Origin of the sequence: Streptomyces sp. GESEQ-35, from assembly GCF_017948485.1 — a bacterium.
Taxonomy (GTDB): Bacteria; Actinomycetota; Actinomycetes; order Streptomycetales; family Streptomycetaceae; genus Streptomyces.
Map to the genome: position 1 here is coordinate 1 of NZ_JAFFSX010000008.1, position 56,955 is coordinate 56,955.

The window sequence follows — 56,955 nt, forward strand, 5'->3', positions numbered from 1 at the left end:
AGAGCTGCGCAACGCGGGCAAGGCGTACGGCAACATCCATGCCCTGCACGGGGTCAACTTGCGGGTCCATCCCGGCAACGTCACCTGCGTGCTGGGCGACAACGGCGCCGGCAAGTCGACCCTCATCAAAATCATTTCCGGGCTGCACCAGCACACCGAGGGCGAGTTCCTCGTCGACGGCGAACCGGTGCACTTCTCCACCCCGCGCCAGGCTCTCGACCGCGGCATCGCCACCGTCTACCAGGACCTCGCCGTGGTCCCCCTGATGCCGGTGTGGCGCAACTTCTTCCTCGGCTCCGAGATGACCAAGGGCCCCTGGCCCATCCGCCGTCTCGACATCGAGAAGATGAAGAAGACCGCCGACGAGGAACTGCGCAACATGGGCATCCTCCTGGACAACCTGGAACAGCCCATCGGCACCCTCTCCGGCGGCCAGCGCCAGTGCGTCGCGATCGCCCGCGCCGTCTACTTCGGCGCCCGCGTGCTCATCCTGGACGAGCCGACCGCCGCCCTCGGCGTCAAGCAGTCCGGCGTGGTCCTCAAGTACGTCGCCGCCGCCCGCGAGCGCGGCCTCGGCGTCATCTTCATCACCCACAACCCCCACCACGCCTACATGGTCGGCGACCACTTCAGCGTCCTGCGCCTCGGAACCATGGAGCTGAACGCCTCCCGCGACGACATCAGCCTCGAAGAGCTCACCAACCACATGGCCGGCGGCACCGAACTCGCCGCCCTCAAGCACGAGTTGTCCCAGGTACGCGGCGTCGACGTGGCGGAGCTCCCCGAAGAGGACGCCCTTCAGGTCGGCGCTCCCCAGGCCAACTGACCCTCACCAGCACCGGAGACATCACGAACATGCCACCTCAGCGAGACCTGGGTGTTGCCGTCGTCGGCACCGGCAAGATGGGCGCGGACCATGTGCGCAGACTCGACGACGTCGTCAGCGGGGCACGCGTGACAGCCGTCGTCGACATCGACGCGGACCGCGCCAAGACGCTCGCGGACGCCATCGAGGGCTGTACGGCGTACACCGAACCCGCGGCGGCCATGGCAGCGACGGATGTGGACGCCGTACTCATCGCCTCCCCGGGGCCCGCCCACGAGGCGGCCCTGCTCGAAGCCCTCGGCCGTGACCTGCCGGTGCTGTGCGAGAAGCCGCTCACCCCCGACGCGGCCTCCGCCCTTCGCGTCCTGGAGGCGGAGCAGCGGCTCGGGCACCGGCGTGTCCAAGTGGGCTTCATGCGGCGCTACGACACCGAATACATGAAGATGAAGCAGCTCCTCGACGGCGGGGAGCTGGGCAGGACACTGATGCTGCACCACCGGCACCGGAACCTGTCCATGCCGCCGTGGTTCACCAACGAGATGCTCATCAACGACTCGGTGGTGCACGAGATGGACGTGACCCGCTGGCTCCTCGATCAGGAGATCACCGCGGTCACCGTGCACAAGCCTGCCCCGACGTCACATGCTCCGGCCGGTATGAACGACCCTCAATTCGTCCTCTTCGAAACCGAGTCGGGTGCCCTGGTCGACGTCGAGATCTTCGGTCACTGCGGCTACGGCTACCAGGTGCACGCCGAAGCGGTCTGCGAACGCGGCACCGTACGGATCGACGACGAGCACGGCCCGCGGCTGACCGCCGAAGGCCGTTGGGGTGGCCGAGTCACACCGGACTACCTCGAGCGTTTCGACGACGCCTACGACCGCGAGGTTCAGGCCTGGGTGGACGCCACGCGGCGCGGCGAGACGGCCGGCCCCAGTGTCTGGGACGGCTATGCGGCCGCTGCCGTGTGCGAGGCGGGCGTGCTGTCCCAGCGGGAGGGGCGGCGCGTCGAGGTCGAGCTGATCGGGCGGCCCGCCTTCTACCAGTAGGCGGCACACAGCAGTTGAGGGCGGTACCCGTACGGGTACCGCCCTCTTCCGTTGCTTCTCAGCCGACGTCCGGAAGCACCGTACGCGGCCGGACCGGGAACCCGGCCGCCTGGTAGCACTCGTCGATGAGACGCATGGTGGTCAGCGCGTCGTCCGCGTCGAGAACCAGCGGCGCATCATCCCGCAGATGGGCCGCGAAGGCCTCCAGCTGGAAGGTGTACGACGACCGGCGGCCGAGTTCCTCGGTGCGCTCGCCGGCTGCCGTGCGCACCACCACGCGGTCGTCCAGGTGCGGCTGCACGAAGTTCATCACCGTGGCCTCGCCCCGCGTGCCCACGACACGGCAGCTCATCTGCCACTTGTCGTACGCCATGTGGCAGTTGGCCGTACCGGTGGCCCCGCCGGGAAACTCCAGATCGGCGTACAGCCACTCGTCGACGCCCGCGGCCCCGGCCTTCTCCCCGCCGCGCGCGGCGACCAGCCGGGGCGCGCCGCCCGCCCAGGGCGCGAGCATGCGCTGGGCGTGCAGGCTGTAGCACCCGAGGTCCATCAGTGCGCCGCCCGCCAGCGGGAGCGACCACCGTACGTCGCTGTCCGGCGGCGCGGGCATGGCGACCATGGTCTCGACATGCCGGAGGTCGCCCAACTCCCCGCTGTCCAGCAGCTCGTGCAGGCGCAGGATGACCGGGTGGAACAGGTAGTGGAAGCCCTCCATGAACACCGTGCCCGCCTTGGCGACGGCCGCGTGGACCTCGGCCGCTTCCGTCGCGTTGCTCGCGGACGGCTTCTCGGTGAGGACGTGCTTGCCGGCCTGGAGGGCGGCCAGGTTCCACGGCCCGTGCAGGCTGTTCGCAAGGGGGTTGTAGACGACGTCGATCTCCGGGTCGGCGACAAGGTCGGCGTAGGAGTCCGCCACCCGCTCCACGCCGTGCGTGGCGGCGAAGGCCTCGGCCCGGTCGCGGTCGCGGGCGGCGACCGCGACGAGGCGGTGGCCGGTCGCACGGGCCGGTCCGACGATCGACAGTTCGGCGATCCGGGCCGCGCCCAGGACGCCGATCCGCAGGGGCTCGTCCGTCATGACTTGCGCACCTCGTCGAGTCGTACGGGCCGGTGCTCATGCAGCGACAGGGTGCACGCCTCGGCGATCCAGCTCGCCTCGATGGCGTCCGCGACCGTGCAGGGGGAGGTGCGGGTGCCGGCGACGACCTCGGTGAACGCGGTGAGTTCGGCGCGGTAGGCGGCGGCGAACCGGTCCATGAAGAAGTCGTGCGGGGTGCCCGCCGGGAACGTGACACCCGGCTCCACGGAGCGCAGCGGCAGCTTGTCCTCCAGGCCGACCGCGATGCTGTCCTTCATGCCGTGCAGCTCCAGGCGCACGTCGTAACCGCGGGCGTTGTGCCGGGAGTTGGAGATGACGGCGATGGCGCCGTCGTCGAGGGTGAGCAGGGTGGACGCCGTGTCGACGTCACCCGCCTCACGGATGAACTCCGCACCCCGGTTGCCACCGGTCGAGTAGACCTCGACCACCTCGCGGCCGGTCACCCAGCGCACGATGTCGAAGTCGTGCACGCTGCAGTCGCGGAAGATGCCGCCGGAGACGGCCACGTAGGCGGGCGGCGGCGGGGCCGGGTCGAGGGTGGTGGACCGTACGGTGTGCAGGTCGCCGAGCTCACCGCTCACCACCGCCTTGCGCGCGGCCACACAGCCCGCGTCGAAGCGCCGGTTGTAGCCGATGTGCACCTCGACGCCGCTGCCCTCCACCGCACGCAGCACCTCCAGGCTCTCCTCGACCCCGCGTGCCACGGGCTTCTCGCAGAAGACCGGGATGCCCGCCTTCACGGCGGCGAGGATGAGCTGGGGGTGCGCGTCGGTCGCGGCGGCGATCACGACGCCGTCGACTCCGGCGGCCAGCAGGGCCTCGGGGGAGTCGGCGGCGGTGGCCCCGAAGCGTTCGGTGGCCGTGGCGACGGCCGCGGCCACCGGGTCGGTGACCACCAGGGAGTCCACCGCGTCGAGCCCGGCGAGGGTCTCTGTGTGGAAGGCGCCGATGCGGCCCAGTCCCATGATGCCTATACGCATGAGAATCGTGCTCCTTCTGCTGAAATGCGGCTCAGTCCTGCTGTTGAAGTGCGGCTCAGTCCTGGCCGCCGAAGACGTTCTGGTCCCAGTCGATGACCGAGCCGGTCACCACGCCGCTGCGGTCGGAGAGCAGGAAGACGACGAAGTCGGCGATCTCGTCGACCTGCCCGAGCTTGCCCATGGGCTGTGATTGGGCGGCCTTCTCCCGCCAGTCGTCGCCCGCCCCGTGGAAGGCGCGCTGTGTGGCGTCCTCGCCCTCGGTGTCCGTCCAGCCGATGTTGAGGGTGTTGATCCGGATCCGGTCCCAGCGGTGCGCGTGCGCGGCGTTGCGGGTCAGGCCCGCCAGACCGGCCTTGGCCGCGGAGTACGGGGCCAGGTTGGGCGGCCCGCCGTGGGCGCAGTTGGAGCCGATGCTTACGATGGTGCCCGGCGCCTTGCGGGCCGTCATGTCGGCCACCGCCGCCTGCATCGCGAAGAACGGCGCGCGCAGATTGATCGCCATGTGCTGGTCGAACAGTTCCGGCGTGGTGTCCAGCAGCGAGCCACGTGACGTCAGCCCCGCTGCGTTGACGAGGCAGTCGATGCGCCCGTGAGCGTCGACGGCCTGTACGACGCTGTCCCGCGCCTGCGCCGGATCGGAGAGGTCCGCCCGCACGAAGCGCGCGCCCGTGTCCGCGGCGAGCTTCTCGCCGACCTCGGCCCGACGGCCGGTGAAGACGACGGTCGCGCCTTCCCGTACGGCCGCCCGCACGATGCCCGCGCCGACGCCCTGGCTGCCGCCGTTGACGAGGACGACTTTGTCCTCAAGGAGTCCCATGAATGCTGTGTCCTTTTCAGCTCTGGCGGCGTTTGGCGGCCGCCTGTAGTTCCTGGCGCAGCCGCGCGGGGGCCCAGCCCTCGGCGACGGCCTGCCAGACGGTGTCCGCCTGGGAAGGCGGGGCGAGACCGTCGACCGGCGGGTCGAGGTCGAGATCGGTGGGGAAGGGGTAGCCCTCGGCGCCGGCCGCGATCACGCGGCGCAGCCAGTCCTCCGGGGCGCCCTCGGACTTGCGGCGCAGCAGCACCGGGAACAGTGCGTTCGCCATCGCCTCGCGGTCCACGCTCTCCATCGCGCGGCCGAAGGCGGAGGAGACCTGCAACAGGTTCGCCATGCGCCTGATGTCGGCCGACCGGTTGTGCCCGGCGGCGTGGAAGAGCGCCGGGTTGAAGAAGACCGCGTCGCCCTTCTCCAGCGGGAGCTGGACGTGGTGGGCGTCGAAGTACTCGACGAACCGCGGCAGTCGCCAGGCGAGGTAGCCGGGCTCGAACTTCTGCGAGTGCGGCAGGTACAGGGTGGGGCCGGACTCGACGGGCATGTCGCAGTGGGCCACCGCGCCCTGAAGGGTGAGCACCGGTGAGAGGCGGTGGACGTGCGCCGGGTAGGCGGCGGCACGCTCCTGGGTGAGGAAGCCGAGGTGGTAGTCGCGGTGGACGTTCTGCGCCGCGCCGCCCGGGTTGACCACGTTGACCTGGGAGGTCACCTGGTAGGCGGGGCCGAGCCAGGCCTCGGAGATCAGCTCCAGGATGTCGTTGGCGTAGTAGTCGGCGAACACCTCCGGCGCCCGTACGGCCACCTTGTCCAGGGCGTTCCAGACGCGGTCGTTCGCGCCCGGCCTGGCGAAGTGGTCGCCGCGGGCCGCGCCGCTCGCGCGCTCCTCCTCGATCAGTGCGCGGAAGGCCTCGGACGCCGCGTCCACGACGGCCGCGTCCGCGAAGGCGCCCTTGAGGACCACGATGCCGGGCCCGTCCAGCAGGGCCCGGACCAACTCGTCCTGCACGCTCCGGCGGCCCTCGGTGGAGGCCGCCAGAGAGCGGAGCCGATCGCTGTCGTAGAGCGGGACGTTCTGCTCGACCCGCTCGGCCGAGGGATGGTCGGCGAGGTCGGTGCGCTGCTCCACGAGCGAGCGGAACGCGTCGAGATCGCAGTCCGCCTCGGTCAGCCAGGTGTGCGCTCCCGCGGCTCTGGGAGACATCCGGGTCCTTTCGCAGTCCGTGCATTTCTGCCAGTCTTGAGAACCCGAACCCATCATTCAATGCTTACCAATGCATCAAAAATCCATCACTGCTTTTGGGATCAGTCATGCGACACCGCTACCCGATCAGGGAAATCGCCCGCCAGGCCGGACTGAGTACGGCCACGGTCGACCGCGTCCTCAATCAGCGGGGCAATGTGACGGAGAGCACCATCAGGGAGGTGCACGAAGCCATCAGCGACCTGGACCGCCAGCAGAGCCAGGTCCGGCTCGGCGGCCGCACCTTCATGATCGACATCGTGATGCAGACCCCGGAGCGATTCTCCACCGCCGTACGCGAGGCACTCGAAGCCGAGCTGCCCTCCCTGCATCCCGCTCACGTGCGCTCACGTTTCCACTTCCGCGAGACCTGCCCTCCCGCCGAACTGATCGGAACCCTGGACAAGATCGCCAAGCGTGGTACGCAGGGCGTGATCCTCAAGGCCCCCGACGAGCCGGAGATCGCAGCCGCGGTCGGCCGGCTGGTCGCGGCCGGCATTCCCGTCGTCACCCTGGTGACCGACCTGCCCCACAGTGCGCGCCTGGCGTACGTCGGCATCGACAACCGCGCGGCCGGCGGCACCGCCGCCTACCTTCTCGGACAGTGGCTGGGCAAGCGGCCCGGCAACGTGCTCACCACCATCAGCCGGGGCTCCTTCCGAGGCGAGGAGGAGCGCGAGATGGGCTTCCGCAGCGCGATGCGCCTCGCCGACCCCAGGCGCTCCCTGGTGGAGGTCACCGACAGCGACGGCCTCGACGCCACCCAGCACGATCTCGTCCTGGCGGCGCTCAAGAGGGACGAGGACATCATCGCCGTCTACTCCGCGGGCGGCGGCAACCTCGCCACCCTCGACGCCTTCGAGACGCTCGGGCGGGAGTGCGCGGTGTTCATCGCCCACGACCTCGACCACGACAACACGCACCTGCTGCGCGAGCGCCGCCTGTCCGCGGTCCTCCACCACGACCTGCGTCAGGACATGCGCCGCGCCTGCCAGATCATCATGCGCGCCCACAAGGCACTCCCCGACGACGGACCGTCGCTGCCCTCGGCGATCCAGGTGGTCACGCCGTTCAACATGCCACCGGGCGCTCCGTCCGTGCCGGTCGTCGACTGAGACCGCGGAGGCGGTGAGCACGAGACCGAGCTGATGGACGCTCAGCTCCATGGGTAGGGGGCGTAGCGAAGTGAGCGGGTTGTCCTCCGTCAGGTACGGGTCAGGTCCAGGAGGACCTTGGAGGCGATGGTCCGGTCGTGGGCGAGGTCGAAGGCCGCGTCGGCCTCGGCGAGCGGGAAGGTGTGCGTAACGATCGCGTCGACGGGCAGGCCTTGGGCCAGCAGGTCGAGCGCCTCGTCGAACTCGGAGTCGAAGCGGAAGGCGCCCCGAAGTTCCAGTTCGCGGGTGACGGCGATGTTGCCCAGCAGGGGCACGTCTCCGGATGGCAGCAGGCCGAGGAGCACGACGGCTCCTCCGCGACGCACCCGTTCCACGCAGCTTCGTAGACCCGCAGGCGCTCCCGACGCCTCGACGGCGATGTCGAACGGATCCGGCCACGCGTCGTCATCGGGGGCGTCGGCCCGCAGGGTGGCGGTAGCCCCGGATGCGGCCGCGATGCGCAGGGGGGTGTCGAGGAGATCGGTCACCACGACCTCGGCGGCTCCCTTGCGGCGCAGAACGGCGGTGACCAGGCACCCGATCGGCCCTGCTCCGGTGACCAGCACCCGCTTGCCCGTGACGTCACCGGCCCGGTGCACGGCGTGCAGGGCCACCGACAGGGGTTCGGCCAGTACGGCACGGCGCAGCCCGAGTTCTGGCGGCAACGGGCGGATCTGTGCCGCGGGCACGGTGACGAGTTGGGCGAAGCCGCCTTGGACGTGGGGTGTGCGGGCGGCGCTGCCGAGGTAGCGGGTGTCGGCGCAGATGTTGCGGCGGCCGGCCTCGCAGTCGGGGCAGCGGTCGCACGGTGTGGCGGGATGGACGGCCACCGGGGTCCCGACGGCCGGTCCCGCGCCATCGGGTCCCAGGGTGGCGACATGGCCGACGATCTCGTGGCCGAGCACCATCGGCTCCCGGACGGTGAAGTCGCCGACCCGGCCGTGGCGGTAGTAGTGCAGGTCCGATCCGCAGATTCCGCCCAGGGCGACCGCGACGGTCACCTGGCCGGGTCCGGGCGGGGCGGGGGAGCGGTGCTCGACCCGGAGGTCTCCTGCCGCGTGGACGACGCAGGCTTGCATGGTGAGGGTTCCTTCCGTTGCGGCGTCCGTCACAGGACGGAGAGCATGCCGCCGTCGACGTAGAGCACCTGCCCGTTGACGAAGTCGGATGCTGGGGAGACCAGGAAGATCAGGGCGCCCACGAGGTCGTCGACATCGCCCCAGCGACCCGCCGGTGTACGTCTGCGCACCCAGGCGCTGAAATCCTCGTCAGCCACCAGGGCAGAGGTGAGTTCGGTGTCGAAGTATCCGGGTCCGATGCCGTTCACCTGGATGCCCAGGGGCCCGAGGTCGGCACACATGCCCTTGGTGAGCATCTTCAGGCCGCCCTTGGTGGCGGAGTAGGCGGCGATGCCCGGCCGGACCGCTTCGCTCTGTAGTGAGCAGATGTTGACGATCTTTCCGCGGTGCCGTGTTGCCATGCGCCGTGCGACCTCGCGGCCCACGAGGAAGGCACTGGTGAGGTTGGTGTCGAGGAGGCGGTGCCAGTCGTCGTCCGTGAACTCCAGCAGTGGGCTGCGGTGTTGGACTCCCGTGTTGTTCACCAGGATGCCGATCGGTCCGGTCTCCTCCTCGACCCGGGCGATGCCGGCGGCGACGGCCGCCGAGTCCGTCACATCGAAGGCGGCCGCCCGTACCCGGTCCCCGAAGGAGGCTGCAAGCTCCGAAGCGGTTGCTTGCAGGGTCGTGGTGTTCCGTCCGTTGAGGACGACCGTGCAGCCGGCCTCCAGCAGGCCCCTGGCGAGCGCCTTGCCGATGCCGCGGCTGGAGCCGGTGACCAGGGCTGTCTCCCCGGTGATGTCGAACAGCGGGTGGCTCATGTGCCCGCCTCCAAGGCAGGCACGCGTGCCTCCGCGGTACGGGTCGGCACGCCGGGCGTCGCCGGGCTGCCGGGAAGAGGGGTGCGCGCCGGGCGTCCGCCGAGGATGTCCAGGACGTTGTCGACCGCCAGATCGACCATGGCGGCCCGGGTGGCCTCGGTGGCCGACCCGATGTGGGGCAGCGTGACCACGTGGTCCTCCGCCACCAGGGGGGACAACTCCGTTCCCATCGGTTCGCGTTCGAAGACGTCGAGCCCGGCGGAGTGCAGCCTTCCGCCCCGGACGGCGTGCAGCAGGGCCTCCTCGTCGACGACACCGCCGCGGGAGGTGCTGACGAGTGTGGCCGTGGGCTTCATCGCCGCCAGTTCGCGGGCCGAGATCAAGTGCCGTGTCTCCTCCGTGAGCGGCACGTGCAGCGACACGATGTCGGACTCGGTCAGCAGCGTGGGCAGATCCACCGAGGTCGACAGCCCGTCGTCGGCGGCGTAGGGGTCGTGGTGCAGCACATGCATGCCGAACCCATGGGCCCGGCGGGCCACCGCGCGGCCGATCTGACCGTAGCCGATCAGGCCGAGAGTGGCTCCGTGGATGTCCAGGCCGAGGTAGTCGCCCATCCGGAACAGCTCCCAGGAGCCCTCCGCGAGGCTCGCCTGGGCGGCGCCGAGCCGACGGCGGGCGGCGAGGATCAGGGCGAAGGTGAGGTCGGCGGTGGTCTCCGCGAGCACGCCAGGGGTGTGGGTGACGACGATGCCCCGCTCCGCGGCGGCAGCCCGGTCGACGTTGTCGAAACCCATGCTCGCCAGCGATATGACCCGCAGCGAGGGGCCTGCCGCGTCCATCAGCGCGCCGTCCACCGGGTCGTTGCCCAGTGCCAGAACGCCACTCACCCCGGCGGCGAGCGAGGCGAGGTCGGAAGGTCCTGGCTTCTCGGTCCCGGGCCAGGCGACCACATCCGCTGTCTCCGACAGGCGGCCCAGGCCGCGGCCGGGCAGGTTTTCACGGGTGGTGAGGACACGCGTTTTCATCTATGTCTCCAGTGACGAGTCATGCATTGTCGACCGGGCGGCTGCTTTCGAAAGAAGCTAGCCGGGGCGGTCACCGGAAACAAATAGCGGATTCATGTGACGCTATTGCCGATCCTTATCCCCACCGAGGGGGCCCTTGAAATCATTTCCGGGGGAGCCGTCAAAGGAGTTGATCAGTTCGAGGAACAGGTCGTGCACGGCCAGGGCGGGTTCCGAAAGGGGCTGATTGTCCGACGTCACCACGGAGAGCTTCACCTGGATGACGGGATCCACGATGCGTCGGACCGACAGGGAGCGGACGTCGAGGATGGCGCGCGCCGCCGACCAGGGCAGGACCGTGGCGCCGAGGTCCGCGTCGACGGCATTGACGAGCGTCAGCGCGGATTCGACCTCGCCGACCACGTTCAGTCGGAGCGACGCCTGCTGGAAGGCGGCGTCCACGACCTGCCGGATCGTGTGGATGCGGCTGGGGAGCAGCAGGGGCACACTCGCCAGTTCCGCCAGCCCCACCTCGCCCTGCCCCGGCGGCGCCGTCGCGCCGGGCGCGCCGATCAGGAACAGGTCCTCCGTGCGCACCGGCTCGAACTGCACTCCCCGCAGCGGGCCGGCCCCGTAGATGAACGCCATGTCCATCCGGCCGGTCATGATGGCCTCGCTGATCACGCCGCCGAAGTTCTCGTTGATGTGCAGCAGGATGTCCGGGTAGCGCTCGCGCACGTTCTTGAGGAGCGGCAGCGCGAGCGCCGCGCCCAGGCTGTACGGCGCGAGTCCCACCGACACGCTGCCCGCGGGGGCCCGGCCGGAGACGTCGACGGCGGAGTGTGCGAGGTCCACCTGCCGGAGGATCAGCTGGGCGTGCCGGTACAGTGCCCGGCCCGCCTCGGTCGGGGCGACCCCGCGTTTGCTGCGGATCAGCAGTTGCTGTCCGAACTGCGCTTCCAACGCGGACAGTTGCTGGCTGAGTGCCGGCTGCGCGATGTGCAGGATGTCAGCCGCGCGCGTGATGCTCCCCGCGTCGATGATCTTGATGAACGAGTAGAGACGCCTGGTGTCCATGCGGGGCCTTCCACGGTGAGCGGAGCCTCATCGTAGGGAGGGGTCACCCCGAAGCACACCCCGGCGAGCCCCAGGGTGTGAGGCGAGTCATAGCCGTTCGCGATAACGCCAGACCGAACGGATATTGGCGATCACGTGAGCATGGCCCTAAGTTAAGCGGAACATCCAGCCCGGACCTGCTCGATGAATTCGCTGTCTGTGTCCGAGGTGTTCGGATCCCTTTTCGGGTGTCACGAAGACGTGACGGCATTTCCTTTACCGCTCACCCTTCTTCGCTTTCCTTTCCCGCATTCTCTCCCGGAGGACGTCATGACCCCCATGGTTGATCTCGTCGCCGATCTCGGCGAGGGGTTCGGCGCCTACACGATGGGCGACGACGAGGCCCTTCTGGAGATGCTCACGTCCGCCAATGTGGCCTGCGGATTCCATGCCGGTGATCCGCGCATCATGGACGCCACGGTTCGGCACTGCGTGGAGAAGCAGGTGGCCGTGGGTGCGCACCCGAGCTTTCCCGACCTCGTCGGCTTTGGCCGCCGCGCGATGGACCTCACCCCGGAGGAGGTCCGCACGGACGTCCTCTATCAGGTCGGCGCCCTCCAGGCGTTCGCCGTCGCGCACGGGACGCGGGTGCATCACGTGGCCCCGCACGGACGCCTGGGCAACCTGGTCGCCGTACGCGCCGACTACGCCCGCGCGGTCGTGGACGCCGTCGCCTCCCTGGACGAGTCGCTGATCGTCCTCGCGCAGGACGGCGAGCTCGCCGACGCCGCCCGCGCCCGCGGACTGCGTGTGGGGATCGTCGGCATCGCCGACCGCGCGTACCGCTACGACGGGACCCTCGTCCCCCGCTCCGAGCCCGGAGCAGTGATCCACGACCCGGACGAGGTCGCCCGGCGGACACTGCGGATGGTCTCCGAGGGGCTCATCCGCAGCGTCGACGGCAAGGACATCCCGGTCACCTGCGACACCGTGCTCCTGCACGGAGACAGCCCCGGAGCGATCGCGCTGGCCGGCCGTATCCGCGAGCAACTCCTGGCCGCCGGCGTCGAGATCACCCCTCTCGACAAAGTGCTGAGCGGCAAGGGCGCCTGACATGAGCAGCCCTGACGCCGATGGCGCGGACATGAACGGCAACGTCACCATCCTGGACTGCGGCGACTCCGCCCTGGTCGCCAAGGCCGTGGGCCTGGACGCCGAAGCCGGCTGGCGGCTGGTCCACGCCCTGGCCGATGCCCTGGACGCCGTCGGGCTCACCGGAGTCCACGACGTGGTGCCCACCTACGACGCCCTGCTCGTCGAGTTCGACTGCACCGGCACCGACCACGACACCGTCCGGCGCGTCCTGTCGCACGAGGCTGCCCGCCTCGGGCCACACCCCGCACGGACGAAGCCTGCCCGACGATTCGTCGTCCCTGTCGTGTACGGCGGTGAGTACGGTCCCGATCTGCCCGAGGTCGCCGCGCACCTCGGCATGGCCGAGAGCGACGTCGTCGCGCTCCACTCCGGGTCCGATCTCACCGTGCGCTGCCTCGGTGCGCCCGCGGGGGCCCCGATGATGGACGGGCCGCCCTTCCCGGGGCCGGTGCCGCGACTTGCGTCGCCCCGCGTCCGCGTCGACCCCGGCTCGGTCGCCGTCGCCGGCCGGCAGGCGGTCATCTGCCCGATGCCCTCGCCCGGCGGCTGGCCGCTCCTCGGGCGTACCCCCGTGCGCGTCCTCGACCTGCACCGCGACCCGATCACCGCCTACCGCCCCGGCGACACCTTCCGCTTCGCCCCCATCACGCCCGACGAGTGGGACGACTACGCCGACACATCTCTGGCGGCGTGTCATGGCTGACACCCTCACCATCCGCACCGCGGGCATCGTCACCGTGCAGGACCTCGGCCGGGTCGGCCGCTCCCGCCACGGCCTGCCCGTCAACGGAGCCGCCGACCAGCACTCGGCACGCATCGCCAACGTCCTGTGCGGCAACGACGAACGCGCCCCGCTGCTGGAGATCACCGCCCTCGATTTCGCGTGCGTCCCCTCCAGCGACATCCTCCTCGCCGTGACCGGCGCGCCCGCCGACGTGACCGTCGACGGAGGGAGCCGCCCGCAGTGGGAACCGGTCCCGGTCCGCGCCGGCGAGGCCGTCCGGGTCACCGGCATCCGCCGGGGACTGCGCGTCTACCTGGCCGTACTCGGCTCGTTCGAAGCCGACTACCTTCAGGGAAGCTGCGCCCCCGACACGATCCTGGGCTTCGGCCCTGTCCTCCGCAGCGGCGACGAACTCGTCCTGCGCACGGCCTGTCCGCCCCTCGACCACCCCTTCTCACGGATCCCGCTGTTCCGCCTGCACGCACCCGTCCCCCGGTTCCCCACCACCTGGACCATCGACGTCACCGACGGCCCCGACCGGGCCGAGTTCGGAGACACGGGACGGCGCCTGTTCGACGCCCCCTTCACGGTCAGCCCGCGAAGCAACCACATCGGCCTGCGGCTACAGGGCGAGGTACCCCGCAGAGTGACCAGGGGCGAGATCCTCTCCCGCGGTGTCCCCATCGGCGCCGTCGAAGTACCCGCGGGGGACGAACTCCTCGTACTGCACCGCGGCCGCGGTGTCACGGCCGGCTACCCCGTGCTCGCCGTCGTCACCGCCACCGGCCTGTCCGCACTGGGGCAGGTGCGCCCCGGACAGACCATCCGCTTCCGCCACCGCACCCTCGACCAGGCGGTCACTGCCCACCGCACCCAACGCAACGCCATCGACGCCCTGAGAACCCGGGTCCGCACGGCCTTCGACGCCCTGCGCATCCGCGCTCAGGTCGGCGGCTGACTCCCCGCACCGCACCCGCTCAGCAACCCCTACGCCCGCCCGCACGGAGCCGTAACGTCCCTCAACCCACGCCTGCTGCCCAGACAGGAGACGCCATGAGCACCGTGGCCGCTCAGCCAGTCCCCAACACCGTCGACCCCAGAACAGCCCGCAAGGTCACCCTCGCGGGATGCGTCGGGATCTTCGCCGAGCTCTACGACAACGGCATCTTCGGCTTCATGGCCGGATCGCTCGCCGCCGTCTTCTTCCCCGGCTCCGACAACGCCATCCAGCTCGTCTTCCTCGGTTACGCCGTCTCCTTCTTCTTCCGCCCCCTCGGCGCCGTCATCTGCGGCCACCTCGGCGACCGCATCGGACGCCAGCGGATGCTGGTTTTCGTCATCCTGCTCATCAGCGTCGCCACCGCGGGCATCGGCATCCTGCCCACCTACGCGAGCATCGGTGTCGCGGCACCCGCCCTGCTGATCCTGATGCGCGTCGCCCAGGGCTTCTCCGTCGGCGGTGAGGCGTCGGGCGCCATGAGCTTCCTCGCCGAGCACGCCCCGGAGGGCAAGCGCGGCCTCTACACCAGCTACGCGCAGATCGCGTCGTTCCTCGCGCTGCTCACCGGCACTCTGGTCGCCGCCGCCATGACCAGCGGACTCGGCGACGACCGCATGCAGTCCTGGGGCTGGCGCATCCCGTTCCTGCTCGCCGTCCCGCTCGGCATCACCGGCATCTACATCCGCAAGCGCATCAGTGACACGCCCAACTTCACGCGCCTGAAGGAAGAGGACGGTCTCTCCAAGAACCCCCTCAAGGAGGCCTTCACCTCCGCCGAGCACCGCCGCGCCATGCTGCTGGCCCTGTTCATCCCCCTGATGAACGGCTCCGGGTACTACGTCCTGTTCAGCTACATGCCCACCTTCATGAGCAGCGAGCTGGACTTCGGCAAGGTCCAAGGCCTCCTCGTCACCGCCTCCAGCCTGGTCGCGATCTGTATCGCCATCCCGTACATGGGCCGTCTCTCCGACCGGATCGGGCGCAAGAAGGTCATCGCCGGCGCCGCGATCGCCATGGCCGTCGTCGGCATCCCCTGTTACCTGCTGATCGGCACCGGCAACGTCGCCCTCGCCGTGATCGGCGCCTGCGTCATGGCGGTCGTGTTCGCCGGGCACACGGGCGTCATCCACATCCTGCTCGTCGAACTCTTCCCCACCCGCGTCCGCTACTCCGCCTACGGCCTGGGCTACAACGTCTCCTCCGCACTCTTCGGTGGCACGGCCCCCCTCCTGATGACCTACCTCATCGACCGCACGGGCAACGTCAACATGCCGGCCTTCTACGCCGTCCTCACCGCCCTCGGCACACTCATCGCCGTCTCCCGGGTGAAGGACCGGGCCCACCTGCCGCTGCGCGACGCCTGACAGATCCCTTGGCACCCGCACACCCGCACACCCCCACATCAAGGAGCACACCAGCATGCCCATCTCCGACTACAGGACGGCCCTCGTCACCGGAGCGTCGACCGGCATCGGAGCCGTCGTCGTCGAGCGACTCGCCAAGCGCGGCCTGGAAGTTCACGCCGTGGCCCGCAACGCCGAACGGCTGGGCGCCCTCGCCGAGGCCACCGGCTGCACCCCCCACGCGCTCGACATCACCGACACCGAGGCGCTCACCGCGGCCTTGGACGGCCTGGAAATCGACGTCCTCGTCAACAACGCCGGCGTCTCGCGCACCGGGAACATCCTCACCGCCGACGAGTTCGCCGTCGACGAGCAGATCGCCGTCAACATCCAGGCCGTCCTGCACCTGGTACGCCTGCTCATGCCCGGCATGGTCGAGCGCGACCTCGGCCATATCGTCAACATCAGCTCCATCGCCGGTGTCTACAACTTCGGCGGAAACACGATCTACCACGCCACCAAGGCGGCGGTGCACACCCTCTCCCGCCAGCTGCGGGTCGACGGCTACGGCCGCCGGGTCCGCGTCAGCGAGATCTGCCCGGGCCGCGTGGAGACGGAGATCTTCGGGCGCCTGCTCGGCGACATGGAGGAGGCCCAGCGGCAGTTCTACGACGGTTACGAGTCGCTCAAGCCCGAGGACATCGCCGACGCCATCGAGTTCGCCGTGGACGCGCCCCGGCACGTCAACATCGGCCACATCGAGATCCTGCCCACCTTCCAGGTCCCCGGCGGCCTCAACTTCGAACGCCGCGAGGGCTGAGCACATGAACACCGCTGAGCACATGAGCACCGCAGAGCGGGTACGCCGTATCAACCCCTCGCCCAGCACGGCGGCGGCGCAGCGTGTCCGAGAGCTCAAGAGCCAAGGCCTCACCATCCTCGACCTGACCGTCGGAGAGCCCGACTTCGACACCCCCGACCACGTCAAGGCCGCCGCGATCCGGGCCATCGAGGCAGGCGAGACCAAGTACACCCCGGTGAACGGCACCCCGCAGCTGCGCGCGGCGATCGCCGAGAAGCTCCGCGGACGCCACGGGCTGGAGCGCACCGACGCGCAGATCACGGTCGGCGGCGGAGCCAAGCAGGTCATCTTCCTCGCGCTGATGGCCACCTTGGACGAAGGGGACGAGGTCATCGTCCCCGCCCCGTACTGGGTGTCCTATCCCGACATGGTCCGCGCCAACGACGGCACCCCCGTCATCGTCGACTGCCCCGAGCCGGACGGCTTCAAGCTGACCCCGCAGCGGCTGAGTTCGGCGCTCACCGACCGCACGCGTTGGGTCGTCCTGAACACCCCCGGCAACCCGACCGGAGCCGCCTACACCACCGGCGAACTGCGTGCGCTCGCCCAGGTGTTGCTGGACCACCCCCACGTGCGCGTCCTCACCGACGAGATCTACGACGAGATCTGGTACCGCGAGGAGGACACCACCTCCCTGGCGGCAGTCGAACCCCGCCTGGCCGACCGGGTGTTCCTCACCAACGGCGTGTCGAAGACGTACGCGATGACAGGCTGGCGCATCGGCTACGGGGTGGGCCCGGCGGACCTGGTGACCGCGATCAACACCCTTCAGTCCCAGACCTCCTCCTGTCCCTCCTCCGTCAGCCAGGCCGCAGCCGCCGCCGCGCTCACGGGACCGCAGGACTTCGTCCAGGACACCGTGCGCGTGTACCGCGCACGGCGCGACGCCACGGTGAAGCTCATCAACGACGTTCCCCGGCTCAACTGCACCGCGCCCGACGGAGGCTTCTACCTCCTGGTGAACTGCCGTGACGCCATCGGGCAGTTCACGCCGACAGGAGACCGGATCCAGGACGACGAGGACTTCGCCCGCTATCTGCTCGACAGCCGGCAGGTGGCGGTGATCCATGGAGCCGCGTACGGCGCGCCCGGCTACTTCCGGATCTCGTTCGCCACGTCGACGGACGTCCTCACCGAGGCGTGCGAGCGCATCGCGACGGCCTGCGCCGACCTCTCCGCCACTCCCTCCGCCTGAAAGGTCATCATGATCCGCGTCAGCACGAAGTTCGCGCGGCCGGACGCCGCCCTGGTCGAGCAACTGCGCGCATTCTCCTCGGCCACCATCCACGAGGCACAGGGCCGGCTCGGGGCGCTGGACTCGGCCATCAAGCCGGTCGACCACCGCATGTCCCTGTGCGGCCCCGCCTTCACGGTCCAGTGCGCCCCACGCGACAACCTGATGCTTCAGACCGCCATCGCCTACGCCCAGCCCGGGGACGTCGTCGTCGTGTCCGCCGGCGCCTACGAGGAGGCGGGCTCCTTCGGTGACGTCCTCGCCAACGCCTGTCAGGCCAAGGGACTCGGCGGCCTGATCACCGACACGGGCGTCCGGGACACCGAGGACCTGCGCGCCCTGGGATTCCCCGTCTTCTCCCGCAGCGTGTCCATCAAGGGCACGGTCAAGGAGACCGTCGGGCCGATGTGCGAGCCGGTCACCATCGGCGGTGTGCTCGTCCGCCCCGGCGACGTGATGCGGGCGGACGCCGACGGTGCGGTCGTCGTCCGCCGCGAGGACGCCGCGACGGTGGTCACCGCATCCCAGGAACGGATCGACGCCGAAGCCGGGTACATCTCCGCGTACCGGGCCGGCAAGACCGTCGTCGACATCTGCAATCTCGCGCCGCTTCTCGCGTCGAAAGGGCTGGTGATCGACGACTAGGACACCGCAGGGGCAGTCAGCTCCCGAAAGTATTTCGTAACCGGGGCATTTCCCGTCCTTGTCCCGGCCGTGAATTCCATGTCAGTGTCCCGGCCAGCAGGCAGGCCGTCGGCAGCGTGGCATCCGAAAAGCTTTCGTACCGCCCTCCGATCCGCCTGGCCACCGATGGCATGTGGAAACAAGAGGGGCACACCATGCGGGGAATCCCGGTCAACGGAAATCTCGGAAGCCCGAGAATGCGACGCGTCGTCGCGTCCGCGGTCGCTCTCACGGCGGCCATGGGCCTTGCCGCGTGCGGGACTTCGGGACCGTCCGGATCGTCCACGGACTCGTCCGCGAAGGGCCTGACGATGTGGGCGCTCAACGACCAGACGATTCTCAAGGAGTCCGTCGACGCCTACAACAAGGACCACCCCGACGAGAAGATCACCCTGCGGCTGTTCGCGAACGACGACTACAAGCAGAAGCTGCGCGTCGCCTTCGGCGCGAACCAGGCCCCGGACATCTTCTTCAGCTGGGGCGGCGGGGCCCTGAACGACTACGTCAAGGCCGGCAAGGTCGACGCGCTGACGGCGGCCGAGGCGAACACGGACCGGTTCACCCCGAGCGTGATGCAGAGCGCCACCTTCGACGGCAAGGTCTACGGAGTGCCCGCCAACGGCCTCGCCCCGGTGGTCCTCTACTACAACAAGAAGGTGCTGGCCGACGCGGGCGTCGAGCCGCCGAAGACGTACGACGACCTGCTGGCGGCCGTGAAGCAGCTGAAGGCCAAGGACGTCGTGCCGCTCTCCCTCGCCGCGAACTCCAAGTGGCCGACGCTGATGTACCTGGAGTACCTGCTCGACCGGCAGGGCGGCGCCGAGGTGTTCTCGAAGATCGCCTCCGGTGACACCTCGGCGTGGAAGGACGCGTCGGTCACCAAGGCCAACCAGTACCTCCAGGACCTGTCGAAGGCCGGCGCCTTCGGGGACAACGCCTCCTCCGTCAACTACGACCAGGGCGCCTCCACGGCCCTGCTCTACACGGGCAAGGCGGCCATGGAGGTCATGGGCACCTGGGAGTACGCCAACATCGCCAAGGCCGCGCCCGACTTCCTGAAGAGCGACCTCGGCTACACCGCCTTCCCGTCGCTGTCCGGCGGTGCCGGCGACCCGAACAGCATCGTCGGCAACCCCTCGAACTTCCTGTCGCTGAACTCGTCGACCAAGCACAGGTCCGCGGCCCTCACGTACCTCAAGGACTACGTCCTGAACGACTCCCAGATAGATGCCTACCTCGCCGCCGGCAGCGTTCCGCCGGTCGAGGGCCTGGAGTCGAAGCTGGCGGCGGTGCAGTCGTCGTCCGACAAGGCGTGGCTGACCTTCGTCTACGACCTGGTGGAGAAGTCGCCGAGCTTCCAGCTCTCCTGGGACCAGGCACTGCCGTCCGACCAGGCGGACCCGCTGCTGACCAACACCGACAAGTCGTTCCTGCGTCAGATCTCGCCCGCCGACTTCGGTGTGAACATGAGCAAGGCGGGGTCGTGACCGTCACCGTCCCCACGAGCACTCGCACCCGCCGGGGAGGAGGCAGCGGCCTCCTCATGGCCGCCCCCGCACTGCTTCTCTTCGGCCTGTTCGGCCTGGTCCCCCTCGTCGGGGTGGTGGCGCTCAGCCTCGCCCGCTGGGACGGCCTCGGTTCCGTCGGCTGGGCCGGCCTCGCCAACTGGGGCAGCGTCCTGACCGACGGCGCCACCTGGCAGGCGCTGTGGCTCACCGTCAAGGTGATGGCGGTCAGCTGGCTGGTCCAGACGCCGATCGCCCTGGCCCTCGGTGTCTTCCAGGCACCGAGAGGGAGGATGCGGGCGCTGTTCGCCGTCCTCTTCTTCCTCCCGCTGCTGCTGTCCGCCGTGGCGATCGGCCTGACCTGGCAGGCGCTCCTCGATCCGTCCTTCGGCATCGGTGCCACGCCCGGCCTGCACTGGCTGGCGCAGCCGCTGCTCGGCTCGCCGGACCTGGCCCTCTACACGGTGATCTTCGTGATCGCCTGGCAGTTCGTGCCGTTCCACGCCCTGCTCTACCAAGCCGGGATACGGCAGATCCCGACCGCTCTGTACGAGGCCGCCGCCCTCGACGGCGCCGGGCCCCTGGCCCGCTTCCGGCACATCACCCTGCCGCAGCTGAAGTACACGATGGTCACCTCCAGCACGCTCATGCTCGTCGGTTCACTGACGTACTTCGACCTGATCTTCGTCCTGTCCGGCGGCACCGGCGGCCCCGGCACCGCCACCCGCGTCCTTCCCCTCTCCATGTACATCACCGGATTCCAGGCCCACGACATGGGCCGGGCCAGCGCCGTCGCCACCCTCCTGGTGGTCTTCGGCCTCGGCCTGTCGCTGCTGACCACCCGCCTGTCCGGCTTCACCCGGATGGACAGCCGGCAGGAGGGCATGTGAGCACCACCGTGACCAAGGTCCGCGCCGTCACCGGACAGTCGGACGTCCCCGCCCCCGGAGCGGTAGCACCCAGGCCCGTCCGGCCGAAGTCCGTGGCAAGGATCCTCCGCCGCGTCCTCACCGGCAGTGCCACGCTGCTCTGGGCGGCGATCGTCGTTGTACCCGTCTACTGGCTGGTCGTCACCAGCCTGCGCAGCCGTGCCGACTTCACCACCGACAGCCCACTGGCCCTGCCCGGCCACCCGACGCTCGACAGCTACCGGACCGTCCTGGACGGCGACTTCACGACCTATCTGCTCAACAGCGTCGTCGTCACCGCGGGGACGGTCGTCCTCACCGTCACCGTCGCCCTCATGGCCGCCTTCGCGATCGTCCGGGGCGCCGGCGGCCGCCTGTCCCGCGTGTCCTTCCGGCTGTACCTGCTGGGCCTGGCGATCCCTCTCCAAGCGGTGATCATCCCGGTCTACCTGCTGATCATCAGGTTGCAGCTGTACGACAGCCTGCTCGCGATCGTTCTGCCCTCGGCGGCGTTCGCGCTGCCGATCACCGTGATGATCCTGGTGAGTTTCCTGCGCGACGTGCCGCGCTCCCTGTTCGAGGCGATGATCGTCGACGGTGCCGGCGACTGGCGCATGCTCTTCTCGCTCGCGGCGCCCCTGGCCCGCCCGGCGTTGATGACGGTCGCCGTCTACGACGGCCTCCAGGTCTGGAACGGCTTCCTCTTCCCGCTCATCCTCACCCAGAGCGGCGACAAGGCCGTGCTGCCGCTGGCGCTGACCCTCTACCGGGGCCAGTTCGGCATCGACGTACCGGCCACGATGGCCGCGGTGGTGCTTTCCACCCTGCCGATGCTCGCGCTGTTCATCATCGCCAGGCGCCAGCTCGTCGCCGGACTCACCGCCGGTTTCTCCAAGTAGCCCACACCACCGGGCAGTTCACCCCACCCCGTACGACGGCCGGGCCCTGCGCCCGGCCCCGTCGGCGTGCCCGCGCAACACCGAGGAGTCGTGAATGACGACCACCATGCCCGGCCACGGCGGCCTCCCCCAGGGGGAGGACGACCGCCCCTGGACCGACCCCGCCCTGCCCACCGCCGAGCGCGTCGAGGCGCTGCTCGCCCGGCTCACCCTGCCGGAGAAGGTCGCGCAACTCAGCAGCACCTGGGAGGACATCGAGGCCGACGGCCCGGAAGTGGCCCCGGGCAGCAACCACTTCGGCAGGGTCGGCGATCTCGACGAGACCGCCCGGCACGGCCTCGGCCAACTCACCCGCCCCTACGGCACACTGCCCCGGCCCGCGCTCGAACACGCCCGTCTCCTCGCCGCACACCAGCGGCAGGTCATGGCACAGAGCAGATTCGGCATCCCGGCCATGGCCCACGACGAGTGCCTGACCGGATTCACCGCCTACGGCGCGACGATCTACCCCACCTCGCTCGGCATGGCGGCCACCTTCGACCCGCAGCTGATCCGGCGGGTCGGCGAGGCCATCGGCGCCGACATGGCCGAGTCGGGCGTCCACCAGGGTCTCGCCCCGGTCGTCGACGTGATCCGCGACTACCGCTGGGGCCGCTGCGAGGAGACGTACGGCGAGGACCCGTACCTGGTCGGGGAGATGGGGGAGGCATACGTCACCGGTCTCCAGAGCGCCGGCGTGTACGCCACCCTCAAGCACTTCGCCGGATACTCCGCCTCCATGGGCGGCCGCAACCACGCCCCCGTGCACGCAGGCCGCCGCGAGCTCTTCGATGTCATCCTGCCGCCCTTCGAGCGGCTCGTCGCCGCGGGCGTCGGCTCGGTCATGAACTCGTACGCCGAGATCGACGGCGAGGCACCCGCCGCCAGCCGGTGGCTGCTGACCGAAGTGCTGCGCGACGCCTGGGGTTTCGAGGGCACCGTCGTCTCCGACTACTGGTCCCTGCCCTTTCTGGTCAGCGCCCACCGGGTGGCCGCCGACCCGTCCGACGCGGGGGCGCTCGCCCTGCGCGCCGGCATGGACGTCGAACTGCCCGATCAGCGTGGCTTCGGCGACGCCCTCGTGCACGCCGTCGAGCAGGGCGCGGTCGACGAGGAGCTGGTCGACCGCGCCGTACGCCGGGTGCTGCGGCAGAAGGTCGAGCTCGGGCTCCTCGACCCCGACTGGGACCCGAGGCCCCCCGCCCTGCGCGCGGGTGAACTCGACCTGGACAAGCCGGAGAACCGCGGGCTTGCCCACGCCGTGGCGCAGTCGAGCGCCGTCCTGCTGTCCAACGACGGGACCCTGCCCCTCCCGGCCGGTGGCCGGATCGCGCTGATCGGCCCGTGCGCCGACGACGTACGCACCATGTTCGGCTGCTACAGCTTCCCCAACCACGTCCTCGCCGAGCGCGCCGACCTCGGCAACGGGGTCGAGGCGGTCTCCCTCCGTACCGCGCTGACCGAGGAACTCCCGTCCGTGGAGTGGCAGTTCGTCCAGGGCTGCCCGATCCGGGACGAGGACGCCTCCGGCATCCCGGCGGCCGTGGCGGCCTCGACCGCCGCCGACCTCACCGTCCTCGTCGTCGGCGACAAGGCGGGGATGTTCGGCATCGGCACCTCGGGGGAGGGCTGCGATGTCGAGGACCTGCGGCTGCCGGGTGTCCAGGAGGAGCTGGTCGAGGCGGTCCTGGCGACCGGGAAGCCCGTGGTGCTGATCGTCAGCAGCGGCCGGCCCTACGCCGTGGGCCGGTTCGCGTCCGCCGCCGCGGCCATGGTGCAGGTCTTCCTGCCGGGGGAGGAGGGCGGCCGGGCAGTGGCCCAACTCCTGTCCGGAAAGGCGAACTTCAGCGGCAAACTGCCCGTGCAGATCCCCGTCTCGCCGGGCGGACAGCCGTACACCTACCTGCACCCGCCGCTTGCCGACCGGCAGAGCTTCCTGTCCAACCTCGACCCCACCCCCGCGTTCCCCTTCGGACACGGGCTGTCGTACACCGACTTCGAGATCGACCTGCTCGCCGTGGATCGCGAACAGGTGCCGACGGACGGGGAGTTCACGGTCCGCGCGCGGGTGCGGAACACGGGGACGATGGCCGGCGCCGAGACCGTCCAGCTGTACGCCGTCGACCCGGTCGCCCAGGTCACGCGGCCCGTGCGCACCCTGCTCGGCTTCGCCAAGGTGGCGCTCGCCCCCGGGGAGCGGGCCGCGGTCCGCTTCCACGTCCACACCGACCGCCTGGCCTTCACCGGGTTGGCGGGCCGCCGCATCGTCGAGCCCGGCGAGATCGTGCTCCACGCGGGCTCCTCCAGCCTGGACACCCCGGTGCGGGATGCCATCCGGCTGGTGGGGGAGGAGCGGGATGCGACGGTTCTGCGGCATCACGGGGTGCCGGTGACGGTCGAGCGGGAGTAGACGTTCCGCGGGCGGGCCGGTTCTTTACCTGCGGGTCCGTTGTGGCTGGTCGCGCAGTTCCCCGCGCCCCTGGAAAGCAGGGGCTGCGCCCCGCTTTGAGGCGGCGCCACCGGATTCACCGGTGGCGCCGCCTCTTCTCGAATCGGTGACTAACTCCGTGTCCAGGTCTGCGTCGCGTTGCCCAGCCCGGTCCACAGCCCGACCTTCGAGCCGTTGGCCGTGCCCCAGTCGGTCACGTCGATGGCCAGACCGTTGGAGCGGTTGGCGATGGTGCCGTCCACGCGGAACGACCACCTCTGACTGGACTTTCCGTTGCAGGCCCAGAGGATGAGCGTGGTGCCCGCGGTAGTGCCGTCACCGTTCGCGGCCAGGCAGTTGCCGGACACCCGCAGTTCGCCGGCCGTGGTCCGGGTGATGGTCTGGTTGGCGTTGCCCGAGCAGTCGTAGATCTGGACCTGGACGCCCGTCTGGCCGTTCGGGACGTCGAGGCAGCGGCCGGAGTACGTGCCCTTCAGGGTGAAGGCCGAGTCCGTGGGGAGGGGGTCCTGGACCAGCTGCCAGTCCTGTGAGCCGTCGGTGGTCGAGGCCGCCACGGTGACGGGACCGCCAGCCGTCGAACCGGTCATGTACAGGCTGGTGTTGAGGACCGAGCGGAGCTTGTAGTACCCGCTGGTCGAGGAGACGAGGGTCCACTGTTTGTCGGTGGCTCCGTCGTCGACCCACTGGGCCAGCTTCTGCCCGGCCGTCGCGGTGCCGGTCCAGATGGCGACGGAGCGGCCGCCCGCCTTGTTGAGCAGCGTCACGTTGCCGCCCTTGGTGGTGAGGTGCCAACGCTGGGTGTCGGCCGCGGAGTTGGCGGCGCCCAGGACGAGGTCCGGAGTGTTCCCGGTCAGGCTCGCGTCCTGGGTCTTCCCGGACGCGGTGCCGAGCACCTGCCCGGTCAGCCGGTTGACGAGCCTGTAGTAGGCGCCGTCGGACCGCCCGAGGTCGACCTCGGCGTACTTCACCGGCCCGACGCTGGCGCCGCTCCAGGACGCCTGGAGGATGAGGACGCGTCCCGTGCCGTCGACGTACTGCAGCATGCGACTGTAGCCGCCGGGCATCGACGTCTTGTACTGCTTCCAGGTGCCGGTGCTCCGCCCGGACTCGTTCACCCAGACATCGCCGCTGCCGGCGGCGTTGTAGACGATGCGTCCGTCCGGCATCGGGAGGAGGACCGGGCTGCCGCCGGTGGACAGCGTGGCCCCGCCCGAGGGCACCGGCAGCGAGGTGATCGCGGCGTCCGTGGCCGAGAAGAACTTCGTCGGGTCGTCGGAGATCCGGTAGCGGACGTTCGTACCGCCGCCCCAGTACTCGTACGTCAGAAGCCACTTGCCGTCGGTCGTCGGGGCGATGGTCGTCATGCCCGGACGGCCGCCGCCGATCTCCGTCTTGCCGCCGCCCATGCTCACCGTGGAGCCCGGGACGTCGACGACCGGGTCGCTCCAGGACGTGCTGCTGCCGTCCCAGGTCCGGTGGAGGAGGACCTGGCCGCCGGAGTCGGCCGCCGTGTCGTTGGCCGGGTCGCGAGTCGGGGCGCCGGTGCTGGTGTTGTAGCCCGTGAAGTCGCTCTCGTCGGAGTAGTAGGCGATGAGCCGGCCGTTGTGGGCGAGCAGGTGCGGCTCCCAGAGGGGGTCGACCTGGGCGTGGGTGTTGGCCGCCGAGACACGGCCGACGTTGCCCGCGCTGCCGCCCTGCCAGCCGCCGGCCGTGATGATGTTCTTCACGCTCCAGGTGGCACCGTTATCCGTGCTGGCGTACAGGGCGAGTGCCAGGTCCTTGCGGTCACCGTCACCGGACGGCGTCCAGTTGGGGTTGGCGGCCTTCTGCTCCTTGTAGTAGTAGTCGTCGCCCGAAACGATGCTCGCGAGCAGCAGCGTTCCGGCGCTCAGGTTTCCGACGTTCTGTGGGAGCACGTAGAGATACGGGTTGGTCCAGTTGCTCGTGTACTTCGCGTACGCGCTGTCGCTGGACAGGTACGCCGGGGCCTTGACGTCGGCCAGCTTCGCCCACGTCGTACCGTGGTCGTCGCTCTTGTGGACGGGCAGCGTCTGGCCCACCGGAGCGCTTTGACTGTTCTCGAACGTCGCCACGATCCGCCCGCTCGGCAGCTGGGCCGACTTCGGGTAGAGCACGCACGGGCGCTTGTTGCACGCGGCGGTGTTGTCCGCCGTATACAAGTTCGCGGGACTCGGCTGATACGCCGACGCGGTTGTCGCGGAGGCGATGGCGAATGCCACGCCTATGCCGAAGGCCGTCGCCGAAGCGAAGACCTTTCGCGCCCAGGATCTTTTCAACGGCGTTCCTTTCACCGGGGGGTGCGGGGCAGGAAGCCAGTATTCGTAGGCGACATCGCGCTGTCACCGGCAGGTTGCGAAAGGGTTTCGCAGAGTCGCGGGTTACGGGGTATTGACGCGACTGCGCGCGGACGTCGAGGTCCGCAGCACGAGTTCCGTGGCCAGCTCGATGCGCGGCGACGCGGGCGGCCGGCCGTCCGCGAGATCCATCAGCACCCGGGTCGCCTCGCGGCCCAGCTCCTCGAACGGCTGGCGCACCGCACTCAACGGCGGGCAGGCCATGGCCGCCACGAGCGTGTCGTCGAAGGACATGACCGACAGGTCGTCCGGTACCGAGAGCCCCTGCTGCCGGGCGGCCTCCAGCACGCCGAGCGCCTGCGCGTCGCTGGCCGCGAAGACGGCCGTGGGCGGGTCGCCGGCCCGCAGGATCTGAAGGCTCGCGGTGAGCGCGTCGCTGTAGTCGAAGTCGGTCGAGCGGACGATCGCCGGATCGTAGGCGACCTGGGCCTCCTCCAGCGCGGCCCGGTAACCGTGCACGCGCGCCGCCCCTGCCAGGGAGTGCGAGCGGCCCGCGACCATGCCGATCCGGGTGTGGCCAAGGGCCAGCAGGTGCTGAACCGCCTCCCGGGCACCGCTCCAGTTCGTCACCCCGATGCTCGGAATGTCCTCCGAAGGCGCGCTGAGGGGGTCGATCAGCACCACCGGCAGCCGCTGCTCGACGATCCGCCGCTGGTCCTCCTCGGCCAGCATGGAGATCACGATCACGATCCCCGCCGCGCCGAGTGACACGCACTCCTCCAGCCATCCGGAGATCGACCGCCGGCTCGTCGTCCCGGTGACCACGTCGATGCCGAACTCACCGGCCGCGTCCACGATGCCCCGGGCGACCTCCAGGGTGTACGGGCCGGACAGGTCACGGAAGACGACGACGATCTGCTGTGGCGTCGCGGGACCCCGGTCCCACGGGCGGACGTACCCGTACCGCGCGAGCATTTCCTCGACCCGGTCCCGGGTCGCCGTGCCCACGTCCCGGCGCCGGTGCACCACCTTGGACACGGTGCTGAGCGAGACCCCGGCCTCGGCGGCGATGTTCGTGAGCAGGCCGTGCTGTGCTTCCTGCCGGTCCTTGCCTCGACCTGTCACCCGATGTCCGTTCCGTACGCCGAGCGCCGATACGCCGGACGCACCGCGCACCTGGCCAGAAACTCCGCCGCAACGTAACGGTCCCGGGGACGGCGAGGCAAGACCGGTGCACGCCGTTCTGTGGCGTCAGGAGGTTCCCGCCAGGAGGAAGTCGGCGCAGCGCTCGCCGATCATGACGGTGGGGGCGTGGGTGTTGCCGGAGGGCACGGCCGGCATGACCGAGGCGTCCGCGACGCGCAGGCCCGCAACGCCGTGGACCCGTAGCAGGGGGTCTACGACCGTGTCGGGCCCGGTGCCCATGCGGCAGGTGCCGACCTGGTGGTGGTAGCTGGTCAGGTTGCGTCTGACGTACGAGGCGATCTCGTCGTCGGTGACGACTCCCGGTCCGGGCGCGACCTCGTGGGAACGCCAGTCGGCGAGCGCCTTCTGCTCCCCGATCTCCCGCGCCTGCCTGACCGCCGTCACCATCGCCTGGAGGTCGTACGGCTCGGCGAAGTACCGGGGGTCGAGGGCGGGTGCCTGGGTGGGGTCGGCGGAGCGTAGCCACAGCCGTCCGCGGCTGAGCGTGCGGATCGTGCCCGGGGCCACGCTGTAGCCGTGCCCTTCCTCCGGGACCTCCTGGCCCACGACGGGCAGCGGGACATGGGACATCACCGGCTGTAGGTCGGGGGCGGCCAGGGCGGGGTCGGTCTTCGCGAAGTACTGGGCCTCGATCTTGTTGGACGTGCCCGGCGGCACGGGCCGGGACGACGCGTACACCACCGGGGCGAGCGCGTGATCGTGCAGGTTGGCGCCGACCCCCGGCAGATCGGCGACCACGCCGATGCCCAGCTCACGCAGCTCGTCGGCCGGGCCGATCCCGCTGAGCAGCAGCAGTTGGGCGGAGCCGATGGTGCCGCCGGACAGAACGACCTCGCCGTCGTCGGAGCAGCGTACGGGGGTGAGTTGACCGTCGTTGACGATCTCGACCCCGCGGGCGCGTCCGCCCTCGACGAGCACCCGGGCGACCGGCGAACCGGTCATCACGGTCAGCAGGGGACTGTCCAGCACGGGCTGTACGAAGGCCGTCCAGGCGCTGACCCGCTTGCCGTCGCGGATGTTGAGGTGCAGGAGGTTCACGCCGAGGATCTCCTCGGCGTTGCAGTCGTCGTTGTGCGGGATCCCGTACTGCTCGCAGGCCTCCACGAAGGCGACGGAGACCGGGTTGGGCGCGTGGTTGCGGGTGACCGGCATCGGGCCGCCCGCCCCGTGGAACTGCGAGGGGCCGTCCTCGAAGTCCTCGGAACGTTTGAAGTACGGCAGGACCTCGTCGTAGGACCAGCCGGTGGCCCCGTACCGGGTGACCCAGTCGTCGTAGTCCGACCGGTGTCCCCGTACGTAGATCATGGCGTTGATGGCGCTGGTCCCGCCGAGCACCTTGCCCCGCGGCCAGAACACCCGGGTGCCGTCGGCGTGTTGCTGGGGCTCGGTGAGGTAGGCGTAGTCCTCGGGCGAGGTCCACAGCTCCCACATGCGTCCCGGGTCGTGGATCGCCGGGTTGTCGTCCGGTCCGCCGGCCTCGATCAGCAGGACGCTGCGGCCGGCGTCCACGAGTCGGCGGGCGATGACGCAGCCGGCGGACCCGGCGCCCACCACGATGTGGTCGTAGGTGTGGTTCACGGCAGTGTTCTGTACGGCGGTGTTCTGTGCGGCTTCCATGGCGGAAGAGTGCCGCCCGGTGGGCGTACGGGCTTTCACGGCGGTGCACGGAGGCTTGCCGGGCTGAGCACGGTCACCGGACCGCGCGGGCCTCGCTGGGGCTGATGCCGTAGGCGGTCTTGAAGGCGTGGCTGAAGTGGGCCGGACCGGGGAAGCCCCAGCGGCTGCCGATGGCGCCGACCGGCAGGTGGGACAGCGTCGGGTCGGCGAGGTCGCCCCGGCAGCGGGCGAGCCGGTGTTCGCGGATCCAGCCCGAGACGGTGTACCCGTGCTCGGCGAGCAGTTTGTACAGGTAGCGGCGGGAGATGTGGTGGGCCGCGGCTATCCGGTCGGGGCCCAACTCCGGGTCGGCGAGCCGCTGTTCCATGTAAACGAGGATGCGCTGGGTGAGCACCTCGCGGCCCTCGTCGTGTCCCGGTGTCCGGTCGGCACCCGTGCGTTCCGCGAGGAGGGTGCCCACCAGATCGGCCACGTTGTCGGCGAGCCGGGGAGTGCCGAGCGACTCCAACTCGTCGACCTGGCGCGCCAGTCCGTAGAGAAAGGGGCGCACCACCGTCCCCAGCCCGGCACGGCACGACACCGCGATTGCCGTCATCCGTGCCAGGTCGCGTTCCGGCATCCGCAGCATGGCCCGGGGGAACATCAGGGCCAGGCTGCGGCCGGGCCGGTCGGTGTCCAGGGTGTACGGGCGCCGGGTGTCGTAGACCGCCAGCTCGCCCGGCCTCAGCTCGGCCTGGTGGTCTCCCTGGGTGAGCACACAGTGCCCGGTCAGCTGGAGACTCACCTTGACGTCGTCGGACACGTCCGAGCCGATCGGCCGCCGGGTGCGGGCCGTGTGCGGTGGCGTGGTCACCACCGACACCTGGACCGGGCCGACCCGGGCGAGGCGCAACTGCGCGTGAAAATCGGGCCCTTCGCGCGGCACGATCTCCAGAGGCACGAAGCTCCGGCTGACCATGTCCTGCCAGAACTCCAGCCGCGTCGCGGTGTTCTCATCGCTCGGCGTGGTGATCGAGGCCATACGCCTCTCCCCTCCCCGCATCCCCGAATCCGGCCCGAGGACGCGGAACCGGATGACCGGCCCCTGGCGGGGAGTGTAAGCCAGCCGGGGTCCACGGGGACCGGCTACATGGACTGCCGCATGATCCAGTCCCGGATGCCGGGGATGGTGTAAGCGATCTGCCAGGTGCCCATGTGCGCGCTGGTGGTCGAGCCGGACGGTACGGTCGTGCCGGTTTTGAACGCCGAGAAGTTCACCGGAGTCCGCTGTGCCGTCATGGTCCGGACGTCCGCGGCGAACTCCGCGGCCGTGGACTGCCCGTCCCACAGGGCGGTGCTGACCTGTGTGCCCTGCTCCTGGATGACCTCCATGATGGCCTGCTCACCCGGGTATGCCTTGGTGTCGTCCGCGGAGACGAGGACCCACAGCTTCTTCTGGGCCAGTGGCGCGACCTTGGCCTCCGGCCACTGTCCGGCGACGATGAACGCGGCCGCGAACAGGTCGGGGTACTTGATGGTCAGCCCGAGCGACATCATCGCCCCCATCGACTGCCCGGTCGTGTAGCGCCGGTTCGGGTCGATGCTGTAATGCCGCGTCACCGACTCGACGAGGTTGGCGGTGGCGTCGAACAGCGTCGACGGTTCGTAGGTGTCGTCGACCACCACCGAGCCGTACTCGGGAGCCAGCACGAAGGACTCGTGCCGGGCCTGGTCCTCCGGGCTCGCCCAGCACACGGCGCCGAGACCCTGGACCAGGGGGCCCTCCGTCGCCACGTTGACCACGCTCGCGTCGTGCATGAACAGCACGAGCGGGTAGCGCCTGCGGGGGTCGTAGTTCTTCGGGATGAACAGGTTGTACTTCAGGGTCTGCCCGGTCGCCGGATCGGCGAACGAGAACTGCTGGAAGTCGTCGACGATCAGGTTCACCACCGCGTCGGTGGACAACGCCGTGCTGTCCGCGGCGTAGCGGGTGCCGCGGGTCGTGGTGACGGTGCCCGTCTGGGTCAGCGTGGCCTTCGCCGCGACGATGGTCCCTCCCGGTGTGGTGTCGCCGACCCCCGGGCCCCCCTCTCCGACCCCGCCGCCGGAATCGCCCGACCCGCTGCCGGACCCGTCGGTGGGAGCGGTGCCGGACCCCTGCCCCGTCACCCACAGGGCCGCCGCCGTGTCGTCCGGCGACAGTTCCACGATGACGTAGCGGCCGTGCCTGCCCCGCTGTGTGAGGCCGGCCGTCCGGTTCGCGTAGACCTTGGTCACGGTGCGGTCGGTGACCGTGAACGTCGACGTCGACAGGGTGGAGCCGTCGATGTCCGTGTCGTACTCGACCGCCACCGCGACGAGCTTCTGCCCGCTGCCGAAGACCTGCGTGATGGCGGTGACGCTCCGCACGTGGTCGCCCCCCGAGCCCGCCCCGGCCGCCTCATCGGCTGAGCTGGGGGTCGCTCCACCGAACACCGCCAGGGCGCCGGCTGTCGCAGTCGCGGATCCGGCCATGAACGTACGCCTGTCCATGAAGGTGAGCTCCTTCGAGAGTTGATTGTCAGGGCTGCCGACCGCAACCGTGTCGCCCCAAGCTGTGAAGCGCTCCAAGGAACCAGCCCTGTTTTCACAGGTTACGCAGAGGTTTCCAGGTCGGCTACGTGAATTCGCACCGTGCAACCTTAGATAACGCACCGCAATTGTTGACGCCTTACTTCTCCGGTGTGACGATCCTGGGCGCCGCCGGATCCGTCCGCCATCCGCTCGCGGCCCGGCAGATGTGACCTGATCAGGCACGTTCTCCCACTTTGGCGATGGCGGAAATTCAATGGCAGAAATTTACCGAATTCTCATTGTGCGGCTTGAACGCGAAGGGGAAAGCAGTGGTCTCCAAGAATGGCAACGAGGGCGAGAGCGACGACACCCGGCCCGGCGGTCCGCTGCACCGTCGGTCGTTTCTGGGTGGTTCGATTGCGGCGGCGGTGACGGCGACGTCCCTGGCGGGTGCCACGACGGCGGACGCTGTCACGAGTACGGGGCTGAAGGCGGGTGCCGGCCGGGCGGCGATCGACATCCCGCCCTCACTCCTCCCGCTGGACGGCTTCACCACGGTCCACGACGACCTCTACGTACGGATCCTGCTGCTGGAGAACGGTTCACGCCGAGTAGCCCTGGCCGTGCTGGACCTGACGTCGATCAGCGCGGAGGCGATCACCGCGATGAGGACGATCATCGCGAAGGCGTCGGGAGTGGCGCCGGCGGACATAGTCGTGACGGTGACGCACACGTTCTCGGCCCCGCACGTGCAGGCGACCACCACCTCGACGGCGGCAGCACGGTACGTGGAGCAGATCACGAAGGCCACCGCGACCGCGATCGCGGCGGCGGTCGAGGGCCTCCAGCCGGCCCGGGTCGGATTCGGCACCGGCAAGTGCGACGTGAACGTCAACCGGGACGTCCTCACGGCCGACGGCTGGTGGCTCGGCACCGGTGAGGCGGGCTCGTCGGACAAGAGCGTGGGCGTCACCCGCTTCGACCACCTCGACGGCAACCCGCTCGCCATCCTCATGAACTACAGCGTCCAGTCCTCGGTCATGATGGAGTCGGTCATGGCGAATGGTGACCTGCCGGTCACGGCCGACCTGGCGGGCGCGGCGGTGCAGCACCTGGAGAAGCAGTACGGCGGCGACGTCGTCGGATTCTTCCTGGTCGGCTCCTGCGGGGACCAGTCACCGGCGTTCAGGTCGAAGCGGTACACCATCGACAAGGACAAGAAGTGGTCCCAGGTCGATGCCCAGGACGCCGGCTGGCTGCTTCTCACCGTGCAGGGCGAGCGGCTCGGCACCGAGGCCGTCCGGGTCAGCGAGACCATCAGGACCTCCGGCGACGGTTCGGGCTCGACGGTGCGCCTCGTCACCGACACCGTCACGGTCAAAACGGTGCCCGGAGGCCACCCGACGGGGCCGACGACGACCTACGACTTCACCCCCACCGGCACGGCCGACGTACCCATCTGGATCCTCCGGGCCGGGAACGGCGCCTTCGTGGGAGTGTCACCGGAGCTGTCCACCGACACCGCGCTGGCCATCAAGAAGCACTCGCCGTTCCCGCACACCGCGGTCATGTCGATGCTCGAAGGCGGCTCGAAGAACATGGCCGAGGCGCAGAGCTACGCCCGGATCACGTACGAGGCGGTGGACTCGTCATACGCCCAGGGCGCGGCCGAGACCGTCGCGGCGAAGATCGGCACCATGCTGCACTCCCTGCGCGGCTGAACCTGCGAGAAGCTCCGCGTCTACCGCAGTGACCTGCACCGCTATCGCCGTGTCACCGCCCTCGGTGTCGGCGAGCCCACGGGGGCTGAGCAGGGACGAGCCGCCCGCGCGGGCGTCGACTCACCGGCGATTCGTCAGGCGCCACCCCCGGGCGCGTTCGTAGTCGTGCCACAGGGAGGCGTAGCGCCCGTCGGCGGCGAGGAGTTCGGCGTGCCGGCCCTGCTCGACGATGCGGCCGGCGTCGAGGACGGCGATGTGGTCGGCCGCGGCGACGGTGGACAGACGGTGGGCGATCACCAACAGGGTTCTGCCGGCGCCCAGTTCACGCAGGGCCTCGTGGACCGCGGCCTCGTTCTCGGCGTCCAGTGCGGAGGTCGCCTCGTCGAGCAGCACGATCGGGGTGTCCTTCAGCAACGTACGCGCGATGGCGACGCGCTGGCGCTCGCCACCGGAGAGCAGCGAGCCGCCCTCGCCGACCCGGCTCGCGAGGCCGTCGGGCAACCGGTCGGCGATGATGTCGACGCGGGCCCGCCGTACCGCTTCGCCGACCTCTGAGTGGGAGGCGTCCGGACGGCCGAGGCGGATGTTCTCCTCGATGGTGGCGTCGATGAGGTGTACGTCCTGGAACACCAGGGACACCAGGTTCATCACGTCGTTCCCGGCCAGCTCGCGGACATCCACGCCGCCGATCCGCACGGCGCCCGCGTCGACGTCGGCGAAGCGGGCGATCAGCTTGGTGACGGTGGTCTTGCCCGCACCCGAGGGCCCGACGAGGGCCGTGGTGGAACCGGCCGGAACGGTCAGGTCGAGACCGTCGAGGACGGGGGTGCCGGAGTCGGCGTAGCCGAAGCGCACGCTGTCGAGTTCGATGGTCGCTTCCAGGTCGGCGGCGGATTGCGGACGGGCGGGCTCCGGCAGGGGCGCGGTGCTGAGCACGGTGTCGATACGGTCCACCGCCGCACGGGTGACGCGCAGGGCGGACGCCGCCGCGGCGATGACGGCGAGCGGCTGGAGGAAGTGCACGCCGAGCACCAGCAGCGCGGTGATGCGGGCCGGGGTGATCTCGTTGCCGGTGGCCAGCAGCAGGCCGACGACGAGGACGGCCGTGAAGGCGAGTTGGATGGCGAGCTGGCCGAGATGCAGCCCCGGCAGCGCCCCCATCACCTGACGGCGGGCCGCTCGGTGCTGGCTCTGGAGCGCCTCGCCCAGCTGGCGGTGGCCACTGGTGGCACGGCCGTTGGCCCGCAGCACGGGCTGCGCGCCGGCGAACTCCACCAGTCGTGCGCTCGCTTCGGCGGCGGCCCTGTCGTGCTCCGCCTCGGTGCGGTCGGTGAGCCGTCCTGCCACGGTGAACACCAGCAGTACCACGGGGACGGTGACCAGCACGGCGACGGCCACGCGCCAGTCGTAGCAGAGCAGGAAGACGACGATGGTGGCGGGTGTGAGGACGGCGCCGAGCAGCGTCTGGGCCAGGTGCACGACGCTCGTGACGGTGTTGACGTCCTGGCCGAGCAGACGCTCCAGCCGCGCGGTACGGGTCCCGTCGAACCAGCCGAGCGGCAGCCGGACCACGTGGGCGCCGATCCGCTCGTACAGGGCGCGGCGCCAGGCGGAGGCCAGCCACAGGGCGCGCAGTTCCTTGTCGTAGTGGGCGAACCAGCCGACGACGACCGTGCCCGCCAGCGGCAGCAGCCACCAGCCGGCCTCACCCGTACGGCCGGTCAGCAGAGCGGTCAGCAGCGGCACCAGCAGGCCGAAGGCCGCGCCCTCGCTGATCGCGTACAGGGCGGTGGAGAGCAGAAAGCGGACCAGCAGCGGGCGTCCCGCGCCGCCGACGATCCGCAGGAGCGGAGTGATCATGCGGCGCTGCTTCCGTGTTGGGCGCGCCACATGCGCGCGTAGCGTCCGTCGGCGGCGAGCAGGTCCTCGTGCCGCCCGCGTTCGATGATCCGGCCTTCGTCGAGGACCAGGATCTGGTCGGCCGCGGCGATGGTCCGCAGCCGGTGCGCGATGACCAACAGGGTGCGGCCGCCCGCGAGTTCGGCGAGCGCGTCCTGCACGGCGGCCTCGGACTCGGGGTCCGCGAACGCGGTCGCCTCGTCGAGCACCACGATCGGCGTGCCGGCGAGCAGCGTCCGCGCGATGCTCACCCGCTGGGCCTCGCCGCCGGAGAGCCGCGCGTCCTCGCCGACGACCGACTCGTAGCCACGCGGCAGTGTGGTGATCCGGTCGTGGACGGCGGCGGCCTTCGCGGCGGCGTGTACGACCTCCTCGCTCGCGTCGGGCTGCGACAGCGCGATGTTCTCGCGTACCGAACGGCGCAGCAGCACCACGTCCTGGAAGAGGAAACCGATGTGCCGGTACAGCTCGGCCCGGTCCAACTCCCGTATGTCGACGCCGTCGAGGCGGATCGCCCCGCCCGTGACGTCGTAGAAGCGGGCGAGCAGCATGCCCAGTGTGGACTTGCCCGCGCCCGAGGGCCCGACCAGGGCCGTGACCGTGCCGGGGGCGAAGACGGCGTCCAGGCCGTGCAGCACCTCGCGATCGAGATCGTGGTCCTGCGACGGATATCCGAAGCGGACACCGTCCAGCTCCAGGACCGGGGGAGTGCCCGGCTCGCGGGGCGGCAGGGCGGCCGGGTGCCGCGTGAACTCCTGGGCCGGTTCGCGCAGCAGGCCGGCGATGCGGTGCGCGGCGGCCCGGGCGGTACGGCCCAGAAAGCGGGCCGCGTAGATCGGGTTGATCTGTTCGAACAGGCCGAGGCCGAGCAGCGCGAACGCCAGGATGTCGACCGGGTCCGTCCACCCGAGCGCGACCAGGCCGATCCCGCAGCCGGTGACCAGCAGCAGGATCGTCGCCGGGGCCACGGTCGCCCGGGCGAGGCTGCGCTGGCGGACGAAGACGCGCTGCGCCTCGTCGTTCACGTCCGCGTAGGCGGCGGCCGCCGCACGGAAGCGGGGCGGCGTGTCACCGCCGCCGAACGCCTTGACGACGCTGATCCCGCGTACCAACTCGATGGACGCCGCGGTCAGTTCGAGCTGCGCGGCGGCGATGCGCTGCACCGGCTCCGCCGAACGGGCCGCCATCCGCATCCGCACACTCTGGGCGGCCGCGATCACCGCGAAGGTGAGCAGGGCGAGACGCCAGTCGGCCCACAGCAGGTAGGCGCCGATGACCAGGGGGCCGGCCACGGCGGCAGCGAGGTCGCCGCGAGCGTGCGCGACGGCATGGTGCAGCGCGCCCACGTCGTCCTGGACGGTCGTCTTCACCTTCGCCGAGACGCCGCCGGCGAACCAGCCGAGCGGCAGCACCGCGAGATGGTCCGCCAGCCTGAGCCGCAGGCCCAGGGCGAGTTCCGCGTCGGCGAGATGGCTGAGGGTGCCGGCGAGCAGGTAGAGCACAAGGCGTACGGCCAGCAGGGCCACGGCGGTCCAGGCGATGGCCCACAGATGGTCGTCCCGGCCGTCGAGGAGCCGTCGGCCGATCTCCACGACGGCCACCATCGGCGCGACCGACAGAGCCGCGGCGAGCGCCTGGAGGGCCGCGGCGGCGGTGACCCTGCCGAGCACCGGAGCCTGAAGCTCGGCGAGATCGTGGGCGTCGGTGCCCGGGTCGGCGGAACGCATGCGTGTGGTCACGGGGTTGGGCCTCTCCGGCACAGGCAGGCAATAGAAGTAAGGCAAAGCTAACCAATTGGGGAAGCCCCCAGTCCTACGAACCCTCCATCACTCCCGAGCAGTTCGCACCCGCCCTCCCCGTTCGGCCGCCCCACCTCGGTAAACTACTGAAAAGCGGTAGCGCCCCGAGCACTGAGGAGACCCGGATGCCGGCACACGACTCGTCCGTCTCCGACGCTGCGGCCGGGGTGAGCGGGCTCTCCGCGGCGCCGGTCCGGCAGGTGCTGTCCGACAGTGTCTACGAGGGCATCAAGGCCATGGTCATGGACCATGAGATCGCTCCCGGCGCCCGGGTCGGCATCGAAGCTCTGGCACGCACGCTCAATGTCTCACCGACCCCCGTGCGCGAGGCCCTGGCCCGGCTGGAGGCCGATGGACTCGTCGTCAAGCGGTCCCTGTCGGGGTACCGGGCGACCGAGTTGCTGACCCGGCAGGGGGTGGAGGAACTGTTCGAGATGCGGCTGCTTCTGGAGCCGCGGGCCGCGGCGCTGGCCGCCCGCCACGCCGACGAGTCCCAACTCGACGCCATCGAAGGGATCCTGGAGGCCATGCAGGCCCATCCAGGCCCCGCCGGGACGTACGCGGCCTACCGCGACTTCGCCGCTTTGGACCAGCGTTTCCACGACGCCATCGCGGAGGCAGCCCACCGCCCCCTGCTCGCGGACGCGGTGGAGCGGCTCCACGCGCATCTGCATGTCTTCCGGCTCAGGAGCCTTCAGAGCGAGGGCGATCCGACGCTGGCGGAGCACGGGCGGGTGGTACGCGCGATACTCCGCCGCAGGGCCGAACGTGCCGCCGAGGCGATGGCGGAGCATCTCACGCGCAGCCTGGAGCGCCAGCTCGGCCGGTTCGAACGTTCGTAGGACCTACTCCATGAAGAAGACCTGTTCCATGGAGGCCCACAACTCACCGGGCGCGGCTTCCTCGACGGGCTGCTGGCAGGGGGCGGTCAGTTGCCACCACCGCTGTGTGGCCGGGTCGTCGGCCATCCGGGCGAGGTCGGCCGCCAGGTCTTCCCCGTGGTACTCGAAGTAGCCGAACAGCAGGTCTCCGAGCAGGTGGATCGAGTAGTTGGCGATGTGGCAGCGCCGCAGCTGCTCCAGGACGGGCCCGGGCACGGCACGGTGCAACTCGCGGTACTCGTCCGCCTTCTCCGGGCGGATGCGGACGACCTGCGCGACGCGCCTCATGAGCCGGCGCTCTTCGCGGGCACGACAGAGACGGCGCGGTCGTGGATGATGCGGATGATCTTCCCGCTCATCCGGTCGTAGTCGTGGTCGTTGGCCACCTCTCCGCGGATGCGGTGATCTGCCATGACGACGACCCGGTCGGCGAGAGTGATCATCTCCGCCATGTCGCTGCTGATCAGCAGGATGGGCAGACCACCGCGGGCGAGCTCCCAGATCAGCTCGTGAAAGGCGTGCTTGGTGCGCACGTCCACGCCGACGGTCGGCTCGTCGACGACGAGCAGCCGGGTGTCGGCCGCGAGCCACTTCGCCAGGCTCACCTTCTGCTGGTTCCCGCCGGAGAGTTCACCGGCGTTCTGCTCGATCCCGGAGACCCGGATGCCGAGGCGCTCGACGAGATCCTCCGAGACGCCCCTCTCCTCGCGCGACGACACGTATCCCAGCGCCCGGGCGAGCTTCTTCCACACCGTGACCGTGATGTTCCGGACGATGGGCTGCTCCAGGAAGACGCCTTCCTCCTTGCGGTTCTCGGTCAGGTACCCGATGCCGTACTTGTGGAGAGCCTCGCGTGGTGAGCCGATCCTCGCGGCCTCGCCGTAGACCCGGATCTCACCGCCGGTGACGCGGTCGAGGCCGAGGACGGCCTTGACCAGTTCGCTGCGGCCCGCGCCGACCAGTCCGTAGAGGCCGACGATCTCCCCGGGGCGGACGCTGAGCGAGATGTCCTGATGGCCCGCGGCCGTGGAGACGCCGGCGAGGGCGAGCGCCGGGGCCGCGGAGGCGTCCACGGTGCGCGGGGTCATGTCCGTCACCGCGTGGGCGCGGCCCACCATGAGGGTGACCACGTCGTCCTGGGTGTGCTCGGCGAGCGGGGCCGATTCGAGCACGGAGCGGCCATCGCGCAGGACGGTGACGGTGTCGCAGACGGCGAAGACCTCCTCCAGCTTGTGACTGACGAAGACGACGCAGGTGCCGCGTTCCGCGAGCCGCCGCACGACGTCGAAGAGACGCTCGGCCTCCTGCGGGGAGAGGGAGGCGGTGGGCTCGTCGAGCAGGAGGACCCGGCTCTCGGTGTAGAGGGCCTTGGCGATCTCCACCAACTGCTGCTGGGCCACGGACAGTTCCCGCACCGGCCGGTCGGGATCGAGGTCCAGGCCGAGCTCGGCCAGACAGCGCCTGGCCGGGGCGGTCATCGCCTCCCGGTCGACCAGACCGCGTCGCGAGGGCGGGCTCTGGAGCGTGATGTTCTCCGCGACGGAGAAGCCGGGAATCAGGTTGCGTTCCTGGTGGACGACGCCGATCCCGGCCCGGGCGGCCTCCAGCGGAGACCGCAGGTGGATTTCCTCGCCGCGCCGGATGAGCCTGCCGCCGTCAGGTGTGTGCACGCCGGTGAGCACCTTGATCAGCGTCGACTTGCCCGCGCCGTTCTCGCCGAGGAGCGCGTGCACGGATCCGGCCGTCAGCCGCAGGCCCACGCCGTCGAGAGCGCGTACACCGGGGAAGACCTTGACGATGTCTTCGCATTCCAGCAGGACGTCGCTCATCGTGTGCCTCCCGTGGTCGGCAGTGCGCCGGTCGGCTGCCTGTCGCTCTCCGGTGGCACGGGTGGTGTGCGTCCGGGCGCCCTGCCCCGCTTGTCGAGGTGGGTCTGATGGATACGGCCGCCGACGACCGTGCCGAGGACGACCAGGCCGATGAGGAAGTTGACCCAGCTCGGGTCGAGCGAGAACTCGGCCCGTGCGCTGTCGATCAGACGCATCACGAACGCGGCGAGCACCGTTCCGAGTACGGCCACGGAGCCGCCGGTCAGGGCGACGCCGCCGATGATCGGGGCCGCGAAGCTGGGCAGCAGCCAGTCCCCGCCGACGCTGCGGTTGACGCCGGGCAGCGAGGCGGTGGCGGTCAGCGCGGCGATGCCGATGAGCAGTCCCGACAGGGTGTGCGCGAGCACGATCTGCCGGTCGGTGGAGATGCCCGACAGCCTCGCGGCAAGGGGGTTGCCACCGGCGGCCAGCAGCCGCCGCCCGGCGACGGTGCGGTACATGAACGCGGCCAGCAGGGCCGCCGCGGCGAGCGCGGTGACGAAGACGAGCGGGATGTTCAGCGGCGCCGAGCGGCCGAGGTCGCGCAGGGTGGCGGAGTACCCGTCGATGGTGCGCGTCCCCGACAGCCGGTACTGCGCCCCGAGCAGGATCGTCATGGTGCCGAGCGTGACGATGAAGCCGTTGATCCGCGTGGCGATGATGAACACGCCCGTCACCAGACCGATCAGGGTGGCGGCCAGCACACCGATCAGCACGGCGAGACCGGCGGGCACCCCATGGTCGGCCATCAGCACACCCATCAGACAGGCGCTGAAGCCGCCCAGGGCGCCGACGGCGAGGTTGAGCTGCCCGACGCACAGGGCCACCATCTGGGCCAGGCCGATGAGGATCGGCGTGGCGAGGTACTGGAGGAACGTACGCAGGGACGGGCCTTCGAAGAAGGAGCCGGACGACGAGATCCCCAGCGCCACATAGCCCGCGAGGACCACGCACAGCAGGGTCATCGTCGTGGAGCGGGAGAAGCGCCGCAGCGCGGGCAGGGCGGCGGCTCCCCGGTCGTGGAGCGTGGTCATGTGGAGCGCACCACCTTGCGATAGGACACGACGGTGCGTACCCGGTCCGCGGACAGGGCCAGCAGCAGGACGCAGCCGAGATAGATGTTGAGGCTTTCGAGGCCGACGCCGAGCAGATCGAGGCCCTTGCGGATCACGCCGACGAGTGAAGTGCCGAGCAGGGCGCCGAGGACGGAGACCACGCCGCCGGTGAGCAGGGTTCCGCCGAGGACCGCCCCGAGGAACGAGGGCAGCATGAAGTCGTCGCCGATGGAGGCGCTGAACGTGCCCGTGCCGACGGCGGCCATGAACCCGGCGAGCGCGGCCAGTAGCCCGGACAGCGCGTGCGCCAGGACGATCCGGCGGCCCGTGGGGATGCCGGACAGCTCGGCGGCGGCCGGATTCGCACCGGTGAGCAGCAGCTCGCGTCCCATGCGGGTACGGGCGTAGAGGAAGCCGAGGCCGATGAGGGCCAGCACGGTGAACTGCGCCAGCTGCGGTATGGCCGGGGAGCCGCAGACGGGCCCGACACAGGTGTCGGCGAGCGAATAGGACCGCAGCTCCGCGAGCCCGTCGGGCCGGGTGGTGAACGCGGCGTTCTCGGTGAGGGCCGAGTACAGCAGGGAGACGAGCCCCAGCAGGGCGAAGTCCATCGCCAGCGTCACGACGAAGGAACTCACGCCTGTGCGGGCGATGATCCACCCGGTCAGCGTCCCGATGACGCAGCCGCCGACGAGACACACCAACAGGCCTACCGGAAGCGGCAGTCCGAGCCGGTCGTAGCCGAACCCGGCGAAGAAGGCGCCGAAGGCCGCCATGCGCCCGACGGCGAGGTTCATGTGCCCGACGGAGAGCACCACCATCTGCGCGAGGGCCACCACGGTCAGCGTCGAGATGTCCCTCAGCAGTGGGAAGAGCACCAGCCGCTCGTCGAAGAACGCGGGCCGCAGGATGCCGAAGAACGCGCTGAGCGCGATGACGAGCACCAGGAGCCCCAGCCGCTGGTTGACCCAGAACGGCAGCCGGTGGGCGGGGCGCGCTCCGTCGGTGGGGCGCTCGGTCCCGCTCTCCGGCTCGGAGACTGCCGTCTTCATGACACCCTCCGGTCGTCGAGGGCGTCCATGTCCCAGTCGATGCCGATGCCCGGCTCGTCGGGTGCCACGGCCAGGCCGTCCTGGACGGTCAGTTCGGTGCGGGTCACGGCGCGCAGCTGTGGGATGTACTCGACGTACGCGCCGTTGCTGACCGCGGCGACCAGGCTGACGTGCAGTTCCATCAGGAAGTGGGGGCAGACCATGACGTTGAAGGTCTCCGCCAGGTGGGCGACCTTGAGCCACGGGGTGATGCCGCCGACGCGGGCGACGTCGACCTGGACCACGGACGCCGCGCCGGTCTCCAGGTAGGTGCGGAACTGCATCGGCGAGTACATCGACTCACCGACCGCGATGGGGATCCTGGTCGAGCGGGCGAGTGTCGCGTGGCCGCTGATGTCGTCGGCGGGCAGGGGCTCTTCGAGCCAGTACGGGCCGAACGGCTCCAGTGCGGCCGCCAGTTGCACGGCGCGGGACAGCGACTGCGACTGGTTGGCGTCCGTCATGATGTGCAGGGCCGGTCCGACGGCCTGGCGTACCGCGCGCAGCCGCTCCGCGTCCTCCGCGATGTGCGGTTTGCCGACCTTGATCTTGACTCCGGCCCACTGCGCGTCCTTCGCCGCGAGGGCAGCCTTGACGAGATCCTCGGTGCCGAGGTGGAGCCAGCCGCCCTCGGTGTCGTACACCGGGACGTGCTGCCGGTGGCCGCCGGCGAGCCGCCACAGGGGCTCGCCGGCCCGCTTGCAGCGCAGGTCCCACAGGGCGGTGTCGACCGCGGCGAGCGCGAGCGAGGTGATGGCACCGGTGGTCGTCGCGCGGGTCAGGCCGAACAACTCCTGCCAGAGCGCTTCTACGTTGCGTGCGTCCTTCCCGGCGAGGAGCGGCAGCAGGTGGTCACTCAGCAGAGCCAGTACGGAGGTTCCGCCGGTGCCGATCGTGTACGCGTAGCCCGTTCCTTCGAGGCCGTCCGTCGTGGTCAGGCGGACGAGGATCGTCTCCTGCTTGACGAACGACTGCACGGCGTCGGTGCGGTCGGTCTCGACCGCGATGTCGGCCAGCAGGGCTGTGGCGTTGGTGATGATGCTCATGTCGTGTGGCGGCTTTCTGTCGTCCGTGGCCCGGGCGTTCAGCCGCAGGAGAGGTACTCGTCGGCGAACTGCTTCTTCAACTCGGCGGTCTTGGCCTGCCGTGTGCTGTCGTAGTCGGCGACGTTCGCCTTCGTGACGACGAAGGAACCGGAGTCGACGATCTGTCCGGGCTTCGCCATCGTGCACTGCTCTGTCTGGAGCAGGGCGAGGGCCCAGGTTCCGATCTCCGCCTGGCCGACGGGGTTCTGGACGACCGTGGCGGTGACGGAGCCGTTCTTGATGGAACCGAGGATCTTGGCGTCGTCGTCGATGGCCACGACCTTGGCCTTCGAACCGGACTCGCGTACGGCCTCGGCGGCGGCGACCGCCGGGTTGTAGGCGGTGGAGACGATGCCCTGGATCTGTGTGCCCTTGGCGGCGAGCAGGTCGGAGACCGCCTTCTGCGCGGTCTGGAGGTCCTTGTCGATGTCGGTGATGGTCTGGAGCAGCGTGACCTTGCCGCCGGTCTCCCGCACCGCCTTCTCGACGCCCTTGATCCTCAACTGGGTGTTGGCGTCGACGTTGTTGCCCGTGAGGTGGACGAGGGCGCCCTTGCCGCCCATCGCCTCGATGGCGGCCTGTGCGGCCTTGTAGGCGGCGAGTTCGACGTCCGTGGACAGACAGAAGTCGGCCTCGTTGGTGCCGCCGGCGGGGCAGGAGGCGAGCGAGGCCACGGCGAAGCCCTGGGACTTGAGGTCGGCGAACGTGGTGTTGATGTCGGTCGGGGAGACGCCGAAGATGCCGAACGCGTTGTAGCCGCGGGCGGCCAGGGTCGAGAGCAGGTCGTTCTGTTTCTGCTGGTCCCATTCGGCGGTCTCGTTGAAGGTGACGCCGCCAAGGCCGAGGGTCTTCTTCGCCTCCGCGCCGGTCTGTTTCCACGGCTGGAAGTAGGGGTGGGCCCCTCCGGGCACCAGCGCGACCTTGGTCCCGGAGCCGTCCGCGAGCTCGGCAGACCCGCTGCCGGCCTGCGCGGAAGCGGCGCCCGCCGATCCCGTATCGCCCGAGTTCTTGATCGTGCAGGCGGCGGTCGAGGTGGCGAGGAGGATGAGGGTGACGGTTGCCGACAGCGCTGATCTACGACGGGTCATGGTGCTCGCCCCACTTGAATCAAATAGGATTCCGGTTTGCCCGCGATGCTGGGGGAGGGCTCATTGCCACGTCAAGACTCGTGCAGCGATTGGCTCTTCATTGGGCTGGCGGCAGATCACATAGGATTTCTGGCGGAGTTGAGAAGAGGGCCGCGGGAGGACGGTGACCGTCCCGGCCGGACTGAACCCTGTGGCCGACGTCCGTAAATGTTGAAGAAGTGACCTATCCACCCGTCTGGGAAAAGATGCGTGCTCTGTGACTCTGTGGTGATCTGGGTTGTGGAGGGGGTGACCCCAGAGGAGATGGTGATATGCCTTCCACTGACAAGGCGTTCGAGGACATCACGGGTGTCCGGAGCATCGACATCGAGGCGGCACTCGACCCCGCCGAGCCCGACGGTGCATTCCGCGACAGCCGCGAGTGCGCCGCGCTGGCGCTGCTCTCCGCGGACACCAAACTGCTGCTGTCCCCGCCGACCCCTCGCCCCAAGAAGGGCTGAGCGGACTGACGGGAGCAGCTGAATGGAGCAGTCAGGCGCTACGCCTCTCTTGCAGGGCGCGGTGCAGGACGCTGCGTCGGACGTGGTCTCCGCCCTTCGGGGCGGAGACCACGTCCGAGTGTCCGGCACAGGAGCAGTCGACGGCCACGGGGGAAGCCTCGCGCTCGCAGCCGTACGTGTGTTGGGAGCGGACCTGCTGTTGCCGCACGTCCTCTTCCACACCCCGCCCGCCCCCGAGACCCTCACCGCGTTCCAGGAGACCGTGGAGGCCTTCCCGCCCCGCACCGACGCGGCCCCCACCGTCAAGTGGAGCCATTGGGCCATGAGTTGCACCCTGCGGCGGCTCGACACGCCCCTGAAGGACGCACCCGTGGAACCCGACGCCGACTGGCTCGACGAGGCGAGCTGGCAGGTTCTGACGCACCAACTCGCCGTCCTGGCCCCGCTCGCGCTGCCCGGTGCGGACTGCGCCGTGGCCCGCGTGACCCGGCACCGCCCGGTCGACGTGGCCCGGGGCTTCGTACGGGCCGTACGACGCAGGGACTGGCAGCAGGCGGCCGGGGCAGGACGCTGGCTGACCCTTCTCGACGGGGTACCGGACACGCTCGGCCTTGAGGCGGGGCTGGACTTCGTGGAACTGATGGGCGGCAGCGACCCCCGGGTGGCCCTCCAGGTACAGGCGGCACGGGTCATGCGGGCCGCCGGAGCCCTCGTATGACCGCCGTGGGCGTCAGGGAGATCCGGGAGGTGGCAGCCGGCGCCTTCGCCTGGCTGTCCGGGCATCGCGGCGATTTCGCGTTGGGGGAGGACGCGCTCACCGTGGACGGCCAGGTGGACGCCACCTGGAAACCGCTCGGGGAGCTGGCCCAGACCTGCGCGAGCGTGCGGTCGCACACCCCGCCGTCGGACCCGCTGCACGGGTGCGCGTCGGACCTGCTGCGGTTCGCCTGGCAGCAGACCGGCCGGGGCGAGCTCTTCCTCCGGCTCCAGCGGCTGGAGCCCTTCGCGACGTACCCCCTGGAGGTCTACTCCGTCTTCGCCTCGGCAGGGCTGCGGCACTCCGGGTACGAGGCCGCCGCGGCCACGACGGCCCGCACCCGGGGCTGGCGGCTCACCGAGCAGGATCCGACCCGCCGGCTCGGCGTCCTGAGAGCCGAGCGGCGCAGCGGCATCCACCGGCCCGAGCAGGACACCCAGGTGCTGCGGCGCACCTGGCTGGGCGGCCTGCCGGAACCATGGACGTTCGAGCGCTCCTCGGGGTACGCGCTCACCCACGTCGTCTTCCACCTCACCGACTGGGGCCGCCGCCCTGAGGGCGTCCCCGCGGACCTGGCCGCCTACCTCGCCCACTGGCTGCCGCCCTGGCTCGACACCTGCCTGGACGCCGGGATGTGGGACCTGAGCTGCGAGCTGCTGGTCGTGTCCGCGAGCCTGCCGTGCCCGCCCGACCCCGCGACCCTCCAGGACGCGTGGACCCGGATCGCGCGGGCGCAGCACGACTCCGGCGCGCTCCCGCAGCAGGACCCCCAGGACGGGGCCGGAGCGGATCCGGAGCCGGACTTCCTCCACTGCTACCACTCCACGCTGATGGCCGCCTTCGCGGCGGCCCAGACCGTCAAGTGCCTGGCCGGCGAGGACGGCGGAGACGATCGCGGACCGCACACAGGCGGCATCCAGAACCGGTACGGGAAACAAGGAGTGCCCGGATGACCGACACCCGGCTGATGCACACCGTCGGCGTCCGCGCCCTGGAGTGGCTGTGGGCCCATCGCGACGGATTCCGCCTGGAGCCCGACGTCGACCCGGAAGTGGGCTTCCTGGAGCGTTTCAAACCGGTCGGCGAACTGGCCCTGATCTGCCGGGTGTTGTTCCGCGAAGGGGTGGCCGGATCACAACAGGCCGACCTGGCACGCCGGTTGGTGGACCACACCTGGCGACACACGCTGGACGGCGGCCGCATGCTGGTACGCGGCCAGCGCATCGAGCCGCTGTCGCCCATCCCGTTCGAGGTGTACCTCCCGTACAAGGAACTGGGGTACAGCGAGCCCGAAGTGGAGCGAACAACCGTCTTCTACCACCGGCTGAACAGCTGGGCCGCCCTCGAGCTGGATCCGACCCGACGCCTCGGACTCGCCGCGTTCCAGCGCCGCTTCGGTCTCACGTCCCGCCCGCCCGAGGCGGACCTCGTCGGCTCGACCTGGCTGGCCCGCACGCCCGAGCCGTGGACGGTGAGCGGGCACATCGCCTACGACATCACCCACGCGGTGTTCCATCTCACCGACTGGGGAGAGCGCCCCGACGGACTGCCGCCGGACATCGCCGACTACCTCGCCACCTGGCTGCCGGTCTGGATCGACGACTGGCTGGACCTCAAGCGCTGGGACCTGCTCGGCGAACTCCTCGTCGTCGACGCCTGTCTGCCCCGCCCGACCCTGGACGCACGGGCCTGGGAGGGCTTCGCGGCCGCGCAGCAGCCGAACGGTGCCATGCCCGCCATCGGCACCGTGCCCGAGGGCGAACCGGACGAGGTGTTCGACATCGTCTACCACCCGACGCTGGTAGCCGCCTTCGCCTCGGTACTGGCCACCTCACGCGCCCTCACCCAGTTGGCGCACGCCACCTCATGACCGGGGGATCCACGCCCTGGCCGGGCGGTGCCGAGGACCTGGACCATGCCCGCACGGGCGCCCCACTCGGCAGCGACGACGCGCTGCGGGAGCGGCTGGAGAGCGCCGTCGACGCCGTCGACGCGCCCGACACCGTCTTCGCCGTCTCCCGTTCCGGTCACCGCACCCTGCACTGCGGTGGCACAGCCGCGCCCCCGCCGGTCGCCCGCGAGGACCTGCGCTACGAGATCGGGTCGGCCTCGAAGACGTTCACCGGACTGCTGCTGGCCCAGCTCATCCAGCGTGGCCTGCTGTCCGGAGGCGAGCCGGCGGCCGCCTGCCTGGACCCGGGCCGGCGGACCGACCCGGCCCCGGTGACACTCGCCCACCTCATCACGCACACCGCCGGACTGCCCGCCCTGCCGGCCGACTTCTACGTACGGGCACTGCCCGCCTGGCAGACCAATCCCTACGGTCGCTATCCCGCCGAGCGGGTGATCGACGCCTTCCTGCGCCGGCGCACCCGGTACCGGCCCGGCACCCGGTGGGACTACTCCAACTTCGGCGTCGCCGTGCTCGGCCACGCGGTCGCCGCGGCGGCGGGCACGTCATGGGAGGAGCTGCTCGGCTCACACGTGCTGCGTCCGCTCGGCCTGAGCGGCACGGCCCTGCGCGCGGAGGACCCGAAGACGGACGCCGCCGGCCACGGCAAGGACGGCCGTACGCGCACCCTCGCCTTCGACGCCGGCGGCTTCCAGGCGGCGGGTGCCGTCCGCGCCACCCCGCACGACCTGCTGACGTTCCTCGAAGCGCACCTCGACCCGGCCGGCTCCCCGCTGGCCGACGCGCTGCGGGCGGTGCGCACGCCCGTGCTCCGACGCGGCCTGGGACACCGGCATGTGCACACGATGGCGTGGTTCCGGCACCCCACGAACGACGGACCGATGTACTTCCACAGCGGCGCGACCCTTGGCCAGCAGGCCTTCCTGGGCTTCAGGCCCGACACGGGCACGGCCCTGGTCGCCCTGTGCACCCGCCGTTTCCGCGCCCGCGACCCTTTCATCGCCACCGCGTATGCGCTCCTCGCGGAGGACTAGGTGTGCTGTTCGGGCACGTTGGTGACGGTACGCGGGTCTTGCCGCTCGACGCACCAGGACCCGCTCACCTGCGCCGATGAGGCACCGTTGGATTCCTGCGACCTTATCCGCCGGACAGGCCCTGGCGGGAAACCGGGGAGTAGCGGACGGTGCGGGAGCAGCGCGCCCCCGCACCGGTAGAGCCGTACGACTCCTACAACCGCTGCCACAGGGCCGGAGTGGCGCCCGGCGACCACGCGCCCTGCGCCTGGTGGCTCTGGAGGCACTGATACCGCGCACCGGCGTGGGTCACCGTGGCGCCGGCCTCGTAGACCCGGCCCGCGCTCCAAACGCTCGGCGCCCCGTTGCCCTGGGGAGTTTCGGACGCGGCCGCGGTCTTCAGAACGAGGCCGAAGTCGCTGAGAATCGGGTTGATCGGCTGGTAGTAGGTGGTCCCGCCGCTCGTGCAGTCACCCGAGCCGCCGGAGGTCACGCCCTGCGCCTGGGCGCCGGAGACGTACGAGCCGCCGGAGTCACCCGGCTCGGCACACACCGTGGTCTGGGTCACGCCGTCGACGGTGCCCTGCGAGTAGCTGACACTCGTGTTGTGCTGCTCGATGGTGCCGCAGTGCCATCCGGTGGTGGAGCCGGAGCGGCAGATCGACGCCCCGACGAGTGCCTGGACCGAGCCGGTGATCTGGACCTTCTGACCACCCTCCCCCTTGACGTCGGGCGTGGCGGTCCAGTCGCTGTTGACCTTCACCCAGGACATGTCCTTGCCGGGGAACGTGGAGGCCTGGAACGAGCCCTGGTCGGCCATGTTGAAGCCGGTGGTCGTGTCGCCCGCGTTGCCGCAGTGGCCCGCACTGGCGAAGCCCTGCTGCTGTTCCTTGGTGATGGAGAACCCGATGGAGCAACGGGCCGAGCTGTCGATGTAGTAGGCCTCGCCGCCCACGACGTCATCGAGCACCCGTGGCCGTTCCGCCGAAACGCGGACGCCCACGTCCTTGACGCCGGCGGCCTTGATGAAGGCGGTGGCGGCCGACTGCTTGGTCGCCTGGACCACGACCCGGTTCGCCGGCACGTCGACGTACCAGACCGGTGTGTCGCGCGTCTTCACGCGGGCGGCGGCCACATCCAGCTGCTTCTTGGCGGCCTGGAGCTCGCTCAATGGCCGTTTGACGACCGCGGCCTTCGCGCCCTGGGCCCGGATGGCGGGCGCGTCGGCGGCATCGGTGGTCGCGACGGTGAGCTCGGCGGAGGTCTTCCCCCGCACCCAGGCCCCGGCGAAGCGCGGGCCCAGGGCGTTCCGGAGGCGACCCGCACGGGTGCCCGCCTCCGCCTCATTGACCAACCGCGTGGCCGCCTGACCCGGCGTCAGCCTGAGGTCACGCTCCATGGCACGCAGCAACGCCGCCGATGGTCTGTCGGCACCGAGCGTCTGTGCGGCGGTGGACCCGGGCACCGGCTTGGGTGGCTCGGCCGCCGCGGCCGGGGTGAATCCGGCGAGCACGAGGGTGCCGAGAGCGGTCAGGGCGACGCGGCGACGGGCCGCGGCATGTCTGCCGACCATGCGATGTACCTCCAGCGAGTACGGGTGAGAATCGACAAAGTCAAGTACTTGACGGAAAGACACGAGTCCATGTCGAAAACTTCGTCTTTTCGCGCTTTGGGGGACGTTGGGTGGTGCCATGTGCGCCAGGCGGAGGGAAGCCGGCTTGCGGACCGGTGCAACGCCGGGCACGCCCTGCCTGTGACCGATGAGAGGAAGGACCCAAGTGGCCGACTATTCACTGACCCTCAGCGACTCGGAGATCGAGCGCTACCGACTCATGGCCGACGCCGCCGAGCAGTGGGAACGCGACCTGTGGGTGTCCGCCGGAGCGGTCCCCGGCGCGCGGATCGCCGACGTGGGATGCGGACCCGGCGCGATCGCGGTGCGGTTGGCGGGCAGAGCCGCCCCGGACGGCGTCGTATGGGCGGTCGACCGGGACAGTGACGCGCTGGCCGTGGCCTCGACGCTCGCCGCGCGATCCGGCGTACCGATGCACACCGCCATCGGGTCCGCCGATGCCACCGGGCTTGACGAGGGCACCTTCGACCTGGTGATGCTCCGGCACGTGCTGGCCCACAACGGCGGCCAGGAGCAGGCGATCGTCGACCACCTCGCCACGCTGGCCAGGCCCGGCGGCGCGGTGTACCTCGCCGACATCGACGCGAGCTCTTTCCGCCTGCGGGGAGCCCCTCCCGAGTACGAGGAGATGGACGACCGGTACCGCGAACTGCACCGACGCCGGGGCAATGACCTGACCGTCGGCACCCGGCTCGACGAACTGCTCACCGGCGCCGGCCTGGAAGTGGTCGCCTTCGAAGGCCACATCAATGTCATCGCGCCCCCGCCCGGCATGCGAGGACCCGTCTGGGCCGCCCGGGACACCCTTGTCGCCGAGGGGCTGGCCACCCCGGACGACATCGCCCGCTGGGACGACGCCTTCCGGCGGGCCGAGCACGACGTGAGCGGGCGCCGCTTCTTCGCCGCCAACTTCGTCGCCGTCGGCCGACGCGCCTGACAGCAGGGGCGGCTCAGGCGAAGGTCACCTCGGCGGTGGCGTGCCGCGCCTCGCGGTGGGTCGCGATGCGGAGCTGGGCCTGTCCGCCGGTGGATGTCGCGTCGGCGAGGAGGTGCTCGCCGACGAACGCAGGCCGGTGCAGCCGGTAGGACAGCGACCGCACCTGCCGCTCCGGGGCGTTCCTGCGCACCGGTTCCAGCATGAGCAGGGCCAGCAGGGGGCCGTGGACGACGAGGCCGGGGTAGCCCTCGATGTCACGGCAGTACGGGGCGTCGTAGTGGATGCGGTGGGCGTTGGCGGTGAGCGCGCTGAACCGGAACAGCAGGGTTTCGTCCGGTTGCAGGCGCAGCGGCCAGGGCCTCTCGGGCCGGGGCACGGATGAGTTGTCGGGCACGGTGGGGTGCTGCGGGGCCGAGCCGTGCCCCGACCGGTAGACGATGTCCTGCTCCTCGACCAGACAGGTGCGGCCGTGCTGCCGGAACTCCTGGCGTTCGGTGACGAACAGCAGGGCGCCGCTGCGTCCCTGCTTGGGGGTGACCGCGGCCAGGCTGCTGATGCGTTCGGCCGGTTCGCCGAGTCGCAGAGGCTCGGTGATCTCGCAGCGTCCGCCGGCGAACATCCGCCGACGTTCGGGAATCGGCGGCAGGAAGCGGGCGTCGCGCAGGTGTCCGTCGGGTCCGAGGGACTGCTGGGGCGGCCAGTGCAGGAAGTACAGCCACTGCCAGAGCGGCGGCAGCGGCTGACCCGACCCGGCAGCCGTGTCGGGCAGGTCCAGCAGCGCCGACAGGGCCGCCGCCGGACCGGGCGACAGGGCGTCCTCGTCGGCGACCGGCTCGGGATGCCATGACTCCACGTAGGAGGCGAGGGAGACGGGCATGGGCGTCGTGTCCTTGTGCGGTGGGGGAGTGGTGATCTTGTCGGGTGTGCCTCCGGTCACCGCCCGTCGCGCAGGAACTCCGTCACCAGCGCGGCGGCCTGGGTCCGGCATTCCTCGAAGTAGGCGTGCCGGGCACCGGGGAAGAGGTGCGTCCTGGTGTCGGGGATGCGCTCGGCGAGCAGGGCGAGGTTGTCGTGCGGCGTCAGCCGGTCCTGGTCGCCGTGGAGGACGAGGGTGGGTGCGCCGATACGGGGGAGTGCGTCCCAGGCGTCGTGCTGCTTGCTGGCCAGCAGGTGGCCGCGCCGTGCGTGCGGGGGCATGTCGGGGTCGCCCAGGGTGGTGTGGGGGCCGGGGTGGCCGGCGAGCCAGGCGGGGGAGTACATCAGGTCGATCAGGGTCCGGCGTACGGCCTCCGGGTCGGGCTGGGCCAGGGCGCGCCGTACAGAGGCGTCGCGTTCGACGGCGTGCGGACCGCCGGGGGAGGTGCAGCCGAGGACGAGCCGCCGGACCCGCTCCGGATGATCCGCGGCGATCCATTGGGCGACCCGTCCGCCCATGGACGTGCCGTAGATGTCGGCGTGCTCGATGTTCAGGTGGTCGAGGACGGCGATCACGTCGTCGGCGAACTGCCGGGTGGAGTAGCCCTCTTGGGGCTTGCCGCTGGCTCCGGTGCCACGGAGGTCCAAAGTGATCGTGCTGTGCGTGGCGTGGAAGTCCGCGCGGATGCCGTCCCACCAGTGGTGGTTGTTCGCCTGCCCGGCGAGGAGCACCAGGGGAGGCCCGTCTCCCTCCCGTTGGTAGGCCAGCGCGGTGCCGTCCTGGGCACGGGCGAAGGTGAGCTGCTCTCGGGCGATGTCGGGCATCGGAGTCTCCGGTCCGGGGTTGAGGTCTGCCTGGGCGCAGGTTCACTCGCCCTGCGACTGCGCGGAGGGCCATCTGCCCTGCGCCACAGCCGTGTTGATCTGCCGTACGAGTTCCCGCGCGACCACGTCCACGGCGGGCGGCGTCCGTCCGGACCGGGCCGTGGCGAGTACGACCGACCGCCGGACGTCGGGCTCGCACAGCGGCGCGGCGCTGAGCGTGCCGTTGGCGACGTCCTCGGCGATGCCGACGCCCGGCAGGACGGTCCAGCCGTGCCCGGCCAGGACGAGCTGTTTCTGCACCCGCATGGAGTTGGTCTGCACGACCACGTCGACGCAGGCCCGGGCCCGTGCCGCCGCGGCGTCGATCAGGGCGCGCAGGGCATGGCCGGACGCGGGCATGACCAGAGGATGGGCCGCCGCCTCGGCGAAGGGCACGGGTCGGTCGGCCCGCAGCCCGGCCGAGGAGGGAGCGACCGCCCACAGGTGTTCGCGCACCAGCGGACGGGCGTTGAGCGACGGAGTGCTGTCCAGGTTGTACAGCAGGGTCAGGTCCAGGTCCCCGTCGTCGAGCCACTGCTGAAGGTGCCCGGAGTAGGCGGTCATCAGGCGGAGTTCGATGCCGGGATGATCCCTGGCGATGGCCGAGACGAGGGGCTCGGCCAGCAGGTCGACCGTGCTCTCCAGCAGGCCGGCGGTGACGATACCGGTCACCGCACCGGGAACGGGCTGTACCTCGGCGCGGGCCCGCTCCAGCTCGTTCAGGGCCCGCCGAGCCCTGTCCACCATGACCGTTCCGGCCTCGGTGGGCCGCATGCCCTGCCGGGTGCGCTCGAAGAGCGGGACACCGAGCTCCTGTTCCAGGGTGCGGATCTGCCGGGTGACGGCGGGCTGCACCAGATGCAGCAGCTCGGCGGCCCGGGTGACGCTGCCGACCTCGGCGACCGTGACGAGTGCTTTGAGCTGTTTGACGTCCACGGCCCCTCCACGGTCATCCGCACCGGGAATGGCTCCATCACGATTTGCTATTCCACACCGGCTGTCATGATCGCTCATGATGCTACTCCAGGGGTCGAACCCACGTCCGGAGGCGTTCATGAGCACCCTCGACATCCTGTCCGAGGACGAGCAGTTCATCGTGCGCACGGTGCACGACTTCGTCGACAAGGAGGTCAGGCCGGTCGTCCGGGAGCTGGAGCACGCGGACACCTACCCCGAAGCCCTCATCGAGCAGATGAAGCGGCTGGGTGTCTTCGGCCTTGCCGTCCCGGAGGAGTACGGCGGCACTCCTGTCTCGACCCCCTGCTACGTGCTGATCACCGAGGAGCTGGCCCGCGGCTGGATGAGCCTGGCCGGAGCGATGGGCGGGCACACCGTGGTCGCCAAGCTGCTGCTGCACTTCGGTACCGAGGACCAGAAGCGGCGGTACCTGCCGAGGATGGCCACGGGCGAGGTCCGCGCGACCATGGCGCTGACCGAGCCGGGCGGTGGCTCGGATCTCCAGGCGCTGCGCACGGTCGCCCGCAAGGATGCCGAGGGCTATGTGATCAACGGAGCCAAGACGTGGATCACCAACTCCCGCCGCTCGCAGCTCATCGCACTGCTCTGCAAGACCGACCCGGAGGCGAGCCCGGCACACAAGGGCATCTCGATCCTGCTCGTCGAGCACGGCCCCGGCCTCACCGTCTCCCGTGACCTGCCCAAACTCGGCTACAAGGGGGTGGAGAGCTGTGAGCTGTCCTTCGAGGACCACCGGGCTCCGGCCGACGCCGTACTGGGCGGCGTGGCGGGCAAGGGCTTCGCGCAGATGATGAAGGGCCTGGAGACAGGGCGGTTGCAGGTCGCCGCCCGCGCCCTCGGCGTCGGCCGGGCGGCATTCGAGGACGCGCTCGCCTATGCGCAGGAACGGGAGTCGTTCGGCAAGCCGATCTGGCAGCACCAGTCGATCGGCAACTACCTGGCGGACATGGCGACTTCACTGACCGCCGCCCGGCAACTGACCCTGTATGCGGCCCGGGAGGCGGAGGCCGGTCGCCGGGTGGACATGGAGGCGGGCATGGCGAAGCTGTTCGCCTCCGAGACGGCCATGCAGATCGCCCTCAACGCCGTCCGAATCCACGGCGGTTACGGCTACTCGACCGATTTCGACGTGGAGCGCTACTTCCGCGACGCCCCGCTGATGATCGTCGGCGAGGGCACCAACGAGATCCAGCGCAACGTCATCGCGAGCCAGCTGGTCAGGCGTGGCGGGCTCGACGTGTGAGGACCGTCAGCCCTCGCGGCGCAGCGCGGCCGGTGTCGTACCGAGGTGGGAGCGGAGCACCCTGGTCAGGTGTTCCTGGTGGGAGAAGCCGCACGCCGCCGCGACCTGCGCGATCGGCATGCTTCCCGCACGCAGCAGCCGGGTCGCGTGCTCGACGCGCAGTCGCACGAGGTACCGGTGCGGAGGACACCCCGTGCGGGCCTTGAACCGTCGGGCGAACTGGCTGACGCTCAGGCCGGTGGCCGAGGCGAGGTCCTCCAAGGACAGCGGCTCGGAGAGCCGGGCGTCGAGGAGTTCCCGCACGGCCGCGAACTGCCGGGCGCTGAGGCCGACTTGACGTCCCGTCGGCTCGGCGTCGCGGTGCCGCACACTGTGCCGGCGCGCCAGCTGGGCCGCGGTCATGAGGGCGAGCTGGTCCGCGTAGGCGGCGCCGCCGGGCTCCCAGCGCCGTACGACACCGTCGAGCGCGAGAACGAGCTGTTCCAGCAGCGGGTCCGTGCTGCCGAACTCCTCCTTCAACCGCACGGGCCGCCCTTCGTCCGCCGTCGCCTGGAGAGCGGCGTCCGACAGGTAGACGTGCACCGTGTTGAGATGCCCGCCGAGTTCCACGTCCAGCTCCGTGGCGGCCGGATGCAGGAACAGACCGCCGGGGGGCACCTGCCGTGCCGAGGTCAGTCCCCGCCGTCCCCTCCGGACGGTCACGGGACCGTCCAGGTGCAGGATCAGCAGGTGGCTGTCGGCTCCGCCGAACGCGTCCCGGTACGGCAGCTCCCGCTGGGTCGACACGAACAGCCGCTCCCAGCCGAGCCCCGCGCTGCTGCGGACGGGACACACACCCGGCCGGGCCAGAATGCCGTGGGTGTCACCGAGTCCCATCTCGCTCATGCGGCCCTCCTTCGCGCCACGCCCAGTCTCCCGGCCCTGCGCACAGACGGGCAAGCGGCGGCACCTCTCGCTCTTTTCGTGCAGCGGGATGCTGCGTTTGTGCAGGCGCGACGCGCCACCGGGTACGGATACTGCGGCAGACGCGCCCCGATCCCCGCACAGCACAGCCCCGACCCCCACACGGCACAGCATGGAGAGCGGCCTCATGAGGAGTTTCGTACACACGGCCGGCCCAAGCCGGGTGATCTTCGGTGCGGGCACCCTGGATCGGGTCCGCGAAGAGGCGGAGCGGCTCGGTGGGTCCCGGGTCATGCTCCTCTCCGGTGGGTCACAAGCCCTGCGCAAGGACACCGAACGGCTCCGTGACGTCCTGGGCCACCTGGTGGCGGCCGAGTTCTCCGGCGCGGCCATGCACACTCCCGTCGAGGTGACCGAGCAGGCCATGAGCCTCCTGCGCGAGCGGCACGTGGACTGCCTGGTGGCGATCGGCGGGGGTTCGACGACCGGCCTCGCGAAGGCGTTGGCGGTCCGCACGGATCTGCCCCAGGTGATCGTGCCGACCACGTACGCCGGCTCCGAGGTCACCCCCGTGCTCGGCGAGACCGTCGACGGCCGGAAGGCCACCAGGTCCTCGCCCGCGATCCTGCCGGAAACAGTCGTCTACGACGTGGAACTCACCCTCGGCCTGCCCGTCCCGGCATCGGTGACCAGCGGCATCAACGCGCTGGCCCACGCCGTGGAGGCCCTCTACTCTCCGGACGCCACTCCGGTCACCGACGCCATGGCCCTGGAAGCGGTCACCGCCATCGGCCGCGCCCTCCCGGCCCTGCACGCCGACCCCTCCGGCGCAGAGGCACGGGCCGAGCTGCTGGAAGCGGCCTGGCTGGCGGGCACCTGCCTGGGTGCCGTCGGCATGGGACTGCACCACAAGCTCTGCCACACGCTGGGCGGCACGTTCGGCCTGCCGCATGCCGAGACCCACACCGTGGTCCTCCCGCACGCGATGGCGTACAACGCGCCCGCCGCACCGGAGGCGATGGAGCGCATCGCGCGCGCCCTGGACGTGCCGGACGCTCCCGCGGGCGTCTTCGACCTGATCCGCCGGGTCGGCGGCCCGACGTCGCTGGCCGATCTCGGCCTGGCCGAGTCCGACCTGGACCGCGCGGCGGAACTGGCCGCCTCACAGCCGTATCCGAACCCGCGCGAGCTGACCCGGACCGGCCTGGCGGACCTGCTGCGGGACGCCTGGCAGGGCCGTCGC

50 protein-coding genes (1 of these 50 only partly in view) are annotated in these 56,955 nt (G+C 70.4%); 24 read left to right on the plus strand and 26 right to left on the minus strand.

Translation table 11 applies throughout. The features are described 5' to 3' along the window. Positions 1–826: ATP-binding cassette domain-containing protein (locus KCH87_RS17200; protein ID WP_210586990.1), on the plus strand; the 826-nt coding region annotated here is incomplete at its 5' end. 29 nt (positions 827–855) lie between these two features. Continuing rightward, positions 856–1,875, plus strand: a complete 1,020-nt coding sequence (locus KCH87_RS17205) for a Gfo/Idh/MocA family protein (protein ID WP_210586991.1) — start codon at positions 856–858, stop codon at positions 1,873–1,875. A 58-nt stretch (positions 1,876–1,933) separates the two neighbouring features. Here KCH87_RS17205 and KCH87_RS17210 read toward each other — a convergent pair whose 3' ends face one another. Genes KCH87_RS17210 through KCH87_RS17225 form a run of 4 tightly spaced genes read right to left on the minus strand, consistent with a single transcriptional unit; the run spans position 1,934 to position 5,966 of the window. Then, positions 1,934–2,953, minus strand: coding sequence for a Gfo/Idh/MocA family protein (locus KCH87_RS17210; protein WP_210586992.1), 1,020 nt, complete (start codon positions 2,951–2,953; stop codon positions 1,934–1,936). Further along, entirely contained in the window at positions 2,950–3,954 is a 1,005-nt protein-coding gene (locus tag KCH87_RS17215) for a Gfo/Idh/MocA family oxidoreductase (RefSeq protein WP_210586993.1), read from the minus strand. Before KCH87_RS17215 ends, KCH87_RS17210 begins: the two co-directional genes overlap by 4 nt. 55 nt (positions 3,955–4,009) lie before the next feature. Further along, positions 4,010–4,771 carry an SDR family oxidoreductase gene (locus tag KCH87_RS17220; RefSeq protein ID WP_210586994.1) on the minus strand — a complete coding sequence of 254 codons (762 nt, stop codon included), beginning with the start codon at positions 4,769–4,771 and terminating at the stop codon, positions 4,010–4,012. Between the two features lie 16 nt (positions 4,772–4,787). Next, a complete protein-coding gene (locus KCH87_RS17225; RefSeq protein ID WP_210586995.1) occupies positions 4,788–5,966 on the minus strand; it encodes a phytanoyl-CoA dioxygenase family protein in 1,179 nt (392 codons plus the stop codon). A gap of 107 nt (positions 5,967–6,073) precedes the next feature. Between KCH87_RS17225 and KCH87_RS17230 the strand changes: the two genes are divergently transcribed. Beyond that, positions 6,074–7,120: a LacI family DNA-binding transcriptional regulator gene (locus KCH87_RS17230; protein ID WP_210586996.1), complete on the plus strand. Its 1,047-nt coding sequence runs from the start codon at positions 6,074–6,076 to the stop codon at positions 7,118–7,120. 89 nt (positions 7,121–7,209) lie between these two features. Here KCH87_RS17230 and KCH87_RS17235 read toward each other — a convergent pair whose 3' ends face one another. From KCH87_RS17235 to nac, 4 genes are all read right to left on the minus strand, one after another. Then, a complete protein-coding gene (locus KCH87_RS17235) occupies positions 7,210–8,238 on the minus strand; it encodes an L-idonate 5-dehydrogenase (RefSeq protein ID WP_210586997.1) in 1,029 nt (342 codons plus the stop codon). A 29-nt stretch (positions 8,239–8,267) separates the two neighbouring features. After that, entirely contained in the window at positions 8,268–9,038 is a 771-nt protein-coding gene (locus KCH87_RS17240; protein ID WP_210586998.1) for an SDR family oxidoreductase, read from the minus strand. Next, a complete protein-coding gene (locus KCH87_RS17245; RefSeq protein WP_210586999.1) occupies positions 9,035–10,063 on the minus strand; it encodes a D-glycerate dehydrogenase in 1,029 nt (342 codons plus the stop codon). The genes KCH87_RS17240 and KCH87_RS17245 overlap by 4 nt, the downstream gene beginning before the upstream one ends. 102 nt (positions 10,064–10,165) lie before the next feature. Next, the gene (gene nac, locus KCH87_RS17250) at positions 10,166–11,119 is read right to left on the minus strand and encodes a nitrogen assimilation transcriptional regulator NAC (protein ID WP_210587000.1); all 954 of its coding nucleotides are present in this window, start codon (positions 11,117–11,119) and stop codon (positions 10,166–10,168) included. Positions 11,120–11,428: 309 nt separating this feature from the next. Here nac and KCH87_RS17255 point away from each other — a divergent pair, with 309 nt between their 5' ends. The 11 genes from KCH87_RS17255 (at position 11,429) to KCH87_RS17305 (ending at position 23,861) form a co-directional block, all read left to right on the plus strand. After that, the gene (locus tag KCH87_RS17255) at positions 11,429–12,211 is read left to right on the plus strand and encodes a LamB/YcsF family protein (protein WP_210587001.1); all 783 of its coding nucleotides are present in this window, start codon (positions 11,429–11,431) and stop codon (positions 12,209–12,211) included. Position 12,212: 1 nt separating this feature from the next. Next, positions 12,213–12,956 carry an allophanate hydrolase subunit 1 gene (locus KCH87_RS17260; RefSeq protein ID WP_247196374.1) on the plus strand — a complete coding sequence of 248 codons (744 nt, stop codon included), beginning with the start codon at positions 12,213–12,215 and terminating at the stop codon, positions 12,954–12,956. Further along, entirely contained in the window at positions 12,949–13,935 is a 987-nt protein-coding gene (locus KCH87_RS17265; RefSeq protein ID WP_210587002.1) for a biotin-dependent carboxyltransferase family protein, read from the plus strand. Before KCH87_RS17260 ends, KCH87_RS17265 begins: the two co-directional genes overlap by 8 nt. A 95-nt stretch (positions 13,936–14,030) precedes the next feature. Further along, positions 14,031–15,341, plus strand: a complete 1,311-nt coding sequence (locus KCH87_RS17270) for an MFS transporter (protein ID WP_210587003.1) — start codon at positions 14,031–14,033, stop codon at positions 15,339–15,341. A 55-nt stretch (positions 15,342–15,396) separates the two neighbouring features. Beyond that, positions 15,397–16,140: an SDR family oxidoreductase gene (locus tag KCH87_RS17275; RefSeq protein WP_210587004.1), complete on the plus strand. Its 744-nt coding sequence runs from the start codon at positions 15,397–15,399 to the stop codon at positions 16,138–16,140. 22 nt (positions 16,141–16,162) lie between these two features. Then, the gene (locus KCH87_RS17280; RefSeq protein ID WP_210587005.1) at positions 16,163–17,377 is read left to right on the plus strand and encodes an aspartate transaminase; all 1,215 of its coding nucleotides are present in this window, start codon (positions 16,163–16,165) and stop codon (positions 17,375–17,377) included. A 9-nt stretch (positions 17,378–17,386) separates the two neighbouring features. Beyond that, positions 17,387–18,061, plus strand: coding sequence for a 4-carboxy-4-hydroxy-2-oxoadipate aldolase/oxaloacetate decarboxylase (locus KCH87_RS17285; RefSeq protein WP_210587006.1), 675 nt, complete (start codon positions 17,387–17,389; stop codon positions 18,059–18,061). A 236-nt stretch (positions 18,062–18,297) separates the two neighbouring features. After that, positions 18,298–19,587 carry an ABC transporter substrate-binding protein gene (locus tag KCH87_RS17290; protein WP_210587007.1) on the plus strand — a complete coding sequence of 430 codons (1,290 nt, stop codon included), beginning with the start codon at positions 18,298–18,300 and terminating at the stop codon, positions 19,585–19,587. Positions 19,588–19,643: 56 nt separating this feature from the next. Then, positions 19,644–20,495: a carbohydrate ABC transporter permease gene (locus KCH87_RS17295; protein WP_210587292.1), complete on the plus strand. Its 852-nt coding sequence runs from the start codon at positions 19,644–19,646 to the stop codon at positions 20,493–20,495. Then, a complete protein-coding gene (locus tag KCH87_RS17300) occupies positions 20,492–21,412 on the plus strand; it encodes a carbohydrate ABC transporter permease (protein WP_210587008.1) in 921 nt (306 codons plus the stop codon). Before KCH87_RS17295 ends, KCH87_RS17300 begins: the two co-directional genes overlap by 4 nt. Positions 21,413–21,506: 94 nt before the next feature. After that, positions 21,507–23,861 (plus strand): glycoside hydrolase family 3 N-terminal domain-containing protein, encoded by a 2,355-nt coding sequence (locus tag KCH87_RS17305; protein ID WP_210587009.1) that lies wholly within the window; start codon positions 21,507–21,509, stop codon positions 23,859–23,861. A 149-nt stretch (positions 23,862–24,010) separates the two neighbouring features. Here the strand turns inward: KCH87_RS17305 and KCH87_RS17310 are convergent, their stop codons facing one another. From KCH87_RS17310 to KCH87_RS17330, 5 genes are all read right to left on the minus strand, one after another. Next, positions 24,011–26,197: an RICIN domain-containing protein gene (locus tag KCH87_RS17310; RefSeq protein WP_374199006.1), complete on the minus strand. Its 2,187-nt coding sequence runs from the start codon at positions 26,195–26,197 to the stop codon at positions 24,011–24,013. Between the two features lie 102 nt (positions 26,198–26,299). Further along, positions 26,300–27,340 carry a LacI family DNA-binding transcriptional regulator gene (locus KCH87_RS17315; protein WP_210587010.1) on the minus strand — a complete coding sequence of 347 codons (1,041 nt, stop codon included), beginning with the start codon at positions 27,338–27,340 and terminating at the stop codon, positions 26,300–26,302. A 126-nt stretch (positions 27,341–27,466) separates the two neighbouring features. Next, entirely contained in the window at positions 27,467–29,038 is a 1,572-nt protein-coding gene (locus KCH87_RS17320) for a GMC family oxidoreductase (RefSeq protein WP_210587011.1), read from the minus strand. A 73-nt stretch (positions 29,039–29,111) separates the two neighbouring features. Further along, positions 29,112–30,059, minus strand: coding sequence for a helix-turn-helix domain-containing protein (locus tag KCH87_RS17325; RefSeq protein WP_210587012.1), 948 nt, complete (start codon positions 30,057–30,059; stop codon positions 29,112–29,114). A gap of 104 nt (positions 30,060–30,163) precedes the next feature. Continuing rightward, entirely contained in the window at positions 30,164–31,549 is a 1,386-nt protein-coding gene (locus tag KCH87_RS17330; RefSeq protein WP_247196375.1) for an alpha/beta hydrolase-fold protein, read from the minus strand. Between the two features lie 350 nt (positions 31,550–31,899). On the opposite strand from KCH87_RS17330, the gene KCH87_RS17335 reads away from it, so the two are divergent. Next, positions 31,900–33,291, plus strand: coding sequence for a hypothetical protein (locus KCH87_RS17335; RefSeq protein ID WP_210587013.1), 1,392 nt, complete (start codon positions 31,900–31,902; stop codon positions 33,289–33,291). A 120-nt stretch (positions 33,292–33,411) separates the two neighbouring features. Here KCH87_RS17335 and KCH87_RS17340 read toward each other — a convergent pair whose 3' ends face one another. Beyond that, positions 33,412–35,151 carry an ABC transporter ATP-binding protein gene (locus KCH87_RS17340; protein ID WP_210587014.1) on the minus strand — a complete coding sequence of 580 codons (1,740 nt, stop codon included), beginning with the start codon at positions 35,149–35,151 and terminating at the stop codon, positions 33,412–33,414. Beyond that, a complete protein-coding gene (locus KCH87_RS17345) occupies positions 35,148–36,929 on the minus strand; it encodes an ABC transporter ATP-binding protein (protein WP_210587015.1) in 1,782 nt (593 codons plus the stop codon). The genes KCH87_RS17340 and KCH87_RS17345 overlap by 4 nt, the downstream gene beginning before the upstream one ends. Positions 36,930–37,114: 185 nt before the next feature. On the opposite strand from KCH87_RS17345, the gene KCH87_RS17350 reads away from it, so the two are divergent. Then, positions 37,115–37,831 (plus strand): GntR family transcriptional regulator, encoded by a 717-nt coding sequence (locus tag KCH87_RS17350; RefSeq protein ID WP_210587016.1) that lies wholly within the window; start codon positions 37,115–37,117, stop codon positions 37,829–37,831. A gap of 3 nt (positions 37,832–37,834) precedes the next feature. Here the strand turns inward: KCH87_RS17350 and KCH87_RS17355 are convergent, their stop codons facing one another. Genes KCH87_RS17355 through KCH87_RS17380 form a run of 6 tightly spaced genes read right to left on the minus strand, consistent with a single transcriptional unit; the run spans position 37,835 to position 44,057 of the window. After that, positions 37,835–38,158 carry an L-rhamnose mutarotase gene (locus KCH87_RS17355; RefSeq protein WP_210587017.1) on the minus strand — a complete coding sequence of 108 codons (324 nt, stop codon included), beginning with the start codon at positions 38,156–38,158 and terminating at the stop codon, positions 37,835–37,837. Continuing rightward, complete coding sequence (locus KCH87_RS17360) at positions 38,155–39,699, minus strand: sugar ABC transporter ATP-binding protein (protein WP_210587018.1); 1,545 nt, start codon at positions 39,697–39,699, stop codon at positions 38,155–38,157. The genes KCH87_RS17355 and KCH87_RS17360 overlap by 4 nt, the downstream gene beginning before the upstream one ends. After that, positions 39,696–40,772, minus strand: a complete 1,077-nt coding sequence (locus tag KCH87_RS17365) for an ABC transporter permease (protein ID WP_210587019.1) — start codon at positions 40,770–40,772, stop codon at positions 39,696–39,698. The genes KCH87_RS17360 and KCH87_RS17365 overlap by 4 nt, the downstream gene beginning before the upstream one ends. After that, entirely contained in the window at positions 40,769–41,845 is a 1,077-nt protein-coding gene (locus KCH87_RS17370; RefSeq protein WP_210587020.1) for an ABC transporter permease, read from the minus strand. Before KCH87_RS17370 ends, KCH87_RS17365 begins: the two co-directional genes overlap by 4 nt. Beyond that, positions 41,842–42,930: a mandelate racemase/muconate lactonizing enzyme family protein gene (locus tag KCH87_RS17375; RefSeq protein WP_210587021.1), complete on the minus strand. Its 1,089-nt coding sequence runs from the start codon at positions 42,928–42,930 to the stop codon at positions 41,842–41,844. The genes KCH87_RS17370 and KCH87_RS17375 overlap by 4 nt, the downstream gene beginning before the upstream one ends. A 38-nt stretch (positions 42,931–42,968) precedes the next feature. Next, a complete protein-coding gene (locus KCH87_RS17380) occupies positions 42,969–44,057 on the minus strand; it encodes a substrate-binding domain-containing protein (protein WP_210587022.1) in 1,089 nt (362 codons plus the stop codon). Between the two features lie 311 nt (positions 44,058–44,368). On the opposite strand from KCH87_RS17380, the gene KCH87_RS17385 reads away from it, so the two are divergent. The 5 genes from KCH87_RS17385 to KCH87_RS17405 are packed head-to-tail and all read left to right on the plus strand — an operon-like array spanning position 44,369 to position 48,260. Next, the gene (locus KCH87_RS17385; RefSeq protein WP_210587023.1) at positions 44,369–44,557 is read left to right on the plus strand and encodes a hypothetical protein; all 189 of its coding nucleotides are present in this window, start codon (positions 44,369–44,371) and stop codon (positions 44,555–44,557) included. A 22-nt stretch (positions 44,558–44,579) separates the two neighbouring features. Beyond that, positions 44,580–45,275, plus strand: coding sequence for a hypothetical protein (locus KCH87_RS17390; protein WP_210587024.1), 696 nt, complete (start codon positions 44,580–44,582; stop codon positions 45,273–45,275). Continuing rightward, complete coding sequence (locus KCH87_RS17395; RefSeq protein WP_210587025.1) at positions 45,272–46,267, plus strand: hypothetical protein; 996 nt, start codon at positions 45,272–45,274, stop codon at positions 46,265–46,267. Before KCH87_RS17390 ends, KCH87_RS17395 begins: the two co-directional genes overlap by 4 nt. Continuing rightward, positions 46,264–47,184, plus strand: a complete 921-nt coding sequence (locus KCH87_RS17400; RefSeq protein WP_210587026.1) for a hypothetical protein — start codon at positions 46,264–46,266, stop codon at positions 47,182–47,184. Before KCH87_RS17395 ends, KCH87_RS17400 begins: the two co-directional genes overlap by 4 nt. Next, positions 47,181–48,260, plus strand: coding sequence for a serine hydrolase (locus KCH87_RS17405; RefSeq protein WP_210587027.1), 1,080 nt, complete (start codon positions 47,181–47,183; stop codon positions 48,258–48,260). Before KCH87_RS17400 ends, KCH87_RS17405 begins: the two co-directional genes overlap by 4 nt. A gap of 193 nt (positions 48,261–48,453) precedes the next feature. Here the strand turns inward: KCH87_RS17405 and KCH87_RS17410 are convergent, their stop codons facing one another. Next, on the minus strand, positions 48,454–49,812 hold the full coding sequence (locus KCH87_RS17410) for an alpha-lytic protease prodomain-containing protein (protein ID WP_210587028.1): 1,359 nt from the start codon (positions 49,810–49,812) through the stop codon (positions 48,454–48,456). Between the two features lie 205 nt (positions 49,813–50,017). Here KCH87_RS17410 and KCH87_RS17415 point away from each other — a divergent pair, with 205 nt between their 5' ends. Further along, the gene (locus tag KCH87_RS17415) at positions 50,018–50,809 is read left to right on the plus strand and encodes a methyltransferase domain-containing protein (RefSeq protein WP_210587029.1); all 792 of its coding nucleotides are present in this window, start codon (positions 50,018–50,020) and stop codon (positions 50,807–50,809) included. Between the two features lie 13 nt (positions 50,810–50,822). Here KCH87_RS17415 and KCH87_RS17420 read toward each other — a convergent pair whose 3' ends face one another. The 3 genes from KCH87_RS17420 to KCH87_RS17430 are packed head-to-tail and all read right to left on the minus strand — an operon-like array spanning position 50,823 to position 53,524. Continuing rightward, entirely contained in the window at positions 50,823–51,686 is an 864-nt protein-coding gene (locus tag KCH87_RS17420) for a hypothetical protein (protein ID WP_210587030.1), read from the minus strand. Between the two features lie 56 nt (positions 51,687–51,742). Further along, positions 51,743–52,549 (minus strand): alpha/beta fold hydrolase, encoded by an 807-nt coding sequence (locus KCH87_RS17425; RefSeq protein ID WP_210587031.1) that lies wholly within the window; start codon positions 52,547–52,549, stop codon positions 51,743–51,745. A gap of 42 nt (positions 52,550–52,591) precedes the next feature. After that, the gene (locus KCH87_RS17430; protein WP_210587032.1) at positions 52,592–53,524 is read right to left on the minus strand and encodes a LysR family transcriptional regulator; all 933 of its coding nucleotides are present in this window, start codon (positions 53,522–53,524) and stop codon (positions 52,592–52,594) included. A gap of 118 nt (positions 53,525–53,642) precedes the next feature. Here KCH87_RS17430 and KCH87_RS17435 point away from each other — a divergent pair, with 118 nt between their 5' ends. Further along, positions 53,643–54,809, plus strand: coding sequence for an acyl-CoA dehydrogenase family protein (locus tag KCH87_RS17435; RefSeq protein WP_210587033.1), 1,167 nt, complete (start codon positions 53,643–53,645; stop codon positions 54,807–54,809). A gap of 6 nt (positions 54,810–54,815) precedes the next feature. Here KCH87_RS17435 and KCH87_RS17440 read toward each other — a convergent pair whose 3' ends face one another. After that, a complete protein-coding gene (locus KCH87_RS17440) occupies positions 54,816–55,694 on the minus strand; it encodes a helix-turn-helix domain-containing protein (protein WP_210587034.1) in 879 nt (292 codons plus the stop codon). Positions 55,695–55,899: 205 nt separating this feature from the next. On the opposite strand from KCH87_RS17440, the gene KCH87_RS17445 reads away from it, so the two are divergent. Next, a protein-coding gene (locus KCH87_RS17445) for a maleylacetate reductase and hydroxyquinol 1,2-dioxygenase domain-containing protein (protein ID WP_210587035.1) crosses the window boundary here: on the plus strand, positions 55,900–56,955 show its 5' portion. 882 nt of this gene lie beyond the right edge of the window; the window shows 1,056 of its 1,938 coding nt (coding positions 1–1,056); the start codon lies at positions 55,900–55,902; its stop codon lies off the right edge, out of view.

Coding starts and splice junctions, on each gene's coding strand:
- KCH87_RS17205 (WP_210586991.1), top strand. CDS start 856: ATGCCACCTCAGCGAGACCTGGGTGTTGCCGTCGTCGGCACCGGCAAG.
- KCH87_RS17210 (WP_210586992.1), bottom strand. CDS start 2,953: ATGACGGACGAGCCCCTGCGGATCGGCGTCCTGGGCGCGGCCCGGATC.
- KCH87_RS17215 (WP_210586993.1), bottom strand. CDS start 3,954: ATGCGTATAGGCATCATGGGACTGGGCCGCATCGGCGCCTTCCACACA.
- KCH87_RS17220 (WP_210586994.1), bottom strand. CDS start 4,771: ATGGGACTCCTTGAGGACAAAGTCGTCCTCGTCAACGGCGGCAGCCAG.
- KCH87_RS17225 (WP_210586995.1), bottom strand. CDS start 5,966: ATGTCTCCCAGAGCCGCGGGAGCGCACACCTGGCTGACCGAGGCGGAC.
- KCH87_RS17230 (WP_210586996.1), top strand. CDS start 6,074: ATGCGACACCGCTACCCGATCAGGGAAATCGCCCGCCAGGCCGGACTG.
- KCH87_RS17235 (WP_210586997.1), bottom strand. CDS start 8,238: ATGCAAGCCTGCGTCGTCCACGCGGCAGGAGACCTCCGGGTCGAGCAC.
- KCH87_RS17240 (WP_210586998.1), bottom strand. CDS start 9,038: ATGAGCCACCCGCTGTTCGACATCACCGGGGAGACAGCCCTGGTCACC.
- KCH87_RS17245 (WP_210586999.1), bottom strand. CDS start 10,063: ATGAAAACGCGTGTCCTCACCACCCGTGAAAACCTGCCCGGCCGCGGC.
- nac (WP_210587000.1), bottom strand. CDS start 11,119: ATGGACACCAGGCGTCTCTACTCGTTCATCAAGATCATCGACGCGGGG.
- KCH87_RS17255 (WP_210587001.1), top strand. CDS start 11,429: ATGACCCCCATGGTTGATCTCGTCGCCGATCTCGGCGAGGGGTTCGGC.
- KCH87_RS17260 (WP_247196374.1), top strand. CDS start 12,213: ATGAGCAGCCCTGACGCCGATGGCGCGGACATGAACGGCAACGTCACC.
- KCH87_RS17265 (WP_210587002.1), top strand. CDS start 12,949: ATGGCTGACACCCTCACCATCCGCACCGCGGGCATCGTCACCGTGCAG.
- KCH87_RS17270 (WP_210587003.1), top strand. CDS start 14,031: ATGAGCACCGTGGCCGCTCAGCCAGTCCCCAACACCGTCGACCCCAGA.
- KCH87_RS17275 (WP_210587004.1), top strand. CDS start 15,397: ATGCCCATCTCCGACTACAGGACGGCCCTCGTCACCGGAGCGTCGACC.
- KCH87_RS17280 (WP_210587005.1), top strand. CDS start 16,163: ATGAGCACCGCAGAGCGGGTACGCCGTATCAACCCCTCGCCCAGCACG.
- KCH87_RS17285 (WP_210587006.1), top strand. CDS start 17,387: ATGATCCGCGTCAGCACGAAGTTCGCGCGGCCGGACGCCGCCCTGGTC.
- KCH87_RS17290 (WP_210587007.1), top strand. CDS start 18,298: ATGCGACGCGTCGTCGCGTCCGCGGTCGCTCTCACGGCGGCCATGGGC.
- KCH87_RS17295 (WP_210587292.1), top strand. CDS start 19,644: ATGGCCGCCCCCGCACTGCTTCTCTTCGGCCTGTTCGGCCTGGTCCCC.
- KCH87_RS17305 (WP_210587009.1), top strand. CDS start 21,507: ATGACGACCACCATGCCCGGCCACGGCGGCCTCCCCCAGGGGGAGGAC.
- KCH87_RS17320 (WP_210587011.1), bottom strand. CDS start 29,038: ATGGAAGCCGCACAGAACACCGCCGTACAGAACACTGCCGTGAACCAC.
- KCH87_RS17325 (WP_210587012.1), bottom strand. CDS start 30,059: ATGGCCTCGATCACCACGCCGAGCGATGAGAACACCGCGACGCGGCTG.
- KCH87_RS17330 (WP_247196375.1), bottom strand. CDS start 31,549: ATGGACAGGCGTACGTTCATGGCCGGATCCGCGACTGCGACAGCCGGC.
- KCH87_RS17340 (WP_210587014.1), bottom strand. CDS start 35,151: ATGATCACTCCGCTCCTGCGGATCGTCGGCGGCGCGGGACGCCCGCTG.
- KCH87_RS17350 (WP_210587016.1), top strand. CDS start 37,115: ATGCCGGCACACGACTCGTCCGTCTCCGACGCTGCGGCCGGGGTGAGC.
- KCH87_RS17355 (WP_210587017.1), bottom strand. CDS start 38,158: ATGAGGCGCGTCGCGCAGGTCGTCCGCATCCGCCCGGAGAAGGCGGAC.
- KCH87_RS17360 (WP_210587018.1), bottom strand. CDS start 39,699: ATGAGCGACGTCCTGCTGGAATGCGAAGACATCGTCAAGGTCTTCCCC.
- KCH87_RS17365 (WP_210587019.1), bottom strand. CDS start 40,772: ATGACCACGCTCCACGACCGGGGAGCCGCCGCCCTGCCCGCGCTGCGG.
- KCH87_RS17370 (WP_210587020.1), bottom strand. CDS start 41,845: ATGAAGACGGCAGTCTCCGAGCCGGAGAGCGGGACCGAGCGCCCCACC.
- KCH87_RS17375 (WP_210587021.1), bottom strand. CDS start 42,930: ATGAGCATCATCACCAACGCCACAGCCCTGCTGGCCGACATCGCGGTC.
- KCH87_RS17380 (WP_210587022.1), bottom strand. CDS start 44,057: ATGACCCGTCGTAGATCAGCGCTGTCGGCAACCGTCACCCTCATCCTC.
- KCH87_RS17385 (WP_210587023.1), top strand. CDS start 44,369: ATGCCTTCCACTGACAAGGCGTTCGAGGACATCACGGGTGTCCGGAGC.
- KCH87_RS17390 (WP_210587024.1), top strand. CDS start 44,580: ATGGAGCAGTCAGGCGCTACGCCTCTCTTGCAGGGCGCGGTGCAGGAC.
- KCH87_RS17395 (WP_210587025.1), top strand. CDS start 45,272: ATGACCGCCGTGGGCGTCAGGGAGATCCGGGAGGTGGCAGCCGGCGCC.
- KCH87_RS17400 (WP_210587026.1), top strand. CDS start 46,264: ATGACCGACACCCGGCTGATGCACACCGTCGGCGTCCGCGCCCTGGAG.
- KCH87_RS17405 (WP_210587027.1), top strand. CDS start 47,181: ATGACCGGGGGATCCACGCCCTGGCCGGGCGGTGCCGAGGACCTGGAC.
- KCH87_RS17410 (WP_210587028.1), bottom strand. CDS start 49,812: ATGGTCGGCAGACATGCCGCGGCCCGTCGCCGCGTCGCCCTGACCGCT.
- KCH87_RS17420 (WP_210587030.1), bottom strand. CDS start 51,686: ATGCCCGTCTCCCTCGCCTCCTACGTGGAGTCATGGCATCCCGAGCCG.
- KCH87_RS17425 (WP_210587031.1), bottom strand. CDS start 52,549: ATGCCCGACATCGCCCGAGAGCAGCTCACCTTCGCCCGTGCCCAGGAC.
- KCH87_RS17435 (WP_210587033.1), top strand. CDS start 53,643: ATGAGCACCCTCGACATCCTGTCCGAGGACGAGCAGTTCATCGTGCGC.
- KCH87_RS17440 (WP_210587034.1), bottom strand. CDS start 55,694: ATGAGCGAGATGGGACTCGGTGACACCCACGGCATTCTGGCCCGGCCG.